Genomic DNA, 57671 nt, shown 5'->3' on the forward strand with positions numbered 1-57671 from the left:
GTCGAGCGCGTCCACGAGGTCGGCGATGGCTTCGGCGGTCGCCGCAAAGATCGCCGGATCGATCCCGCGCTCCCAGGTCGAGGCATCCGTCGAGTGGGGGGTCGGGAACAGCTCGTCGTCGGCACCGAACCGCTGCACGAGGCAGCGGGACCCGCGGGATTCGATCCGCCCCGAGGTGCCCTGCACGATCAGCCCCGTGTTGTTCGCGAGGTTGAGCACGGGGGTCTGCGGCTCACGGCCGGTCATGACGACCGCGTTGATGTTCGACGGCCACTTGACCTGCGTGAGCGACGACGTCTCGGCGAAGGCGCCGTAGACGAAGCGATTGACCGTGACATCCACCTGGCCGATGACCCACTCGGGCGCCTCGTCACCGAGATAGAACAGGATCAGATCGAAGATGTGCGTTCCCCAGTCGGGGAGATTGGGGCAATAGCCCTCGATGCTGACGATGTCGCCGATCGCGCCCTCGACGATCCGGCTGCGCGCGAATCGGTGCACCGGCTCGAAGCGACGCTGCAGATTGAAGGTCAGCTGCACTCCCGCATCCTGAGCTTCAGCGACCATCGCGAGGGCGTCCCCGTACGACGTCGCGATCGGCTTCTCGGCGTGGATCGCGCGGGCACCGGCGGCGATCGCGGCACGCACGACGTCGAGCCGCACCGACGGAGGGGTGCAGACGCTCACGAACTCGGGCCGGAGCTCCTGCAGCATCGCGGTCGCGTCGTCGTACGCGGCGACGCCGTCGTACTCGCCGGCCAACTCGGCAGCGGCGCCCGCGATCGGATCGGCGATCGCGGCGAGCCGCACGCCGGCGACCGACGACCATCCCCGCGCGTGAACCCGGCCTTGAGAGCCCGCCGCGATCACGGCTGCGGTGCGTTCGGTCACGAGATCGGTTTCCTCAGGGGTGTCGGCGGGAGTTCGCGTGGTCAATGCCACTTGTTTACCACATAAGCCACATTAAGACACTTGGCCATCGCTGACAAGCCGGTAATATCACGATCTCGTGTTGCGCGAACCACTACATACCATTTGCCAACCAGCGCACTACACTGACCGGATCCGACTGCGGGGGCGTGTCCGTCTCTTCAGATCCGACCCTTCGACCAGAAAGAACCGCACGATGCGCATCAGCCAGGTTGTCGCTCCCCGCCTCTCGGCGATCGTCGAGGTGCCCGATCCCGTGCCCGGCCCGCACCAGGTGCTCGTCGAGGTGATCGCGTGCGGGGTGTGCACGTCCGACATCGACGTGTGGCGGCGAGGACCGGCCGACGGCGGCGCACCCGTGCGGCTCGGCCACGAGTTCGTCGGTCGCGTGCGTGCGGCGGGCTCGCTCTCGGGCAGGTTCGACGTCGGCGACATCGTGACGGGACTCGGCGGCGACGGATTCGCCGAGCTCGTACTGCTCGACGCCGACTCCGTGCTCCCCGTGCCCGCCGGCCTCGACCCGGTCTACGCGGTCGGCGAGCCGATGGCCGACCTCGAGGAGGCCCTCGCCCGCACCGATCCTCGCGTCGGCGACGACATCGCCGTGGTCGGACTCGGCTTCATGGGCTTGGGTATCCTGCAGCTCGCGAAGACGCGCGCGCCGGGCAGGCTCATCGGGGTCGACCCGAATCCCGCCGCGCGCGAACGCGCGCTCGCTCTCGGCGCGGATCTCGTGCTGCACCCCGACGAGGTCGACGCGGCTTTTCCGCAGTCACCGCTCGATCCGCGCCCCCGCATCGTGCTCGAAGTCACCGGTGTCACGGCCGGCCTCGAGACGGCCGGGAGCATCGTGCGGCCGTTCGGCACGCTCGGGGTGGTCGGCTATCACCACGAAGGCACGGCGCGGATGGACATGCGTCTCTGGTACAAAGCCGTCACCGTCGTCAACGGATTCTGCCCCGAGCGGCCGCGCCTGATCCGCGCGATGGGCGACGCGCTCGCCCTCCTCGCATCGCGCAGGGTGAGCTACGAGCCGCTCATCACCCACCGGTTCGGTCTCGAGGGCGTCGACGCCGCGTACGAGCTCATGGACGCCCGCGACCCGGCGCTCGTGAAGTCGGTCATCATGCCCTGATCGGGGCACCGATGCATGTCAGCGCGGTGCGTGAGCCTCCAAGAACTCGTACACGTCGGTCGTGTCGACGCCCGGGAACGACCCCGTGGGCAGTGTCGCGAGGAGCGTGCGCGGCGTGCGCACGTTCGGCCACGAGTTCTCGCGCCACGCGGCCTCGAGATCGGCGGGAGCGCGCCGGCAGCACACCTCGACGGAGTGCTTCGACACGCCTCGGTTCGTCGTGTCGCGGCCGAGGAACCACTTCGTGTCGTCGAACCGCACGCCGACCGAGACGGAGTGGGCGCCTTCGCTGGACGCCTCGACCCGAGCGGTGCACCAGTAGGTGCCGTTGCCCGTGTCGGTGTACTGGTAGTACGGGTTGAACTTGTCGTCCTCGTCGAAGACGACGCGAGACGTCCACTTGCGGCAGCACATCTGGCCCTCGATCGCGCCGAGCTGATCCGTCGGGAAGTTCACGTCGTCGTTCTCGAACGCCTTCGTGATCACGCCTGACTCGTGGACCTTGAGGAAGTGCACCGGAATGTCGAGGTGCGTCGTCGCGAGGTTCGTAAACCGGTGCGCGGCCGTCTCGTAGGACACCGAGTAGGCGTCGCGCAGGTCTTCGATCGAGATCGCGCGGTCCTTCTTCGCATCCTGCAGGAACGGAACCGCGTGCGCCTCGGGGATCAGCAGCGCCCCCGTGAGGTAATTCGTCTCGACGCGTTGCCGCAGGAACTCGGCGTACGAGGTCGGCTCGCGGTGCCCCAGCATCCGACTCGACAGCGCCTGCAGCACCGCCGTGCGAGGGTCGCCCTTCGCCGTGAGCCGGCTCGAGAGGTAGAGCCTCCCGTTCTTGATGTCGGCGACGCTGCGGGTCGTCTGGGGCAGGTCGGGCACGTAGTGCAGCGTGAACCCCAGATGCGCGGCGATGTCGGACGCCGTGCGCTGCGTGAGCGGCCCTCCCGGATGATCGACGGCTGACAGGATGCGCCGTGCATGGTCCTCGAGATCGGCGAAGTAGTTGTTCTGCGTGCGCATGAGGCGGCGCAAGGCCACGTTCGCGCGACGGGCCTCTTCAGGGGTCGCTGCGCGCTCGTCGCGCAGCCGTTCGATCTCGCTCTGCAGCGCCATCATCGCTTTGAGCGCCTCGGTCGGCACGGCCTTGCCGATGCGGAAGGGCGGGATGCCGAGGGCCTGGAACGTCTGCCCGCGCATCGCGCGCTCGAGTGAGATCTCGAGCGTCGCGCGCTCGTCGAGCGGTTCGGACTCGAGGATCGCGTCGATGGACGACCCGAGCGCACGCGCGATCGCCTGCAGGAGCGTGAGCTTGGGCTCGCGTCGTCCGTTCTCGATCATCGACAGCTGACTGGGGGCTCGATCAACCGCCGCGGCGAGCTCTTCGAGCGTCACGCCGCGGTCGGTGCGCAGCTGCCGGATGCGGCGGCCGATCGTGAGCGAATCCACATCCTCATTCGTATCGAGGATCGCGTCCATTTCGGCTCCTTCTGCGTCTGGCGATGATCGGATTCTGTCACGAAAGAAGAAATACGCGAAAACTTCACATCGGATTTGGCCGGTTCAAGCTCGAAACTTCACACAGAGTGGATGCCACGACCCGCTGGAGCGAGAGACTCCGGCATCCATCGATCAACGAGAGGACAGGACCATGACACCTGCGACCGCGACGCCGATGCGTACGCACACCGGGCCCACCGCCATTCAGACCCACGAGCCCCAGGTCGAGGTCCTCGGTGCGATCCGCCCGCGCTACGACGAGATCCTCACGCCCGAGGCGCTCGCCTTCCTCACCGAGCTGCACCACCGCTTCAGCGGTCGTCGCCACGATCGCCTCGCCGACCGCATGCGCCGCCGCTTCGAGATCGGCAACGGCCACGACCCGCAGTTCCGCGACGACACGCGCCACATCCGCGACGACGTCGCGTGGAAGGTCGCCGGCGCCGGCCCCGGCCTCGAGGACCGCCGCGTCGAGATCACGGGCCCCACCGACCCGAAGATGACCATCAACGCGCTCAACTCGGGCGCCAAGGTGTGGCTGGCCGACCAGGAGGACGCCACGAGCCCCACCTGGAAGAACGTCATCGAAGGTCAGCTGTCGCTGCGCGACGCGATCCGCGGCGAGCTCGAGTTCACGAGCCCCGAGGGCAAGGTCTACGAGGTGACCGCCGAGCAGACGCCCACGATCGTCATGCGTCCGCGCGGCTGGCACCTCACCGAGAAGCACCTGTCTTTCACCGACCGCACAGGGCGCGCGCTCGCGGCATCCGGATCCCTGGTCGACTTCGGGCTGTACTTCTTCCACAACGCAGAAGCGCTGATCGCGAACGGTCGCGGCCCGTACTTCTACATCGCCAAGCTCGAGTCGAGCGAAGAGGCGAAGCTGTGGGACGACGTCTTCACGTTCAGCGAGCAGTACATCGGCATCCCGCACGGCACGATCCGCGCGACGGTGCTCATCGAGACCCTGCCGGCGGCCTTCGAGATGGAGGAGATCCTCTTCGAGCTGCGCGACCACATCGCAGGGCTCAACGCCGGCCGGTGGGACTACATCTTCTCGATGATCAAGAACTACCGCGGCCGCGGCGCACGGTTCGTGCTGCCCGACCGCAGCCAGGTCACGATGACCGTGCCGTTCATGCGCGCCTACACCGAGCTGCTCGTGAAGACGTGCCACAAGCGCGGCGCTTTCGCGATCGGCGGTATGAGCGCGTTCATCCCGAACCGTCGCGACCCCGAAGTGACGGCGCAGGCGTTCGAGAAGGTCGCCGCCGACAAGAAGCGCGAGGCCGGCGACGGCTTCGACGGCACGTGGGTGGCCCACCCCGACCTCATCCCCGTCGCGATGGCCGAGTTCGACGCCGTGCTCGGCGAGCGTCCGAACCAGATCGACCGCCAGCGCCCCGAGGTGCACGTGAACGCGGCCGAGCTGATCGACGTCCACATCGGACTCCCCGTCACGAACGAGGGCGTGCACGGCAACGTGTCGGTCGCGATCCGCTACATCGAGGCATGGTTGCGAGGGCTCGGCGCCGTGGCGATCGACAACCTGATGGAGGACGCCGCAACCGCCGAGATCTCGCGCAGCCAGGTCTGGCAGTGGATCCACCAGGATCGCCGCACCGAGGACGGCACGCAGATCACGCGCGAGTACATCGAGGAGCTGATCTCGCAGGTGCTGGGCGAGGTGGACCGCCGCGACGGTGACCGCTTCGACGACGCCGCCGCGATCTTCCGCGAGGTGGCGCTCGGCACCGACTTCCCGGCCTTCCTGACCCTGCCGGCGTACGCCAAGTACCTCACCGACAACGACTGACCCGCAGCATCCCGAATCAAGGAACAGACATGACCACTTATCAGGACGACATCCAGGCCGTCGAGGCTCTGAAAGAGAGCAACGGCTCGAGCTGGGATGCCATCAACCCCGAGTACGTCGCGCGGATGCGCGCGCAGAACCGCTTCAAGACCGGTCTCGAGATCGCGCAGTACACCGCCGACATCATGCGTCGCGACATGACCGAGTACGACGCCGACTCGTCGGTCTATACCCAGTCGCTCGGCGTCTGGCACGGCTTCATCGGGCAGCAGAAGCTCATCTCGATCAAGAAGCACCTGAAGTCGACGAACAAGCGCTACCTCTACCTCTCGGGCTGGATGGTCGCCGCGCTCCGTTCGGAGTTCGGCCCCCTCCCCGATCAGTCGATGCACGAGAAGACGTCGGTCCCGGCCCTCATCGAAGAGCTCTACACGTTCCTGCGTCAGGCGGATGCCCGCGAGCTCGACCTGCTGTTCACGAAGCTGGATGCCGCGCGCCTCGCAGGCGACGAGACGGCGGTCGAGTTCATCCAATCCCAGATCGACAACTACGAGACCCACGTCGTGCCGATCATCGCCGACATCGACGCCGGCTTCGGCAACCCCGAGGCGACGTATCTGCTGGCGAAGAAGATGATCGAGGCGGGCGCGTGCGCCATCCAGATCGAGAACCAGGTGTCGGATGAGAAGCAGTGCGGCCACCAGGACGGCAAGGTCACGGTGCCGCACGACGACTTCATCGCGAAGCTCAACGCGGTGCGCTACGCGTTCCTCGAGCTCGGGATCGACAACGGCGTCATCGTCGCCCGCACCGATTCGCTCGGCGCCGGTCTGACGCAGAAGTTGGCCGTCTCGCACACCCCCGGCGACCTCGGCGATCAGTACAACGCGTTCCTCGATGTCGAAGAGATCGAGGCCTCGGACCTCGGCGACGGGGATGTCATCATCAAGCGCGACGGCAAGCTGCTGCGCCCGAAGCGCCTGGCCAGCAACCTCTACCAGTTCCGCAGCGGGACCGGCGAGGAGCGCTGCGTGCTCGACTGCATCACATCGCTGCGCAACGGCGCCGACCTGCTGTGGATCGAGACCGAGAAGCCGCACGTCGAGCAGATCGCGGGCATGGTCGACGCCATCCGCGAGGAGATCCCGAACGCGAAGCTCGTCTACAACAACAGCCCGTCGTTCAACTGGACGCTCAACTTCCGTCAGCAGGCCTACGACCTGCTCGTGGAGCAGGGCGCGGATGTCTCGGGCTACGACCGTGCCGACCTGATGAACGTGTCGTACGACGACACCGAACTCGGTCGCCTCGCCGACGAGAAGATCCGCTCGTTCCAGCAGGACGGCTCGGCTCGCGCCGGCATCTTCCATCACCTCATCACGCTGCCGACGTACCACACGGCCGCGCTGTCGACGGATGACCTCGCCAAGGGCTACTTCGGCGACGAGGGCATGCTCGCCTACGTCAAGGGCGTGCAGCGTCGCGAGATCCGCGAGGGCATCGCCACCGTCAAGCACCAGAACATGGCGGGCTCCGACATCGGCGACAACCACAAGGAGTACTTCGCCGGCGACGCGGCCCTCAAGGCGGGCGGCAAGGACAACACGATGAACCAGTTCGGCTGAGTTCACACGGAGACGATGGATGCCTCGGGCCTTCGGATCCGGGGCATCCGTCGTGTCGCACGCGATCCGGATGCCGCTCGATCCGAGGAATCAGTGCAGGCACGGGTACCGCGGGGCGGCTTTTCGGGCGACACTGGGTCCACCCGCTTCCGAAGGGAGCCGTCGTGCGTGTCCGAACGGTCGTCGTGCCGGCCGTCGTCCTGGGCGCCGCGGCGCTCTCGGGGTGCACGGCGACAGAGCCCCGCCCGACCGACTCGCCCGACCCGATGGCGAGTGCCGAGCGCATCGCGTACACCTACGAGCAGCCGCCGCGTTCGGGTCGCCTCGCCCTGTGGACGGTGAATGCCGACGGCAACGATCCACAGCCGGTGGGTGATCAGCTCGGCCAATTCCCCGATTGGAGTCCCGACCGCGCGCACCTGCTGTTCGACTTCTTCGACGAGGACGGCGCGGTGCACGTCGGCCGCATCGCTCCCGACGGAACGGGATTCGCGCAGCTGACCGATGACGTCTTCAGCGGCGAGCCCGATTACTCGCCGGACGGGTCGACCATCGTGCTGTCGAAATCTCCCGTCGCGGATGAGGACGCCCCGGGATTCACGCAGACCCTGTGGCTCATGAACGCGGACGGAACCGACCCACGACCCCTCCTCGAACCCGCGGACGCGGGGTTCGACTACGAAGGAGAGTTCTCGCCCGACGGCGCCGAGATCGTCTTCACCCGCATCGACCCCGCAACCGGCCACAGCGCGCTCTTCATCGTCGCCGCAGATGGCACCGGCATCCGGCAGCTCACCCCCTTCGACGACTTCGTCGAGCATCCGCGCTGGTCTCCTGACGGCGCGACGATCGTCTACAACGTGCAGCACAGCGCCGATCTGGGCGATCCGCGCAACGGCATCTGGACCGTTCCGTCGTCCGGAGGCGATCCATCCATACTCCTCGCGACGACGAGCGAGATGCATCCGATCAAGCCCGACTACTCCCCCGACGGCGAGCGCATCGCGTTCGGATGCAAGTATCTCGAATCAGACAACGAAGAGCTGTGCGTGATGGATGCCGACGGCACCGACGTAACGCGGCTCACGCAGACACCGGGCAACGAGAACAACATCGTCTGGGATTGACGTCGATCCGCGCTGCACCCGCACGACGCCCTTCACGTAACGTCACCGATGAAAGGGACACGACATGCGATTCCTCATGCTGGTCATCTCGGACCCCGAGCTGGATTCCACCGAAGCACCGGTGCTCACGATCGAGGACTGGGTGCGCGAGACCGCCGAGAGCGGAGTCAACCTCGACGGCGATCGGCTCGAGCCGCCGAGTCGTGCCAAGACCGTCCGCCGGCGCGGCGGCCAGCTCCACGTCACCGACGGGCCGTTCGCCGAGACGCGCGAGGTCATCGGCGGCTTCGACATCCTCGAGTGCGACGACATGGACCACGCGATCCGCGTCGCGGCGCGGCACCCCATGGCCACGCACGGCACGATCGAGCTGCGAGCGCTCTGGCCGCTCGATCTCTGATCAGATCCGGCGCGACTCGGGCGCGACCACTGCCTCGGCCTCGCGCGCCCGATCGAGGCGCTGCCCCCGGACTCCACCCGCGATCGCCCACGCGAAGAGCCAGACCCCGAAGACCGCGACCAGGACCGTCGCGATGCGGATCGCGGCATCCGTGTCGAACATGATCGTCAGACACCCGAGCGCGCCGAGGCCACCGACGATCGCGCCCACGGCGCCGATCCTCGTCACGACGCAGCCCTTCGCCAGCCACCATGCGACGCCGCCCGCGAACACGAGCGCGATCGCGAGCACCACGGAACCCCAGATCCACGTCACGAGCACACGGTATCGCTTCCGCGATCGCCGCGGTGTACACCGGGCAGGCCGATTTCATCGATGCGGACCATGAGCTCGCCCGCCGTCGCCGGTAGCCTCGGAGGGTGACCCATTCGACAGGCTCAGGGACCGCCGAACGCGCTCCCCTCTCCCGCAAGCTCAGTGCCATCGCCGAATCCGCGACCCTCAAGGTGGACGCCAAGGCCAAGGCCCTCCAAGCCGCCGGCCGTCCCGTCATCTCGTACGCGGCCGGTGAGCCCGACTTCGCGACGCCGTCGTTCATCGTGGATGCCGCGGCCTACGCGCTGCAGGACCCGGCGAACTTCCGCTACACCCCCGCTGTCGGCCTCCCTGTCCTGCGCGAGGCGATCGCCGCCAAGACACTGCGTGACTCCGGCCTCGAGGTCGATCCGTCGCAGATCGTCGTGACCAACGGCGGCAAGCAGGCGGTCTATCAGGCCTTCCAGGCGGTCGTGAACCCGGGCGACGAGGTGCTCCTCCCCTCTCCGTTCTGGACGACGTACCCCGAGGCGATCGCGCTGGCGGACGGCATCCCCGTCGAGGTCTTCGCCGGGGCCGACCAGGACTACAAGGTGACGGTCGAGCAGCTCGAGGCGGCGCGGACCCCGAAGACGACCGTGCTGGTGTTCGTCTCGCCGTCCAACCCGACCGGCGCCGTCTACACGCTCGAAGAGACCAAGGCGATCGGCGAATGGGCCGTCGAGCACGGCATCTGGATCATCTCGGACGAGATCTACCAGAACCTCGTCTACGAGGGCGTGCGGGCGACATCCATCGTCGAGGCGGTTCCGGATGCCGCGGCGCAGACCATCCTCGTCAACGGCGTGGCCAAGACCTACGCGATGACGGGCTGGCGTGTGGGCTGGATGGTCGGACCCAAGGACGCCATCAAGCTCGCAGCCAACCTCCAGTCGCACCTGTCGAGCAATGTCAACAACATCGCGCAGCGCGCGACGCTCGCCGCGCTCACCGGCCCGCAGACCGAGGCCGAGGACTTCCGTGTCGCGTTCGACCGTCGCCGCCGCCTCATCGTCGGCGAGCTCGCGAAGATCGAGGGGGTCGTGGTGCCCAACCCGCTCGGTGCGTTCTACGCCTACCCCGACGTGCGGGGCCTGCTCGGGCGGGAGTGGCGGGGCACGACGCCGACGACCTCGCTCGAGCTCGCCGATCTGATCCTCGAAGAGGCCGAGGTCGCCGTGGTTCCAGGCGAGGCGTTCGGCCCCTCGGGCTACCTGCGGCTCTCGTACGCCCTCGGCGACGAGGCCCTGCTCGAGGGCGTGCGCCGCATGCAGGAGCTCTTCTCGAACTGATCTCGGCGCGGTCGTCGATCGCCACTCCTTCCGTTCGTCGTCCTGGTCAGACGATACGAACGAAGGAGTCGACGATGAGCATGCCGCAGTTCTTGGCGGAATTCGTGATGGGCATCGGCGGGGCGCACCCCGAACCGCGGTCCGTCATCCTCGCGATGCTCGCGGAGGATGCCCGACCGGCCGAGACCGACGACCCTGTCAGTCCACGATCCGGTCGCTGACCGGCGACTCGTTGCCGGCCATATCGAAGCCGACGGCGCAGAATCTCACGGGCAGGTCGGCTGCCTCGATGAAGAACGACTGACGCACGTAGGGCCGATACGCCGCGCGATCTGTGCAGTCGGTGTCGTCGGGCGGCCCGAACAGCACCTGGATGTCGGCGATGTCGGGGATGTCGAAGAGCGGGTCGACCATCGTCACGTCGCCCATGTCCTGCACGGAGAGCTCGGGGGCGAAGTCCGGCGGGATCGCGTCGATCGTGAAGACGAATCGTGCCGCCAGGGACTCCTCGCCCGGAACGGCGGCGCAGGCGAGCACGAAGCCGTTCTCGGCGGGCAGCGTCATCGGCACCGTCACCGGCTCCTCCGCGTCCGCAGCGACGGCGAACGTGTCGCCACCGACGTAAGCCGCGGCATCCGTGCACGACGACGCGTCGCCGAGCGGCAGGTTCGCGACGATGCCGACCGAGACGTCCGTGCCGCTGCGCAGCTCGAGGTCGGCGTCCGGCCACCGCCGTCCTCGCCGTTCGCGCCGTAGATGCCTCCGCCCGAGACGTCCCACAGCGTGGTGACCTCGAGCGGGCACGCGCCCCCGAGGGCGAAGACGCCGCCCGGGAAGCACGATCCGATCCCCGCGACCCGAACTCCGTAACTCGTCTCGGGCACGAACACGGCGGCCGCGCCATCGACCTCGCACGGCTTGCCGAGGTAGCAGGTGTCTCCGCGCTCGACGGGCACGCCTGTATTGGTCGTGTTCACGATCGACACCACCTCGCCGTCCGCGATGAGCGGAGAACCCGACGACCCGCCGAGCACGCCCGGGCAGTCGTTGCGCTGGGCGGCCAGCCAGAGCCACGAGAACTCGATGACGTCCTTCGTCGCCCCCACGGCGCAGTCTCCGCGGCGCAGCACCCAGTCGTCGTCCTCGAGACCCTGGGTCGGCGCGGCGACGTTGACGACGACTTCTCCCTCCGCCGGCGGATCCGCGGCGATCTCGAGCGGCACCGCGCCTGCCGAGCGCAGTTCACCGAGCGTCGCATCCAGCTGCACGATCGCGACGTCGGTGCCGCGCATGGTGGCGTACTCGATTCGCGATGCCGCGACCCGCAGTCGATCGTCGTCCGCCGTGTCGGCCGTCTGGAAGAACGTCGCCTCGCCGAACGCCTCCTCGTCGACGATCGTCTTGTTCGCGGGAGCTCCGTCCAGCCCCACGCAGTGACCGTTGGTCAGCACGTACGCGGGTGCTGTGTCGGCCCCGGTCTCGATGAGCGTCGCCGTGCAGCGCGAGGCGAGGTCGACCACCGCGACGCCGCCGAACGCGGCGAGGTCGTCCGCCGTGAGGGGTGCGCCGAGTTCGGGGAGGGATGCCGTGGGCTTCGGTTCAGGGCCTGCACCCACTGCACAGCCGGCCAGCAGCAGCATCCCGATCACGACTGCGATCGCCGGCGTCCTCCGCATGCGCACCTCCGTTCGCAGGCTACTGCGAACCGAGGTGGTATCGAGCAGCGCGGCGGTCGCTTACGGTTGAAGGTGGCACGAAATGCTCGTCGCCGTGCAGAGGGGTTCCCCATGAAGATCGTCGAGTCAGCCGACTGGCGCAGTTCGATCCCGTTCGACACCCCTGTCCTGGTCGCCGACCTCATTCCCGGCGAGCCGACGCGGTGCGCGGCATGCGGTGCGGATTCCGAGTCGTTCGATCGCACCGAGCTGTGGGCCTACAAGCACCAGCACCCCAACAACCACAGCGGGTACGTGCGGTTCTACTGTCGTGAACACGTCCCCGCACCTGCGCGGCCCGCGCCCGTCGAGAGCAAGCCCGCCCGCCGCGCGCCGCGCAGGGAGAGCGTGCCGCGGACGGGGCCGCGCCCGGCATCTGCCGATCCCGATCCGACGCGGGCGCTGTGCCCGGACTGCTTCGTCGAGGTCTCAGCGACCGGCGTGTGCGGCATGTGCGGCACACGCGTCAGTTGACCTGAGCGAAGCGGATCGGACGACGCAGCCGACCCGACTAGAGCTCGACGCCGACGAGCACCGGCTCGGGCTGGAGGATGAGCCCGAACTCGGACTGCACACGACCCTGGATGAACCGCGCGAGCTGCGCGAGTTCGGCGGCGGTCGCCCCACCGCGGTTCGTGAGAGCGAGCGCGTGCTTCGTCGACAGACCCGCCCGCGAGGATCGCGCGAGACGGAAGCCCTTGCCGATCCCCGCGTGCTCGATGAGCCACGCCGCGCTGACCTTGACGTCGGACTCGCGGAGCTCGCTCGGGGGCACGTAGCCGTCGAAGGCCTCCAGGGGAATCACGACGACGGGATCCAGTTCGGGGGTCATCGGCCAGCGAGGGCACTCGGCGGGCAGGGTGCGGGCGAACCCGGCCGAGACGATCGCGTTCTGGAAGAACGATCCCGCACTGTAGGTGTCGGGATCGGCGGCGTCGAGCACCATGCCCTTGCGTGCTCGCGTCGCGAGCACGTGGTCCCGGATCCAGCGGACGCTGACGGCGTCGGACGCACCGAGACCGAGCGCCGTGCGCAGCTGCTCCCCGGGAATGGTGCGCTCGGCGTGGCCCACCTCTTCGAGCTCGAGGGTGACTGAGAGGATGACGGCGGAGCGTGCCGGCACCGAGCCGTAGTGGTGCTTGAAGACCGAGGTGCGGAAGCCCAGCCCGAGGTCCTCCGCGCCGACCGTCGAGATCTCACCGTCGACCTCGTCGATGAGGTCCACCTCGACGAGGGTCTGGACGATCTCCTGACCGTAGGCTCCGACGTTCTGCACGGGGGCGGCCCCGACGGTGCCGGGGATGCCCGACATCGCCTCGATCCCCGCGAGTCCTGCTTCCACCGCATACGCGACGAGATCGTCCCACCCGTGACCGGCCTGCACGCGCAGGCGCACGTGACCCGGTCGGGGCGACGGCAGCACCTCGATGCCTTCCGTCAGCACGCGCACGACGGTGCCGTCGAACGCATCGTCGCCGACGAAGAGGTTCGAACCGCCACCGAGGACGAGCACGGCGTCGCCTTCGCTCCAGACCTCGCGCAGCGCCCCGACGAGCTCGTCGGTCGTGTGCGCGTCGATCATGCGCTCGGGTGCGCCGCCCGTGCGCAGCGTCGTGAGCTGCGCGAGCGGGATCGGAGTGACGTCGGGCATACCGGTCAGGCGGCGCGGACGCGCACCTGCGCCTTGCCGAGCACCGTGGTCTCGCCGTGCGTGACGGTGAGGTCGATGCGTAGAGCGTCATCGGTGATCGCGCCGACCTTGGCGACAACCGTCACGTCTGCGCCGGTCTCGGGGTCGACCACTACGGGGCGCGTGAAACGCACGCCGTAGTCGAGGATGCGGCCGGAGTCGCCGAGCCACGGCACGATCGCCTGGACAGCGAGCCCCATCGTGAGCATGCCGTGCGCGAGCACGCCGGGAAGCCCGACGGAGGCCGCGACGTCGTCGCGATAGTGGATGGGGTTGAAGTCGCCGGATGCCCCGGCATACCGCACCAGCGACTCGCGCGTCAGGTGCACCGTGCGCTCCGCGACGACGTCTCCGACGGCGGTCATGCGTCGCCTCCGACGACGAGGACGGATGTCGCGGTCACGACGTGCTCGCCCGAGGCGTCGGTGATGACGGCGTCGCTCGTCACCATCGCATTGCCGCCGAGCGCGCGGATGGCCGAGACCGTCAGACGCGCCGTGAGCTCGTCTCCCGCGACGATCGGCCGCGTGTACGCGAACCGCTGCTCGCCGTGCAGCACCCGCGACAGCTCGATGCCCGAGTCGGGCTCCGCGAGGAGCTGCTGCAGCGTGAGGTCCTGGATCACCATGGCGAAGGTCGGCGGAGCGACGACGTCCGCGTAGCCGAGCGCCTGCGCTGCGACCGGATCGACGTGCTGGGGGTCGTCGGCGAAGACGGCGCGCGCGAACTCGCGCACCTTCTCACGCCCGACGAGGTAGGAGGCTGTCGGCGGGAACGTACGGCCGACGAGCTCGGGGTTCACTGGCACGCGCCAATCCTACCGGCGGGCAGGTCAGCGGTTGCGGCCCCGGACGGCACGCAGTGCCATCTGCACCGCGATGACGGTGAGGAACACCGCGAACAGGATGTTGCCTACGAGCGGATCGACGATCGTCGCGATCCATGCGCCGAGCGCCGTCGTCGTGCACGCCGCGACGCCGACGAGCGCGGCCGCGACGAGATCGACGTTCTTGCGGCGGATGTTGCCGATCGTGCCCGAGATCGCCGTCGGGATCATCATGAGCAGCGACGTCCCCTTCGCGACGAGGTCGCTCGCGCCGAAGAGGAGCATCAGCACAGGCACGACGACGACGCCGCCGCCGACTCCGAGGAGTCCTGCCAGGACACCCGTCACGAGACCGAGCGCGATGAGACCGAACACGGTCGCGACCGTCACGGGAAGCCCCGCATCGCGCGACGGGACCACGATGAACAGGCTCACGATCACGAGCGCCAGGAACCCGACGAACCCCCAGCGCAGCGCCGTGATCGACACCTTCGGAAGCAGCCAGGTGCCGATCTGCGCACCCACGACGGCACCTGCCGCGAGGATCAGCGCGGGGATCCACGCGACCGAACCGTGCACGGCGTATGAGATGACGCCGACCGTCGCGGTCGGGACGATCGCGCCCAGCGAGACACCGGAGGCGAGGCGCTGGTCCATCCCCAGGATGAGCACGAGCAGGGGGACGATGACCGTGCCTCCGCCCACACCGAAGAGTCCGGAGAGCAGGCCTGCGGCCAGACCTATGCCCAGGCACGTGATGACGAAGCGCGCTCCGCGCGCCCGGGGCGCGGCATCCGTCCCCATCAGTCGAGCCCGTCGACCGCCCAGCGGTCGCCTTCCTGCACGACGGTGTACGTCCACTCGACCTCGCCCGGGATCGGCTCTTCCACGAGTTCGCCCTCATCGTCGATGTAGGTGACGTAGGACTCGCGGGTGTCGACGGACACGACGTCGTCGTCTTCTGACACGCCTGTCACGGTCAGGACGTATTCATCGAAGCCCTCGGCGAACGCTTGAGCGTTCTCGGTGAAGTCCGCGCAGTCGGTGAGACCGTTGTCCTCACGGAACGCCTGCGTCGTGGACTCCTCGAGCAGGCCGCAGTCGGCGGTCTGCCACGCTTCGTCGTAGAGCTCGACGGCGGCGACGGCCGCCGCCTGCGCGTCACCCTGCGGGGCGACCGAATCACCGCCCGCGCTGCCTCGTGTCAGCGACAGGAACAAGAGCGGGAGGGCGACCGCCGCGGCGATCACGATGCCGAGCAGCACGACACCGAGCACGACCCAGAGGATCCACAGTTTGGACTTCGCGGGCTCGGTGGCGGCGACGAAGGCCCCGGAGGGTCCGGTTGCTTCGGCCCCGGGGTACCCCGCGGGGTACTCGTCCTGGAGCTCGGGCGGGATGATCTCGTCGATCGGCTCGGCACCCGCCTCGGGTTCGGGATCGGGCGTCGCAACGTGCTCGGTCCACTGCGTGCCGTCCCACCACCGCAGCGCGCCGCGCTGGTCGTCGTACCATCCCGGCGGCATCGAAGTCATGCCGCCACCCTACCGGCCGTTCGCCGCCGGCCCCGCGGTCAGCGGGCGCTGAACGCCGCGTCGAACGCCGCGTCGGGGGCCTCGAATGCGTTGCGCTTGACGAACGCGAGTGCGTCCGGTGCGCCCAGCAGGCGATCCATGCCGGCGTCCTCCCACTCGACCGAGATCGGACCGTCGTAGCCGATCTGGTTGAGCGCGCGGAACGAGGCCTCCCACGGCACGTCGCCGCGACCGGTCGACACGAAATCCCATCCGCGACGGAGGTCCGCCCACGCGAGGTGCGAGCCGAGTCGACCGTTGCGGCCGTTGCCGAGATTGAGCTTCACGTCCTTGCAGTCCACGTGGTAGATCCGCTCGGGGAACTCGAGGATGAAGTCGACAGGGTTGAGCTGCTGCCAGATGAAGTGCGAAGGGTCCCAGTTGAGCCCGAACGCCTCGCGGTGTCCGATGGCCTCGAGCGTGCGCACCGTCGTCCAGTAGTCGTACGCGATCTCGGACGGGTGCACTTCGTGGGCGAACCGCACGCCGACCTCGTCGAACACGTCGAGGATCGGGTTCCAGCGGTCGGCGAAGTCCTGGTAGCCGGCGTCGATCGCGTCCTGCGAGACGGGCGGGAACATCGCGACGTACTTCCAGATGCTCGAGCCCGTGAACCCGACGACCGTCTTGACGCCGAGCTTCGCGGCAAGCCGGGCGGTGTTCTTCATCTCCTCGGCCGCCCGCTGCCGGACACCCTCGGGATCGCCGTCGCCCCACACGACATCGGGAAGGATGTCGCGATGCCGCTGATCGATCGGGTCGTCGCACACCGCCTGGCCCTTGAGGTGGTTCGAGATCGCCCACACCTTCAGGCCGTACTTCTCCAGCAGCGCGAGCTTGCCCTCGGCGTAGCCCGGCTCGTCCCACCGCCACGGGTCGAGGTGGTCGCCCCAGCAGGCGAGCTCGAGGCCGTCGTAGCCCCACTCCGAGGCGAGGCGCGCGAGCTCTTCGAGCGGCAGGTCGGCCCACTGGCCGGTGAACAGGGTGATCGGTCGCGTCATCGCGAGTCCTTCCGTTGCGGGGTGAGCTGTCAGGCGTCGGTCGGCATCCACGTGCTGCCCGATGCCGACGAGCGCTCGACGGCATCGAGGACGCGCTGCACGTGCAGACCGTCTTCGAACGACGGATGCGGCTGCGTACCGTCGGCGATCGCGGTGACGAAATCGAACACCTGGTGCGAGAAGCCGTGCTCGTAGCCGAGCATATGACCGGTCGGCCACCATGGCGCCAGATAGGGATGGTCGTGCTCGGTGACGAGGATGCGGCGGAAGCCGAGCTCGGTCTCGGGCTGCGTCGCGTCGTAGTACTCGAGCTCGTTGAGCCGCTCGAGGTCGAACGCGATCGCCCCCGTTGATCCCGAGATCTCGATCCGCAGCGCGTTCTTGCGCCCCGTGCGGAACCTGGTCGCCTCGAACGATGCGAGCGCCCCGCCGCTCAGGCGGCCGGTGAAGAGCGCGAGGTCATCGACGGTCACGGCGCCGCGCTCGGTCGACGCGGTGCCCGAGAGCCCTTGCCCTTCGCCCAGCAGCGGACGCTCCGTGACGAGTGTCTCGATGATCCCCGAGACGGTCGTGACACGCTGCCCCGTGATGTATTCGGTGAGGTCGATCGCGTGGGCACCGATGTCACCGAGGGCTCCCGACCCGGCGCGGTCCTTCTGCATGCGCCACGTGAGGGGGGCCTCGGCATCCATCAGCCAGTCCTGCAGGTACTCGGCCCGCACCTGGCGGATCCGGCCGATGCGACCCGCCGCGACCATGTCGCGCGCGAAGGTCGTCGCCGGGACGCGGCGGTAGGTGAATCCGACCATCGAGCGGACGCCCGCTGCCGCCGCGCGATCTGCGGCGGCGGTCATCTCCTCGGCCTCGGTGACGGTGTTGGCGAGCGGCTTCTCGCACAGGACGTGCTTGCCGGCCGCGAGGGCCGCGAGCGCGATCTCGGCGTGCGTGTCGCCGGGGGTGACGATGTCGACGACGTCGATGTCGTCGCGCGCGATGACCTCGCGCCAGTCCGTGGCGGCCTCAGCCCAGCCCCACTTGCGGGCGGATGCCTCCGTCTTGGCCGCATCGCGGCCGACGACGACCGCCATCTCGGGCTCGAGGGGCAGATCGAAGAAGCGGGGGGCCACGCGCCAGCCCTGGGAGTGGGCGGCGCCCATGAAGCCGTGGCCGATCATGGCGACGCGGAGGGCGGCGCCGGGGTGCGTCTCAGTCAACGCGGTGTCCTCTCTCGGGAGGTCGGCGCGGGGCGCCCGTCGATGAGACGAGCGCCCCGCGATTCATCGGCTTACTCGAACGAGAGGTCGATGAACTGCTCGACGTTGTCCTTCGTGACGACCGGAGCATCGAGCACGACGCGGTTCGGCACGCTGGGCGTGATGAGGTCGCTCATCGTCTTGCCCTGCACGAGCAGACGGGCGAGCGCGATGCCGTCGGCGGCCTGCGTCGACGGGTAGATGACCGTCGCCTTGAGCACGGTGTCGTCGGCCTCGATGGCCTCCATGGCGCTGCGGCTACCGGCGCCGCCCATCATGAAGAACTCGTCGCGACCTGCAGCGTCGATCGCCGCGAGGACGCCGATGCCCTGGTCGTCGTCGTGGTTCCAGATGGCGTCGATCTGCGGGTTGGCTGCGAGGAGCTGGGATGCCGCTGCCTCGCCGCCGGCGACGGTGAAGTCGGCCGCGACGCGCGCGTCGACCTCGAGGCCGCAGTCGCTCAGCGCGTCGGCGAAGCCCTGCGAGCGGTCCTGCGTGAGCGGCAGCGAGTCGATGCCGGCGATCTCGGCGACGAAGCCCTCGCCACCGAGCTGCTCGCAGATGTAGTGCCCGGCCGAGACGCCCATGCCGTAGTTGTCGCCGAGCACCGTGGTGCGGGCGGCGAACGGGCTGGAGAACTCGCGGTCGACGTTGATGACGGGGATGCCGGCCTCCATCGCCTCGATCGCGATCTCGGTGAGCGCTGCGCCGTCGGTCGGCAGCAGCACGATGGCGTCGACGCCCTCGTTGATGAACGTCTCGACGGCCGCGATCTGGGCGATCGGGTCGTTGGTGCCCTCGGCGACCTTCAGCTCGACGTCGCCGAAGCTGTCGGCGGCAGCGATCGCGCCGGAGTTGATCGCGCCGAGCCAGCCGTGGTCGGCCGCGGGGCCCGAGAAGCCGATGACGACGGTGTCGCCCGACGCCGCGTTCTCTTCGTCGGTCGTACCCTGATCGACGACGCTCTCTTCGTCGGCGCCGCCGCCCGTGCAGCCGGCGAGAAGACCGATCGCCGCGACGACGGCGACTCCCGTGAGAACGAGACGCGAGCGCGCCTTCATGTGTGAGCGCATGTGTTTCCTCCTTGAATGTGATGCAGTCAGGTCCGCGTGATTCGCGAGAGGGTTGCTGCCCGCACTCGAGGGGATCCACGCTGACGCGACTCAACGTAGCAGAAGTGCATCAGTGTTCGTCATCTTTTGTTTTGAGTTCGGCAAAAGTGTCCAAACCGTGATTTCCTGCATGCCTCGCCGTCCTTTCGGACCGTTGACGGCGATGGATGCCGCGAACGTTGCGCAATCGAGACTCGATCGCCACTGGTTCCGCGTGTTATGTTCGCCTCGTGATCAAAGTTGACCATCCATCGGCATTACTCACCGTCCGAGGCGTGACGAAGTCCTTCGCGGGCGTGCGCGCCCTCCGCGGCGTCGACCTCGAGGTGCTGGCCGGCGAAGTGCACTGCGTGCTCGGTCAGAACGGCGCGGGCAAGTCGACGCTCATCAAGACGCTCGCGGGCGTGCATCGCCCCGACGAGGGCGAGATCTTCTGGCAGGGCGAGCAGGTCGAGATCCCGAATCCCGAGTCCGCGATCGAACTGGGCATCGCGACGATGTACCAGGAGCTCGACGTCGTCGACGGCCTCACGATCGCCGAGAACATCTTCCTCGGCCACGAGATCGCCCGCGGCGGGTTCACGAAGCGCTCCGAGGCCGCGAAGCAGACGCGCGAGTTGCTGCGGCGCCTCGGCCACGCGAACCTCTCGCCGAACACCGAGGTGGGCACGCTCAGCGCAGCGAACAAGCAGATCGTGAGCATGGCGCGCGCGCTGTCGCACGACATCAAGCTCATCATCATGGACGAGCCGTCGGCCGTGCTCGACTCCGAAGAGGTCAAGAACCTGTTCCACGTCGTGCACGAGCTCACGTCCGAGGGCATCGCCGTCGTCTACATCACGCACCGGCTCGAAGAGATCCGTCAGATCGGCGACCGCATCACGGTCCTCAAGGACGGCCGTACGACGGCGACGGGGCTTCCCGTGACCGAGACGCCCACGAGCGAGCTCATCAAGCTCATGACGGGCCGCGACGTCGCCAACGTGTTCCCGCCGGCCGTGCCGGTCGCGGCCGATGCGCCCGTCGTGCTGGAGGTCGAGGGCCTCGCGCTCGCGGGCGTCTTCTCCGACGTCTCGTTCCAGGTCCGCGCCGGCGAGATCGTCGGACTCGCGGGCCTGGTCGGCTCGGGTCGGTCCGAGATCCTCGAGACCGTGTACGGCGCGCACAAGTCGACGGCCGGGTCCGTGTCGGTCGCAGGCGACACACTGCGACGTGGATCCGTCGTGGCGGCCGTCAAGGCCGGGATCGGCCTCTCGCCCGAGGAGCGGAAGAGTCAGGGGCTCGTCCTGGACGAACCCATCTTCGTCAACGTCACGCTCTCGTCGGTGTCCCGCTTCGCGAAGGCCGGCTTCCTCGACGAGCGGGCCGAACGCAAGGTCGCGACGGAGCAGATCGAGGCCCTCGAGCTCCGGCCCGCGGACCCCGACCGCCCCGCGGTCACGCTGTCGGGCGGCAACCAGCAGAAGATCCTGCTCGCCCGCTGGCTCGTGCACGGCACACGCGTCCTCCTGCTCGACGAACCGACCCGTGGTGTGGACATCGGCGCGCGCAGCGAGATCTACGCGCTCATCCGACGCCTCGCGGCCGCGGGCAACGCGATAGTGATCGTCTCGAGCGAGATCGAAGAGGTGCTCGGACTCGCCGACACCGTTCTCGTCGTCGCGGACGGCCGCGTCCTCACCACACTTCCCGCATCGCAGATCGACGAGCACGGTGTGCTCGACCTCGTCATGAAAGGAACCGCCGCGTGAGCGAGCAGACCACCCCCGGGGCCGAGGCCGCCCCCGAGACCGCGGCACCGCCGACCACATCGACGAGCACGACGGCACCCGAGCCCGCCTGGCGACGCCTCCTCTCCGGCTCCGTCGGACGCAATCTCGGGCTCGTCGTGGCTCTCCTCGTGCTCGTGATCGTCGGCGCGGTGACCGCGCCCGACACGTTCATGTCCGTGAGCAACATCCTGACGATCCTGCGACAGGCGTCGATCATCGGCGTCCTGGCAATCGGCATGACGCTCGTCATCATCGCGGGCGGCATCGACCTCTCGGTGGGCTCGGTGATGGGTCTGGCCTCGGTCGTGGCCGCGCTCACCGTCATCCAGGATCTCGCCGACCAGTTCCACTGGATCATCATGGTCGCCATCGCACTCGCCGTCGGCGCCTTCGCAGGCCTCATCAACGGCATCGTCATCGCATACGGCAAGGTCGTGGCGTTCATGGCGACGCTCGCGATGCTCGTCGGCGCCCGTGGTCTCGCCGAGATCCTGGCCGAGCGGCGAACGCTTCAGGTGGGCAATCGCGACTTCATCAACTTCATGAACCTCGACATCATCGGGGTCGACATGCTGATCTGGATCTTCGCTATCGTCGCGGCACTCGGGTGGGTGCTCCTCAACCGCACGACCTTCGGTCGTCGCACCGTCGCGATCGGCGGCAACCGCGAGGCCGCGCGCCTGGCCGGCATCGATGTCAAGCGCCACACGATGTGGCTGTACGTCATCTCGGGCCTCTGCGCGGGAATCGCCGCGGTCATGATCCTCGGTCGCACGACGGCCGGCAGCTCGACCAACGGCATGCTGTGGGAGCTCGATGCGATCGCCGCCGTCGTCGTCGGCGGCACCCTTCTCGTCGGTGGGCGCGGCACGATCGTCGGCACGGTCTTCGGCGTGCTCATCTTCGCGACGCTCACCAACGTCTTCGTGCAGAACAACCTCAGCTCGTCGGTGCAGCTGGTGGCCAAGGGCGTCATCATCGTGGTCGCGGTGCTCCTGCAGCAGCGCTTCGCGAAGCCCGTCGGCAGAGCATGACGATCGCGGCTTGCCGGTGACGACCTTCTGACAGCGCGTCGACGGCGGGCCGTGGCATCCATTCAGAAGTCCGTCGTCTTCTGATCGATCCACGTGAGAAATAGACTGAGGTGTGGGGATCGTGACCATCGAATCGTCGAGCGGAGCCGCGGGAGTCAGCCAGCTCTTCCAGCTTCTGCGTGACGGCGTGCCGCGCACGCGCGCCGAGCTCGCGAAGTCGACTGGTCTCGCACGCTCCACGATCGCGGCGCGCGTCGACGAGCTCATGCGCCTGGGACTCATCACGCCCATCGCCGAGACCGTGTCGACGGGCGGGCGTCCCCCCTCGCTCTTCGCGCTCAACCCGAGCGCCCGGCTCGTTCTCGCTGCCGACATCGGCGCATCGCACGCGACGCTCGCCGTCACGGATCTCGCGGGTGCGATCATCGCCGAGCACAGCGAACCGCTCGATGTGCGGCTCGGCCCTGTGCCGGTGCTCACCTGGCTGGTCGAGAACGCCGAGGCCCTCCTGGTCTCGATGGGTCGCACCCGCCGCGACCTCGCGGCCATCGGCATAGGCATCCCCGGACCCGTGGAGCACTCGACGGGTCAGCCGGTGAATCCCCCGATCATGCCCGGGTGGGACCGCTTCGACGTACCCGGGTGGGTGCGCCAGCATCTCGACGTGCCCGTGCTCGTCGACAACGACGTGAACATCATGGCGCTCGGCGAGCGCGCGCTCGCCTACCCCGGCGTCGAGCACCTCATGTTCGTCAAGATCGCGACGGGCATCGGCGCGGGTGTCATCTCGGGCGGCACCCTGCAGCGCGGGGCGCAGGGCATCGCGGGCGACATCGGCCACGTGCGCGTCGCGCGGGGTGCGGGGGTCCCGTGTCATTGCGGCAACACGGGATGCCTCGAGGCGCTCGCCTCGGGCCCCGCCATCGCGCGCACGCTGCGCGCGCAGGGCGTCGACGCCGAGACGGGCAACGACGTGATCGACCTCGTCAAGCGCGGCAACATCGACGCGATCCAGGCCGTCCGTCAGGCCGGGCGCGACATCGGCGAAGTGCTCACGGCGTGCGTGAGTCTCATCAACCCCTCGGTCATCGCGATCGGCGGGTCGATGGCCCGCGTCGGCGAGCACCTCATCGCCGGCGTGCGCGAGGTCGTCTACACCCGCTCGATCCCCCTCGCGACCGAGCACCTCGCGATCGTGCAGTCAGCCGCGGCGCAGAACGCCGCCGTCCTCGGGGCGAGCATGCTCGCGATCGAGCACGCGCTCTCACCGGATTCACTCACCGCACTCGTCACGGCGTAGCATCCCGCATCCCCCGCACCGAGACGCCTCGCTCACAGGACGCTCCTAGCCCTCGTCGATAGCGTCGAGTCCATGGCGGATGCACGAACCCTCTCGGTCGACGACAGCGTCTCGTACTCGGCGGGTGAGCTTCGGGCCATGCGCGACGAGTTCCAGCGCTTCCTGCTCGAGTACCAGTTCGGGCTGCGCGAGGTCGAGACGAAGATCGCGATCCTGCAGGACGAGTTCCAGCTCATGCACGACTACAACCCGATCGAGCACGTGACGAGCCGGGTGAAGTCGCCCGACAGCATCGTCGACAAGGTCGGCCGCAAGGGCATCGAGGGCGACTTCGAGAGCATCCGCGCGGGCATCACCGACATCGCCGGCGTGCGGGTGACCTGCAGCTTCGTGCGCGACGCCTACCGCCTGTTCGATCTGCTCACGCAACAGGACGACATCCGCGTCCTCGCGGTGAAGGACTACATCGCCGAACCCAAAGCGAACGGCTACAAGAGCCTGCACGCGATCGTCGAAGTGCCCGTCTTCCTCTCGACCGGTCGCGTCGACGTGCCGGTCGAAGTGCAGTTCCGCACGATCGCGATGGACTTCTGGGCGAGCCTCGAGCACAAGATCTACTACAAGTACGACAGCCAGGTGCCTGCGGAGCTGCTGACCGAGCTGACCGCCGCCGCCGAGACGGCGTCCGAGCTCGACGTCAAGATGGAGCGCCTGCACCGCGAGCTGCACGGCGACGAGTCCCGCCCTCTTCGCGGGCGCACGGCATCCCTCACCTGAGCGTCAGTCGATGCCGCGCTCGTGGACATCCGAGCTCAGCGTCGCACCGTTCAGCTCGAGGTAGAGGTGCCGCTCGGTGACCGACACCGTCATCGTGTTGCGACGCTCGATGAGCGCTGCGGCATCCTCGACGAATCCAGGATCGAAGCTGTAGAGCACGATCTCATCCGCCCGATGGATCCGCTTGCCCTTCCAGGCCGCAGCGACCTTGGTGGGGTCGCGGTGCGTGTACACGACGGTGCGCTCCGCCTGACGACTGCCGAGGTGCAGGCGCTCGGCATCCGGCGCACCGACCTCGATCCACGCCGTCACGGTCCCGGTGAGATCGCGCACGAGGACGGCGGGCTCATCGGTCGCCGAGATCCCCTCGCTGAAGGCGATCCCTTCGGCGAACTCGAGGCAGTAGGCGAGCACGCGCGTCATCAGGAACGCGGCCGTCTCGGACGGATGCCGTGCGACGCGCAGCGAGAGCTCGTCATAGACCCCGCGATCGACGTCGGCCAACTGCACGTCGAAGGTGTGGATCGTCGCGCCGGTCGCCATGGTCATCGAGCCTACGGGAGCGCCACCTCCGCGGCGGACTTCGAGTACTCGCGCTGCAGCCACGCACCGAACAGGCGCAGGTCGAGACACGAGTTCAGGTCGCGGCACCTGGCGGTCACGGGGTCCTGGATCGCGTATGCCGAGAAGCCGGCGACCTTGGCCGCCAGCACGTCGCCCTCGACGTTCACGGGGTAGCCCGATGTCTGGTACCCGATCGCGTACGTGACCTTCGAGGGGTCGACACCCATGCTCCGCCAGGATGCCCGGGCGAACGAGGCGACCGTCTGGTGGTCGGAGTGGTCGCCGCTCGCGAGATCGCTCGCCTCGTGCGGCATGCCCGTGAGGATCTCCGTCGGGCGATGCTCGCTCAGGATCTCGATGAGCGAGTGGGTGATCTGATCGAGGGTGAGCGCCTCCGGCCCGTCGACGTCACGCACGGTCGGGATGGTTCCGGCTGCCAGCTTCGCAAGACTCTCGTAACCCATGCTCGCGAAACCGCTGCCGTCGAGGTTGCCGTCGACCAGCCGGAACGACAGGAGCGTCAACTCGGGGAGCCCGACCGGTCGCCACTCCTCGACCGTGACGCCGGTGCGCAGCGTGTCGGTCGTCTCCTTCCACTGGCCGTCGAGGCCGCGGAGGGTGTCGTAGGCGTTCCGGATGCCGAGCTCACGCCCCTGGGAGTACTCGACGCCGCGGCCGGCGTCGCCCGCCGACAGATAGGCGACCGTGACGCACATGCCCTGATCCAGCGCATCGTTCACGCGCTGATGGCCGAAGATGAGGTCGTCGTCGTAGTGCGCCCAGATCGCGAGGAGCGTGCCCTTCTCGCAGAGGTGGTGGACGGGCATGTCCTCGGGGTCGTACTCGGGTTCAACGAGCGCGACGGGGCCGTGCGTGACGACGGTGGATGACGGGGTCGGTGACGGCGTGCCGACACCAGCGAAGAGATCGCTCTCGAACGTCGCACATCCGCTGAGAGCGACGAGCGCCGCTGTGATCGCGAGCGCCGTAGCCGCCCGCGCGAATCTTCCCCGCATGCCCATCCCCCTTGGCTCGGGATGATTTTGTCAGATTTTCACGACCGCACGCCACCACTGAAAATTTTGTTCTCAGCCAGCACTCTGGATGTGGGACTCAGTCTCAGGTACTCTGGTCTTCAGTCTCACGTTCGCTCCACCCCGCGAGGTTTCACCATGGCCGCAGAATCCGCCTACAAGGCGCCCGTCGAAGACTACGAATTCCTGTTCGGCGAGGCTTTCGGGCTCGACCTCGTCGCCCGCGCGACCGATGGCGAGATGACAGCGGGCGACGGTGTCGACATCGTCGAGGCCGCCGGCGACTTCGCGTCGTCGGTGCTCGCTCCGCTGCAGACGATCGGCGACCGCGAGGGTGCCCGGCTGGTGGACGGCTCCGTCCGGCTGCCGGCCGGCTTCGCCGAGGCCTACCAGTCGTTCGTCGAGAGCGGCTGGGTCACGGCCGAGGCGCCGGTCTCGGCCGGCGGCGACGGGCTTCCCGGCGCCATCCGCGCGGGCCTCGGCGAGATCTGGAACGGCTCCAATGCGGCGTTCGCCCTCTGCTGGCTGCTGACCGCGGGCCAGATCCACGCGCTGGACGCCGTGGCATCCGACGAACTGCGCAAGGTCTACCTCGAGAAGCTCGTGTCGGGTCAGTGGACCGGCACGATGAACCTCACCGAGCCCGACGCGGGCACCGATCTGGGCGCGATCCGCACGATCGCGACTCCTCGCGAAGACGGCACTTGGTCGCTGCGCGGACAGAAGATCTTCATCACATGGGGCGATCACGACGTCGCCGAGAACATCGTGCACCTCGTCCTCGCGCGCACGCCGGATGCGCCCGCCGGCGCGAAGGGTCTTTCGCTCTTCGTCGTCCCCAAGACCCTCGTGAACGCCGACGGCTCGCTCGGCGAGCGCAACGGCGTCACCACGGTCGCGGTCGAGCACAAGCTCGGCATCCACGGCAGCCCGACGTGCGTCCTGTCGTACGAGGACGCGACCGGCTATCTCGCGGGCGAACTCCACGGCGGCCTCGCCGGCATGTTCGTCATGATGAACTCAGCCCGCGCCGGCATGGGGTTCCAGGCGACGGGCATCTCCGACAGCGCGCTGCAGCAGGCGAGCGCGTATGCCGCCGGTCGGGTGCAGGGCGGCGTCATCGGCCGCGACTCCGGGGCGGCGATCGCGGAGCATCCCGACGTCCGCCGCCTGCTGCTGTCGATGTCGAGCAAGGTCTTCGCGATGCGCGCACTCGGCGTGTACGCGGCCGACCTGCTCGACCGCGCGGAGGACGACGAGAGCCTCGCCGCGCTCGCCGAGTTCTTCGTGCCGATCCTGAAGGGCTGGACGACCGAGGACGCTCTGCAGGTCACGAGCGACGCGATCCAGGTGCACGGCGGTATGGGCTTCATCGAAGAGACGGGTGTCGCCCAGCACTATCGCGACGCCCGCATCATGCCGATCTACGAGGGCACGACGGCGATCCAGTCCAACGACCTCGTCGGCCGCAAGGTGCTGCGCAACGGCGGCGCCACCGTCGAGGCGCTGCTCACCGACGTCGAGGCCACGATCGACGCCCTGCGCGGGCACGGCGACCCCGTCGCTGCACGCACGGCGGATCGCCTCGAGCGCGCCGTCGCCGCGACGCGACGCGCGACGACCGACCTGCTCGGTTTCGCGAACTCACCGCGCGACGCCTACGCCGTGAGCGTCCCCTACCTCATGCTGCTCGGAACGCTCGCCGGCGGATGGATGCACGCGCTCGCCGTCGTGGCCGTGCTCTCGCACGACGAACCGAAGGCCCGGGGTGCGGAACGCCTGACGAGCGCGGACTTCTACGGCGCTCACCACCTGCCGCGGGTCGCGGCGCTCGCCGACACCGTGGCAGGCGGCGAGATCGTCTGATCACCGCGGGGTGAAGTCGTACTCCTGGAAGGCGTCCACTTCGGGCACCCAGCGGTTCGCGACGAAGGCCACGTGCGCGGGGTCGTCGTTGTACGCCGCGTAATCCGCCTCATCGGCGAAAACCATCGCGAACTGCCACTGCAGGTCGCTCTTCGCGCTCACCTGACGGCTCACGGTGAAGTCGCGCACCGGTCCGATCGCGCTCAGCGTCTCGGTCGCCGTGTCGAGGAACGCGGCTTCCTCGGGCGAGCCGGCGGGGTGCACGAGGGTGAAGACGACGGTGTGGCGGATGGTCACGGTTCCTCCTGGATCGGTCGCTCCATCCTTTCGCACCCCGGGCGGTACGGTGTGCGGATGGACACCGATGTGCTGATCGTGGGCGCAGGCCCCGCCGGACTCGCGACCGCGGCGTGCCTCGCGCGCGAAGGGATCGATGCGATCGTCGTGGACCGCGGCAGCGTCGTCGGTGAGAGCTGGAACCGCCGGTACTCGCGACTGCACCTGCACACGCCGCGCATCCAGTCCGCGCTCCCGGGGCTGCGGATGCCTCGGCGGTTCGGGCGGTGGGTCGCCAAGGACGACGTCGCGTGGTACCTCCGCGTGTATGCGCGGCGTGCCGGCATCCATCCCCGCTTCGGCACCGCCGTGACGCGTATCGACCCCACGGACGGCGGCTGGACGGCGACCACCGAATCGGGTCCGATCAGCGCGCGTCAGGTCGTGGTCGCGACCGGTTACAACAGCACTCCCCTGCCACCGCGATGGCCCGGGCAGGAGACCTTCGCGGGTACCGTCGTGCACGCGTCGGAGTATCAGGATGCCGCGCCCTACCGCGGACGGAGCGTGCTGGTCGTCGGCGCGGGCAACACGGGTGCCGAGATCGCGGCCGACCTGGCCGAGCAGGGCGCACGTGAGGTGCGGCTGTCCATCCGCACTCCGCCGAACCTCATTCCGCGGCAGGCGGGCGGCATCCCGACGACGCTCCTCGCGATGCCGATGGATTTCCTGCCGGCCTGGGCGGTCGATCCCGTCAACCGGCTGCTGCAGCGCGTCACGCTCGGCGATCTCACGAGGTACGGGATGCCGGCTCCGCGCGCGGGTGTCGTGGCCCAGGCCCGGGCGACGGGGCTCACTCCGACGATCGACGTGGGCCTCGTCGCGGCACTGCGTGCGGGTACCGTCACACCGGTCGCCGCGCTCGAGCGGTTCGAGGCCGGCGAAGCGGTGCTGGCGGACGGCACGCGGGTGACTCCGGATGCCGTCATCGCCGCGATCGGCTACACGACCGGCCTCAACCCGGTCCTCGGGCACCTCGGGGTGCTGGACGAGCGCGGCGCCCCCGTGGTGCTCGGAGCACGGACGACGCTGCCGGGACTGCGGTTCGTCGGACTCAGCACGCCGCTCAAGGGGCTGCTGTTCCAGATCGGGCTGCACGCGCGGGCAGCGTCCCGCGCAATCGCGCGCGACCTGCGGGTCTGAGGTCAGATCAGCGCGAGCCCGTCGCTGCCGGCCATAGGCGTCGTGGCACGGTCGCGCGGCGTGAGCGCCACGATGCCGACGACAGCGGTGACGAGTGCGACGACGATCGAGAGCGACGAGGTCGAGCGAGTGCGAGCAGACATGGCGAAGACCTTTCGGTAAGAGTGCGGGTGTTTCTGCGATCACCGTCGTGGTGCGGGTGGATTCGTTCCCCAAAACGATCCACCCGACCCGACGATCTTTCGGCGAAACTCCCCAGTTCGCCTGATGCGTCTTCGGCCGGAATCCCCCCGGATTCCCCCAGCGGCCTCGCACGACATCTTCCCTGCAGTTCGTCGCTTTCGGCGACAAGAGAGACGTTACCCCGCACGGTCGACGTTCCGCGGGCGATTAGCCGGATCTTTGGGCAGTCTTGAGGGACCGTGCCGAACCTCAGGAAGCGCGCTCGATTCAGAGACCGACCATCTTCATCCCCGCGTCGTCGTAGCGGTTCCCCGCGACGCCGAAGCGCTCGGTCAGCGCGTCGAGGTCGGCGACGTCATCCGCCGACAGGCCGACCGTCGTCGACGCGGCGTTCTCGTCGACGCGTTCGCGACGACGCGTGCCGGGGATCGGGACGATGAAGGGATGCTGCGCCAGCAGCCATGCCAGGGCGACCTGTCCGGGCGTCGCGCCCTTCGACTCGGCGAGCGCCCGGACGTGGTCGATGAGACTCTGGTTCGCAGCGAGGTTCTCGGCCTCGAATCGCGGCACGCGACCACGGATCTCGTCGGGGCTGAAGGTCGCGTCGGCTGACACCGAACCCGTGAAGAAGCCCTTTCCGAGCGGACTGAACGGCACGAAACCGATGCCGAGCTCCGCGCACACCGGAAGAACTTCGGCCTCCGGGTCGCGCGTCCACAGCGAGTATTCGCTCTGCACCGCCGTGACGGGGAAGACCGCGTGAGCGCGTCGGACCGTGTCGCCACCAGCCTCCGAGAGCCCGAAGTGCTTCACCTTGCCCTCGGCCACGAGCTCGCCGACCGCGCCGGCGACATCCTCGATCGGCACGGCAGGGTCGACGCGGTGCTGGTAGAAGAGGTCGATCGCGTCGACCCCCAGACGCTGCAGCGATCCTTCAGCCACGCGCCGGATCTGGTCGGGATGGGAGTTCGCTCCGACCATCCTTCCGTCCACGATGTTCCAGCCGAACTTCGTCGCCACGACGACGCGGTCGCGGATCGGGGCGATCGCTTCGCCGACGAGTACTTCGTTGTCGTAGGGACCGTAGACCTCGGCCGTGTCGATCAGGGTGACGCCCTGCTCGACGGCATATCGCAGGACGCCGATCATGTCATCGCGGTCGCCGGGGTTGGGCCCGTAGCTCATCGACATCCCCATGGCTCCGATGCCGACAGCCGATACCTCGAGTCCCTGTCCGAGTGTGCGCGTGTGCATGATCAGCCGCCTTCCGTGAGCGTGGAGTGGATGCATCCATCACACCCCGTTTCCTGCGATTTCGGGAGTCCCTGGCGAACCGGGTACCGGCGGAACCCCTCAGGCGTCGGCGCGACGCCGGAGAGCGCCGAACGCGAGCATGCCGGCGACGGCACACATCGCGATGACCGTCGCGACGAACCATCCCCAGCCGACTCCGTGGAAGACGAAGCCGAGGCACCAGCCGAACAGACTCGAGCCGGCGTAGTAACCGAGGTAGTAGAGCGAAGACGCCTGCGCGCGCGCCTCGGGATCCGCCGCTGCCGGTGCCCACCCCGAGGCGATCGCGTGGGCGCCGAAGAACCCCGCGGTGAGGACGAGCAGTCCCGGGATGATGACGTACACCTGCGGCACGAGCAGGAGGGCCGATCCCGCCGCCATGATGGCCGTGGATCCGAGCAGCACGACGAGCCGCCCGTGCCGCGAGGCGAGGACGCCCGCCCACGGCGACGACACCGTGCCCGCGAGATAAGCGAGGAACAGAGGCGTGATGAGCGCCGTCGGCAGAGAGAAGGGCGGCTCGATGAGGTGGAAGCCCAGGTAGTTGTAGATCGCGACGAACGCCCCCATCAACAGGAACCCCTGCGCATAGAGCGCGAGCTGCGCGGGTGAGCGCAGATTGAGGCCCATGCGCCGGGCGATGCTCGGTCCGGCCGTCACCCGGAAGCGTCCGGGCACGAAGCCTCGCGCACGCGGGATCAGCCAGATGAACGCCACCGCCGAAGCCGCGCACACGGCGGCGGTCACCCACAGACCCGTCTGCCAATCGGCGAGGTCGCCGACCCAACCGGATGCCAGCCTGCCCGACATCCCCCCGACGGTCGTGCCGGCGATGTAGCTCCCGGCCGCGGCGGCGATGGCCCTGCCGTCGATCTCTTCGCTCAGATACGCGAGAGCGATCGCCGGGATCGCGGCCAGTGCGACTCCCTCGGCGGCGCGCACGACCAGGAGCACGGTGATGTCGGGGCTGAAGGGCGCGAGCGCGCCGAGCAGCGTGGCCGCGATCATCCCGATCGTCATGGCCTGCACGCGTCCGATCCGATCGGCCACGATCGACCAGGGGATGACGGCGACCGCGAGCCCCAGGGTCGCCGCCGACACCGCGAGCGCCGCCGTCGTGGGCGGCACGTCGAAGGCGTCTGAGATCTGCGGCAGCACCGCTTGGGGGCCGTAGAGCTGTGCGAAGGTCGCGATTCCGGCGAAGAACAGGCCCGCGAGCAGTCGTCGGTAGTCGCGGCTCCTCGGCAGGTGCCCCGAGAAGTCGTTCACCCTTCCCGACCCGGACGAGACCTCACTCCTCGAGGCTAGCGTCGGCCACGGCATCCGCGATCGCGCGCGTGAGCGACGACGTCGTGCCGCCGCCGCCGACGTCGGGGGTGAGGATGCCGGGCTCGGCGCGCTCGAGCACCGTGTCGATCGCGGCCAGGATCGCCGACGATGCGTCGGGATGCCCGAGGTGGTCGAGCATCATCGCACCGCACCAGATCTGACCGATGGGGTTCGCGATCCCCTTCCCCGCGATGTCGGGCGCTGACCCGTGGACGGGCTCGAACAGACTCGGGAAGAGTCCGTCGGGGTTGATGTTCGCGCTCGGCGCGACCGCGATCGTGCCGGTGCACGCCGGTCCGAGGTCGGAGAGGATGTCCCCGAAGAGATTGCTCGCGACCACGACGTCGAACCAGTCGGGGTGCAGGACGAAGTTCGCCGCGAGGATGTCGATGTGGAACTGGTCGCGCTCGACCTCCGGGAACTGCTCGCCCATCGCAGCGAACCGCTCGTCCCAGTACGGCATCGAGATCGTGATGCCGTTGCTCTTGGTGGCCGAGGTGATCTTGCGGCGCTCGCGTCGCGAGGCGAGCTCGAACGCATACCGCAGAACGCGGTCGACACCCGTCCGGGTCATGACGGTCTGCTGCACGACGACTTCGCGGTCGGTGTCATGGAAGATCTTGCCGCCGATGGACGAGTACTCGCCCTCCGTGTTCTCACGGACGACCACGAAGTCGATGTCGCCGGGGGCACGACCGACGAGAGGGCTCGGGATGCCGGGCAGCAACCGGCACGGTCTGAGGCTGATGTACTGGTCGAACCGGCGCCGGAACTGGATGAGGCTCCCCCACAGCGAGACGTGGTCGGGCACGACGTCGGGCCAGCCGACGGCTCCGAAGTAGATCGCATCGAACCCGCGCAGTGTCTCGAACCAGTCATCCGGCAGCATCGTGCCGTGAGCGAGCCAGTAGTCCGCAGATGCGAAGTCGAAGTGCTCGTACTCGAGCGGGACGTCGAAGCGCGCGGCCGCGGCATCCAGCACCTGCAGACCTGCAGGCACGACTTCCTTGCCGATGCCGTCTCCGGGGATCACCGCGATCCGATGGGGTCTGATGCTCACACCACGTTCCTCTCGGCGGGGTAGTGACACGCGACGCGATGACCGTCGCCGCGGTCGATGAGCCCGGGCACTTCGGCCGCGCACAGGTCGGTGGCCTTCCAGCAGCGCGTGCGGAACCGGCAGCCGGACGGCGGCGACACGGGGCTCGGCACGTCACCGGTCAGCACGATGCGTTCGCGCGCACGCTCGATGCGCGGGTCGGGCACGGGGATCGCTGAGAGGAGCGCCTGCGTGTACGGATGCATCGGGCGCTCGTACAGCAGATCGACCGGCGCCTCCTCGATCAGTCGGCCCAAGTACATCACCCCGACGCGGTCGCTGAGGTGCCGCACGACCGAAAGATCGTGGGCGATGAAGAGGTAGGTGAGCCCGAGGTCGCGCTGCAGGTCGTCGAGCAGGTTCAGGACGCCGGCCTGCACGCTGACGTCGAGTGCACTGACCGGCTCGTCGAGCACGATGACCTCGGGCTCGACGGCGAGCGCTCGGGCGATTCCGATGCGCTGCCGCTGCCCGCCCGAGAACTCGTGCGGGTATCGGTCCGCGTGCGCGGGGTTCAGGCCGACCATCTCGAGCAGCTCGAGCACGCGGGCGGAGTGGCTGCGTCGGTGCAGTCCGTGGATCGCGAGGGGCTCGGCGAGCGTGTCGCGCACCGACTTGCGCGGATTGAGCGACGCGTACGGATCCTGGAAGACGAACTGGATGCGGCGGCGCAGCCCGCGCAGGCGCGCGCCGTGCACCCGTGTGATGTCTGCGTCGTCGAGGCGGATCGTCCCCGCCGTCGAGGACTGCAGCTTGGCGACGGTACGACCGAGGGAGGACTTGCCGCATCCCGATTCGCCCACGAGTCCGAACGTCGTCCCGCCCGCGACGGAGAGGCTCACGTCCGAGACGGCGTGCACGATCTCGCGGCTCTTGCGGAAGAGCCCTCCGCCGACCGGATACTCCTTGACGAGGCCGTCGACCGTCAGTGACGTGCTCATTCCGCATCCTCCCGCCACTCGCCGACGCGCACGCAGCTCACGGTGTGAGTGCCCCCGACGTTCACCGGCGGCGGAACCACCGAATCGCAGCGCCCCGCGACGGCATGCGCGCAGCGCGGTGCGAAGCGGCATCCCTGCGGCCACTTCGTCGCCACCGGCGGCTGCCCGGGGATCTGGTACAGCCGCTCGTCTCGCGAGGAGCGCTGGTCGAGTCGCGGCATCGAGGCGAGCAGCCCCGCCGTATACGGGTGACCCGTTTCGTAGAACAGCGGATCGACATCGGCCGCCTCGACGACACCGCCGGCGTACATCACGAGGACACGGTCCGCGATGCCCGCGACGACGCCGAGATCATGCGTGATCACGACCACCGTCGTGCCCGTCCGACGCTGCACATCGCGCAGCACTTCGAGCACCTGGGCCTGCACCGTCACGTCGAGCGCGGTCGTCGGCTCGTCCGCGATCAGCAGGTCGGGTTCGTTCGCGATGCTCATCGCGATCATGACGCGCTGGCGCATTCCTCCCGAGAACTCGTGCGGATACCGCTCGATGCGCTTCTCGGGGGCGGGGATGCCGACGAGCTCGAGCAGCTCGATGGCCCGAGCGCGACGCTGCGTCTTCGTGGTCTCGGGACGGTGGACGCGCACGGCCTCGATGAGCTGCTCGCCCACCGTCGCGACGGGGTTCAGCGCCGTCAGCGCGTCTTGGAAGACGATCGCGACGTCATTGCCGCGGATCTCGCGCAGTTCGTCATCCGAGAGTCCGATGAGCTCTCGCCCGCGCAGGCGGATCGAGCCCGTGACGACGGCGCGCTTGGGAAGGATGCCCATGATCGCCATTGCGGTCATCGACTTGCCCGACCCGGACTCTCCGACGATGCCCAGCGTCTCACCGGTGCGCAGAGTGAACGAGACGTCCTCGATCGTGCGCGCCGTCCCGGCGTCCGAGGGGAACGAGACCGACAGGTTCTCGACTTCCAGCAGTGGTGCGCCGTCGTTCACAGGTTCTTCCCTTGCGGGTCGAGGGCGTCGCGGAGTCCGTCGCCGATGAAGTTGACGCACAGCACGGTCACCAGGATGAACAGGCCGGGGAAGTAGAGGAGGTACACCTGAGGCGTGCCGACGTAGCCGGCCGCCTGGCTGAGCATGGAGCCCCAACTGGTCTGGGGCGACTGCACACCGAACCCGAGGAAGCTCAGAGTCGACTCCGCGATGATCGCGGATGCGACCGCGAGGCTCATCGCGACGGCGATCACGCCCGCGAGGTTCGGCAGCAGGTGCGACAGGATGATCCGGGCGTTGGACGCACCGATGCCGCGGGCGGCTTCGACGAAGTCCTTCTCGCGCAGCGAGAGGACCTGAGCACGCACGACGCGAGCGATGTACGTCCAGCCGAGTGCCGTGAGGGCGAAGACGATCGTCGTGGGCGAGGGGCCGAGCCCTTGCACGATCACGGCCAGGAGCGCGATCGCCGGAACAATCAGGAAGAGGTCGGTGATGCGCATGACGAGTTCACCGATCCAACCGCCCGCGTACCCGGCGATGGCACCCAGGGCCGTGCCCACGAGCGTCGCGAGCAGCGCGACGAACAGACCGATCGCAAGGGAGACCTGCCCGGCGAAGAGGATCTCGCTCAGATAGTCGCGGCCGAGCTCGTCCGTGCCGAGCCAGTGCTCCGCCGAGGGGGCGGTCGGCCCGAGGAGGAGGTCCTGCTGACCCTGCGGATACGGTGCGATCCAGGGCGCGCCGAAGCACACCACGATGAGCAGCAGGAGGATGATCAGGCTCACGAGCGCGAGCCGATGATGGATGAAGCGACGGATCAGCTGGCGGGTCGAGCCTCCTGAGACCGGCTGCTCGGCGAGGAGTTCCTCGGTGCCGGTGAGTCCCGCGCCGCTCATGACAGCCTCACTCTCGGGTCGAGGACCGCATAGCCGATGTCGGCGACGAGGTTGCACAGCACGACCGCCACGGCGACGACGATCATCCACGGCAGCAGGACGAACACGTCACCGGCGACGAGAGACTGCAGGAAGAGCCTCCCCATCCCGGGGATCGCGAAGATCTGCTCCGTCACGACGAGCCCGCCGATGAGGATCGCGGCATCCAGCGCGACGACCGTCACGAAGGGCGCGAGCGAGTTGCGCACGGCGTGGCGCCAGATGATCCGCCGCCGCGGCACCCCTTTCGCCCGCGCCGTGCGCACGTAGTCACTCGAGAGCGAGTCGAGCATCGCGGCGCGGCCGAAGCGGCTCCACGACGCGACGAGCGCGATCATGAGCGCGGCGACCGGGAGGACGAGATGTCGGACGTAGTCGAGGACGCCCACCTCCGACACGGGCGGCAGTCCGATGAAGAAGAGCGGCGGCTCGTCGAGACCGAACGTCTCCTTCGGCCAGACCGCGAGCGCCTGGATCAGGATGAGACCGAACCAGAACGCCGGCATCGCGATGCCGATGTACGACGCGCCCGTGAAGATCTGGTCGCCCGCCGAGTACTGCCGCACGGCAGAGTAGACGCTGATCCCGCCGGCGACGAGGACGGCCACCACGAGCCCCCAGAAGGCGAGCTGCAGCGTGGGCCACAGCGCGTCACCGATGAGCGGCAGGACCGGGGTGCCCGTGCGCGAGCTGACACCCCAGTCCCCCGTGACGAAAGCCTTGAGCCAGAGGAAGTACTGCTCGAAGATCGATCGATCGAGGCCGAGTCGCTCGATCTCGCGCTGCAGCGCCGTCGGATCGGTCGTCTGCCGCAGCTTCGCGAGCGGGTCGAACGTCGAGCGGACGGCCCAGAAGAGGATGAAGGATGCGACCAGGATCACCGGAAGCGAGTACAGCACCCGCCGCGCGATGAAGCTGAACACGTCTGTCTCCTGAGCCCTGCCGCGGTCAGCCCGCGATGCCCCACGCGGCGAGGTTCCAGAACGGCCCCTCGATCGGGTTGATCTCGAGCGGTCCGCCGATCTTGTCACTCCACAGCAGCACGAGCGGCACCGTGTCGATCGGCAGCGACGGGACGTTCTCGGCGATCACGGCATCCGCCTCGTGGGCGATCTCGACGCGCTTGTCGACGTCGAGCTCGGTGTCGACCGCCGAGAGCAGCGGGTCGAGCTCGGGGATCGAGACGCGGTAGAAGTTGATGCCGGAGTACCCGTTGTCGGCTGACGGGATGTTGGACGAGAGGAACGACGAGCTCAGCGTCGGGTCCGGGAAGGTGTCGACGATCGCCCACAGGCCCGACTGGAAGTCGCCTTCGGGCGCCACCGTGCCGAACAGATCGGCCGGCGTGACGGAGTTGATCGTCATCTCGAATCCGGCCTCCGCGAGCTGCGACTGGAGCACCTGCGTCATGAGGTCGCGCCGTTTGTTGCCGGCGAGCGTCTCCATCGAGAAGCTCGCGGTCTTGCCGCCCTTCTCCCACACGTCGTCGGAGTTCTTGGTCCAGCCGTCATCCTCCATCAGCTCCGTGACCTTGTCGAGGTCGAGGGTGTACTGCGAGAAGTCGTCGGCGCCGTACGCCCCGACGATCGGCGTGTTGAAGCTCTGCTGCGGCTCGTCGACGCCGAGCGCTCCGAACATCCGCTCCACGACCGCCTGGCGGTCGATCGAGTACGCGACGGCCTGGCGCACAGCCTTCGAGTCGAACGGGAAGGCCTCGTTGTTGAACCAGACCGCCTCGAGCGACGCGCTGCGCGGATCGACCTGCGAGTTGATGCCGGGCAGCCCCGCATCGATCTGGCTGATCGCGTCGAGCTGCGGCGACGGGTAGAGCACGTCCACCTGACCGCTCTTGAGCGCCTGGAACGCGGCCGTCGTGTCCGGCAGGAACAGGTAGGTCACCTTGTCGAGGTTCGGCGTGTCTCCCCAGTAGTTCTCGTTGGGGACGAGCGTGGCCGACGTGCCGCGATCCCAGGACTCGATCTTCCACGGCCCCCCGCTCCAGTCGTAGCCGTCGGTCATCGCGGCGGCGCGGTCCTGGCCGTCGAGGATGTGCGCCGGCAGCACGCCGTACGTGCTGAACAGCGACCGCCATCCGGCGTAGGGGGTGTCGAGCGTCACGATCGCCGTCTTCGGGTCGGTCGTGTCGACCGCGGTGATCCGATCGAAGCCGGTCTTGTCGAAGATGTCGTCACCGTCGCGGATCTGGAGCGCCGTGTACTCGAAGTCCTTCGAGGTGATGGGCTCGCCGTCGGACCACACGGCGTCGGGGTTGATCTTGTACGTGATCGTCTGACCCGCGCCGCTGCTCTCGGCCACGGGCTCCTCGGCCATGAGCTCGGACGCGACCGGCGTCCAGACGTCGTCGACGAGCCGGGTGTTGAAGACGGTCGGAATCGTCGGCACCTGCATGATGTACGTGCCCCAGATCGACCCGGCGCAGGTGGCGATCCAGTCGACGCAGTCGGGCTCCTGCTCAGCGCCGATGACGACCTCGCCGCCCTGCGTGACGGGGGCGGGCGACTCGGACTCGGAGCCCGACCCGCCGGCGCTGCAGGCGGTCAAGGCGAAGACGGTCACGACGGCCGCCGTGACGAGGGTGAGGCTGTGGCGCGAGAACTTCGACATGGACTTCACTCCGTGATCGTGAGGTTGTGCGACGGTGCGGTCTACCTGATGCCAAGCGGCGGGTGGTCCGACTATAGGGCGGACCGAGAAGGTTTAGCAAGCGTTATAGTCAACGTTATTGATTAGTGATTCCAGCGACGCCCGGCGAGCGTACGCAGCGCGAGCTCCGTCATCCGTCGCTGGTCGTGTTCCAGGTTCTGCAGACCGGTCGGCTCATGGCCCCCGTCGAAGACGTCCATCACGACATCCCCACCCCGGTCGCCGAGCCCGTCGACGAAGCGCTGCACGCCGACGATCGGCGTCCGCGTATCGAGAGCGCCCTGATTGATCCACACAGACGCCGTGACGTCGTCGAGATAGCTGATCGCCGAGTATCGCTCGACCATCTCCGGCGGCACCCAGGTCGTCCAGACGCTGCGCACCGCGGGATTCATCTCGGCGATCGCCGCCGACCAATCCGCGACCGCGACGTGCGCGAGCCCGCCCGCGAACAGGTCGGGCAGGCGGCCGACACTGAGGAGCGTCATGTGGCCGCCGAAGGACGCTCCGGTGATGAAGGTGGATGCCGGATCCCCCAACCCCTGTGCGCGGAGATGCTCGATCGCGGCGGCGACGTCCTCGATCTCACGATCGCCGCCCGTGCCCCAGAACCCCTCGCGGAACGCCTGCCCGAACGTGACGGAGCCGCGGTAGTTGAGTGCGGCATAGGCGAATCCGGCATCCATCCACGCCTGCGCCGAGGGACTGTACTCGTCGACCCACACGAGGTTCGGTCCGCCGTGGATGTCGAGCACCGTGCCGAGCGCCTCGCCGTCGGGGCGCCCCACCCACAGCTGTACGCGCGTCCCGTCCGCACTGGTGACCATCGACGACGCGAGCGGCCGGCCGCCAGGCACTGCCGCGGGCGCGACGAGCTCGGTGAGCCGATCGCCGTCGTCCTGCAGAATGCTGAGGGGCGTCGCCCAGTCGGAGCGCACGACTCGGATCGCACCGTCCGGCGCGAAGGAGGACGCCCACTGGAAGGGATGCAGATCCGCGACGTCGGGATTGGCGAATGCTCCGCCCTCGGCGACGACTCGGACCTCGTCGCTCGCCTCGTGCAGTTCGAGCAGTCGATGGATGCCGTCCTCCACGTGCAGGGCGAGCACGCGCCCCGAGGACGCGTGCCAGTCGAGCGGGATGACCTCGCCGGAGAGGTCCGCGAGGGCGAAGTCACGGCGCTCCCCCGTCGTGTGATTCCAGATCGCGGGGCGGGCGAATCCGGTGCGCTCGGTGTTGACGAGGATCCGGGGGTCGTCGGCGACGGCAGAGAACCGGACCCCGCGCACGGGACCCGCGGGAAGGTCGTCCAGCACCCCGACGACCTCGCCTGACTCCGCCTCGACGACCGTCAGCGCGGCCCGGCGGATGCCGGGATTGTGGTCGGTCGTGTCGACGGACACGAGTGATCCGTCGGGTGAGATCTGGCCGTACCACGCTTCGATGGGGCTGCTGTAGACGGTGCGCGGCGGACCCCAGGGAGCGGCGGGGATCACGAGCACATGGAAGCCGTCCTCGTCGACGACGGTGACGACGATCGCACTCCCGTCGTGAGCGGCCTCGAGGCCGCGCAGCACGAACGGCAGCCTGCCGGGGGTCAGATCCACGACTCGCTCGCCGTCGACCGACACCGCGACGAGCGTGCCGACCTCGGAGCCGCCGCCGTCGTCGAGATCGATGACCCACTTCGCATCGGGGGTCAGGATCGCGCCGACCCCGACGGCGAACGGCAGGAGGGCCGAGGGCTCGTCCCCCGCCCGCCAGAGCCGGGCTCGCGAGCCGTCGGGATGATCCTCGATCAGCAGTGCGACGTCGTCCGGGCCGGCAGCCGGTCGCACCGTGAGAAGGAATGGCGTCTCGAACCGACGGGCGAGAGCGTGATCGAGCTCCGCGGGAATCGCATCCATCTGGGACCTCTCAACATGTCGAAGTCATGGTCAGGTGCGTTGACTATAGCAGTGGCTATACCTCGCCGACACGTGTCGCGGAGAATCAAGACCGTTGACTACGCTCAAGTCATCGGTGGGCTACGGTGAACACCAGCACCCCCGCTCAGACATCGGACGGAGCACGACGGATCAATGGCGAATCAGAAGGCTCCGGCATCCCGTTCCAAGGCCTCGACCGCTCCGACGCGCAAGCGCCGCGCGCGGGATTCGCTCAGCCGCGAGATCATCGTCGCCGCCGCCGACGCCGTCGTCCAGCGTGACGGCCTCGACCGCCTGACCTTCCAGGCGATCGGCGAGGAGCTCGACGCGCATCCGACGTCCATCTACCGCCACTTCCGCGACAAGGACGAACTCCTGCTCGCTCTGATCGACACCCTCCGAGCACGCAGCTACAGCGGAGCGATGATCGCGACGGATGACTGGATGGCAGACCTCCGCGCACAGGCGCACCTGATCCACGACCACTACATGCGCTACCCCGAGTTCGCGTTGCAGATGGCGCTTCGGCGCCCGACGGATTTCACCTCGATGGAGTTCTCGATCGGCGCGCTTCGCCGCGGAGGCTACGGGCCCGAGCAGGCCGCCATGTATGCACGCGCGCTCGGGCAGCTCGTGCGCTCGGCGAGCAGCATCCAAGCGGCCCTCAGCGCGCAACCCGACGACGTGCGCGACGCAGACGAGCTCACGTGGCAGCTGGATTATCGACGGCTCGGGGCGGACGATCACCCCAACATCGCGTGGGTGGGGCCGAATCTCCCCGGCATCCAGGATCCGCGAGCCTGGGAGACCGCGCTGGACCTGCTCCTGGAGAGCATCGAGCGCCACGCGCCCGGCCCCGCCTGAGTCAGGGATTCCAGCCGTCGATCATCCCGGCGACGAGTCGCGCGCGCTGCGAGATCGAGGCGAGGGATGCCCACTCGTGCTCGGCGTGCGCACCGTCCCCATCCGGACCCAGCCCGTCGAGCGTGGGCACGCCGAGCGCCGCCGTGAAGTTGCCGTCCGACGCACCCCCCACGGAGGCCGCGCGGAGTTCCCCATCGCCGAGCGCCGCTGTCACTTCGCGAGCGAGGGCGAGCAGGGCCGCGGAGGAATGCTCCTCCATCGGCGGGCGATTGATGCCTCCCGACAGGTCGATGCGCGCACGGGAGTCGACCGGCACGCGCGCCCGCAGCTCGCGGTCCACACGCTCCAGCTCGTCGACCGACCATCCGCGGACATCGATGCGCAGCGTCGCGTGCTCGGGGATGACGTTCGTGACCGTCCCCGCGTGCGCGACCGTGGGGCTCACGGTCGTGCCGAGGTCCGCGTCGGCGAGAGTCGTCACGTCGATGATCTGATGCGCGAGCTCGACGAGCGCATTGACGCCGTTCCACGGCTCGAGGCCCGCGTGCGCAGCGCGGCCGGTGACGTCGAGCGTGTACATGCTTCCGCCGCACCGCGCGATCTTCACGGCCCCGCCGAGGCTCGGCTCGAGCACGAGGACGGCTTCGGATGCCGACGCCTCGCTCTCGATCAGTCCACGGGACGTGAGCGAACCGACCTCTTCGTCACCGGTGATCAGCACGCCCACGTCATCGGTGCGACCGGCGAGTGCGAGCGCAGCGGCCATGGCCACGATCCCGCCCTTCATGTCGAAGACTCCGGGGCCGGTGCACCGGTCGCCGTCGAGAGCGAACGGCAGCCGATCGATCGTGCCCAGCGGCCACACCGTGTCGATGTGTCCGAGCAGCAGCACGCGCGGTCGCGCCGCCCCCCAGCGCGCGTGCACGACGCCGTCCACCGTGTGCGAGCGCACGGGACCCAGGAGCGGTGCGAGCCACTCGTCGACGAGTTCATACGCGGCGGAGATGCCGGCCGCGTGGCCGCTCGGCGTCTCGATCGAGACGAGCGCCTCGAGTCGTTCTGTCGCGTTCATCCGTCGACCCCGATCCGATCGAAGAAGTCATGCAGATGAAGGGCGCAGGCTTCCGGCGCCTCTTCCGGCACGTAGTGATCGGACGCGATGCCGGCACCCGACACGTCGCTCGCGTAGTCCGACCACACGCCGAGGACGTCGAAGTTGCGGCCGACGTAGCTGTCCGCACCCCACAGCGCGAGGACGGGCATCTCGAGTCGTGCGCCCCCCGCCGCATCGGCGCGGTCGAGGTCGAGATCGACGGATGCCGCGGCGCGATAGTCCGCGCACGTCGCCTCGATCACGCCGGCGCGCGTGAAGCACGCCAGGTAGCGGTCGAACACCTCGGGAGTCAGCGGATCACGCGTGGACCACCGGTGCACGAAGCGGCTCCGCAGCCACCGCTCCGGGTCGGCGCGGATGAGCCCTTCGGGAAGACCTCCGCCCAGCGCAAGGAAGAACCAGTGGAAGTAGCTCGTGGCCATCACACGGTCGACGTGGTCGAACATGTGCAGGGTCGGCACGACATCGATCACGGCGAGCGCGCGCACCCGCCCGGGAGCGTCCAGCGCCATGCGGTGGCCCACCCGTGCGCCACGATCGTGACCCGCGACGAAGAACTCGGCGAACCCGAGCCGGCCCATGACGGCGAGCTGATCCGCCGCCATCTCACGCTTCGAGTAGCGATCGCCCGACGGCGCATCCGACTGCCCGTAGCCGCGCAGGTCGGTCGCGACGACGGTGTACCGCTCGGCGAGGACGGGCGCGACGGCGTGCCACATGTCGCGCATCTCGGGATACCCGTGCAGCAGGAGCAGCGGCGGGCCGTCACCCAGAACGGTCGTCGCGATGCGCACACCATCGATGCCCTCGACGTACGCGGGCGGCTCTGCCAGCAGTTCCACGGCGATGATCTCGCTCTCAGTCAATGTCGTTGACTATTAGATTGCCTACGACCCGCTCGTGTCAATCCGCAGACCCGGCTGGCACCTCTCGCAGCCCGGTCCCGTTGCGTTCTGTGACGCCTTTCTGGACGCACTCCGGCATCCCGTCCAGCATTGCTCGCATGCCTCGACAGATCCGCTTCAACGCCTTCGACATGAACTGCGTCGCCCACCAGTCCTCAGGCCTGTGGCGGCACCCCGACGACCGCTCGCGTGACTACAACACGATCGAGTACTGGACCTCCCTCGCTCAGCTGCTCGAGAAGGGCCGGTTCGACGGGATCTTCATCGCCGATGTGCTGGGCACATACGACGTGTACGGCGGCAACGACGAAGCGGCGATCCGCCACGGCGCGCAGGTGCCCGTGAACGACCCCGTGCTCCTCGTCTCGGCGATGGCGGCCGTGACCGAGCACCTCGGATTCGGGGTCACGGCGGGTACCGCATACGAGCACCCCTACCCCTTCGCGCGACGCATGACGACGCTCGACCACCTCACGCGCGGCCGCGTCGGCTGGAACGTCGTGACGGGCTATCTGCCGAGCGCGGCACGCAACCTCGGCAACGAGGACCAGCTCGAGCACGACGACCGCTACGACCACGCGGACGAGTACCTCGAGGTGCTCTACAAGCTGTGGGAGGGCTCGTGGGAGGATGACGCGGTCGTCTTCGATCGTGAGACCGGCGTCTTCACCGACCCGACGAAGGTGCACCACATCGGCCACCAGGGCAAGCATTTCACGGTGCCCGGCATCCACATCTCCGAGCCGTCGCCCCAGCGCACGCCCGTCATCTACCAGGCGGGCGCGTCACCGCGCGGCGTCGCCTTCGCCGCCGGCAACGCCGAGGCGATCTTCGTCGCAGCGCCGACGCGAGAGGTGCTGAAGGCGACGGTCGGCCGCATCCGCGATGCCCTCGAAGCCGCCGGACGCGACCGCTACTCCGCCCGCATCTACACGCTGCTCACGATCGTCACCGACGCGACGCCCGAGGCCGCACAGGCGAAGTACGCGGACTACCGCCGCTACGCGAGCGACGAGGGTGCGCTCGTGTTCATGTCGGGCTGGATGGGCATCGACCTGTCGCAGTACGACCTCGACGAGCCCGTGGGCAACGTGCCGTCGAACGCGATCCGCTCCGTGATCGCGAACTACGAGGAGTCCGCTGCGAACGGCGAGACCTTCACCGTGCGCGACATCGCCGAGGGCGGCGCGATCGGCGGACTCGGTCCCACGATCGTCGGCTCCGGCGAGGAGATCGCGGATCTGCTGCAGGACTGGGTCGAGTACACCGATGTCGACGGCTTCAACCTCGCGTACGCCATCACGCCCGGCACGTTCGAGGACATCGTCGAGCACGTGGTCCCGGTTCTGCAGGCGCGCGGGGTGTACCCGACCGAGTACGCCGACGGCACACTGCGCGAGAAGCTGCACGGGCGCGGTGACCGCCTGCCCGAGGAGCACCGCGGGGCGGGATTCCGGGTGGGAGCGCGCGCCGCCGTCTAGTGCGAATCGGCCCGGTACCGCGTGCGGCCGGCCACGATCGTCTCGACCACCCGCGTACTCAGCAAGGCCGCGTCGCCGTCGCGGAACGGATCCGCGTCGAGTACGACGACGTCGGCGGCGAAGCCGGGCGCGATGCGTCCTCGCCACGCACCGTCGCCCATCGAGGCTGCGGCATCCCGCGTCGCATGCCCGATCGCGCGCTCCAGCGGCAGAGCGTACTGCGGCTGGAGAGCACCGACCGAGGGATCGAGGGCAGACGCCCGCGTCGCCGCGACGTACATGTTCGCGAGCGCTTCGTACGGCGCGGTCGGGGCATCCGTCGAGAACGCCAGCAACGTGCCCGCGTCTTCGTATTCCGGCCACGGGAAGGCACGCTCGACGCGCTCGTCGCCCAGCATCTCGGCCCAGTTCGCGAAGATGGCCGGGTCGGAGTGCACGGGCTGCATCGACGCCGTGACCTCGAGCCGCGCCATGCGCTCGGCGGTGCCGGGCGCCGCGTATTCGAGGTGCTCGATGCGGTGGCGGCGCGCGCGGTCGCCGTTGATCACCGTCGCCTGCTCGATCGCGTCGAGGGCGAGGTCGATCGCCCGGTCACCGATCGCGTGCAGGGCGACCTGGAGTCCGGCCGCGTCGGCGGCGGCCACGACCGGCACGAGTCGCTCCAGCGACCAGATCGGCTCGGCGTTGGATCCGTCGGAGTAGGGATGCCGCATCGCGGCCGTGCAGGCGTCGATGACGCCGTCGAGCACGAGCTTGATCCCGACGACGCGCAGCCACGGCGTCGACGGCTGCGCGGCGAGCTCGATGGCCCGCTGCACCTGCGCGACGTTCGCGGCGTCGTCGGACTCATTGCCGACGAACCAGTGCGCCGCGACGCGGAGGGGAAGCTCGCCGCCGCGCGCGTCCAGCGCCCGCTGCATCGCGGCGAGACCCCACTCGTCGAGCATCATGTCCACGGCACCGGTCACGCCCGCAGCCAGGTATGCGTCGATCGCCCGCGCCAGATCGCGGTCGCGATCGGCATCCGTCGTCGTCTCCTCGCGATGGGTCCACACGTGCTTCGTCGCCGCCGTCTCGAGCAGGAGCCCCGTCGGCTCGCCCTCGGCATCGCGCACGATCTCGCCGCCGTGCGGGTCGGGCGTCTCGCGCGTGACCCCGATCGCGGCCAGCGCGGCGGAGTTGAGCCAGCACGAGTGGTAGTCGTTGGCGTCGAGGAAGACGGGGATGTCGGAGACGACGGCGTCGATCATGGCGGCCGTGGGCCGACCGCCAGGGATCGCGTCGAACAGCCAACCCCTGCCGACGAGAGCGGTCGCCTCGGGCGCCGCCGCGCGTGCGGCGCGGAGTGCGTCCTGGATCTCGTCGAGCGACTTGGCGAACGTGAGCGGGATCTGACCGAGCGAGGCGCCCATCATCAGGAGGTGCGTGTGCGCGTCGACGAACCCGGGCAGCACGAGCCGGCCCTCGAGGTCGACGGTGCGCTCGGCCGGCGGGGCATCCGCCTCGCCTCCGACCCAGTCGATCGTCTCACCGTCGACCGTGAACGCCGACGCCCAGGAGTCGTTCGAGTCGGGGGCCGCGGTGAAGACGCGGGCGTTGCGGTAGAGGACGGTCATCGGAGCGACTCCTTGCCGAGCGACGTGCTCATCAGCCCCCAGTACAGCAGGGCTGCGACGGCCATGCCGACGGGCACGGACAGATCGATGTAGCCGGTCGCCTGGGCGATCGGTCCCGCCCACACGTCGGTCGAGAGGCAGAGCGCGGTGAGCAGCCCGCCGACCAGGAGCGCCGTGAGGCCGGGGATCGACCATCCGCCGGTGTACCAGAACGGCCCCGCGCGGCGCACGTCGAAGAGGGCGAGGCCGTCGTAGGCGAACCGACGGCGCAGCACGTCGACGACGTAGATCGCCATCGCGGGGGCCGAGACCACCACGAGGAACTGCATCATGAGGTTCACGGCATCCAGGAACGACGACGACAGCACGAGGTAGATCGTGAGCGCCGTGCCGACGATGCCCACGATGATGGTGGCGGGGATGCGACGCAGACGCAGACCGACGGCTTGCAGCGACATGCTCGACGTGTAGGCGGTCATCGCGTTGAGCGCGATGGTGTTGAGGACCACGCCGATGACGAGGATCGGACCGAGCCAGATCGGCAGCATGTCGAACAGCGCCGCGTCGATGCCGACGTCGAATCCGTCGGCGCCGATCGCCGTCGCGAGGAGCGCGCCGACCGACGTGAAGACGAACGTCGGGATCGCGCCGCCGAGGCCCGTCGCGGCGATGATGTGCGACGGCTTCGTCGAGCGGGGCAGGTAGCGGGCGATGTCGGGGCTGTTGATGTACGAGAGCGGCCCCGACGCGAGGATCGTGAAGCCGATCGAGATCGACGACCACAGCGCGACTCCCGAGAGCGGCGTCGGCGAGGCGTACTGCCAGTTGACCGCGGGCAGGATGAAGGCCGTCACGAGCATGAAGATGACGGCGAGCGCGAGCGCGATGATCGGGTACACCCGCAGGATCAGCCCGTGCCCGAAGATCGCGACGTAGATCGTGATGAACGAGACGACGAGTGTGACCCCGACGGGCACCCAGATCGGATCGTCGATCCCGATCCGCCGCAGCAGGTCGGCCCCCATGAACGACGAAGCGAGCCACGTCAGCGACAGGAACACCGCGCCGATGAACCAGCCGACGAAGGCGACGAAGATGCGGTTGCCGAAGAGTCCGTACATCGCGCGGGTCACGACGGATCCCGACGTGCCCGCCGCCGGCCCGCTCACCGCGATGACGCCGGGGAGGACCCACAGCAGGCACGCGGCGGCGATCACCAGGAACGCCTGCCACAGCTCGAGACCGAGCAGGATGAGCGTCGCCCCGATCGTGAAGTTCAGGATGCTGAAGTTCGGCGCGGCCCAGATGAAGAAGAGATCCCGTGCGCGGCCGTGGCGCTCGGAGTCGGGGACGAGCTCGATCCCCCTCGTCTCGGGCTGCGAAGCGGTATCCGCGTACTCAGCGGTGGTGTGCGAACGCGACATGCGCACCCTTTCGAGCGTTATTGGTCGAATGCCCAATGGACTATTGGTCAGTTAGTCAATAGCATCGAGGGCATGACGTCAAGCACTTCTTCGACGAGATCGCGGAAGCGACCCGAAGAGCGACGTCAGGAGATCGTGGATGCGGCGGCAGCGATCGCGCTCGAAGAGGGCATGGAGCGCATCACGCTGCGCGCCGTCGCGCAGCGTCTCGGCGTCAGGCCGGGCTTGATCACGCACTATTTTCCGGCGGCGGAAGACCTCGTCGTCGAGGCGTTCACGCGTGCCGCGCTGACCGAACGCGAGCGGTTCTTCCCGATGGACGGAGGAACCCCGCTGCAGCGGCTCGCGCACTTCGTCGACCACATCCAGCGCGGCCTGTCGTCATCGCTCGCGCGCCTGTGGCTCAACGCGCAGCATCTGTCCCGCTTCAGCCCTTCGGTCGCGGCCGCTGTGGAGGAGCAGGACGCCCTCGACCGCTCTCGCCTCACCGAACTCATCCGCGAAGGGATCGCGGTGGGCGAGTTCGCCGACATCGACGCCGAGGCCGCCGGCATCCGGATCTTCCTGGCGGTCGACGGCCGCGGGGCGTACGTCAACCGCACGGCGGACCTCTCGCATCCCGCGTACCGCGACTTCGTCGCAGACGTCACGGAATGCATGCTGGGCCTCGCGCCCGGCACGCTGGAGCGCCAGATCCAGGCCTGAGCCAGCCCCGGACAGAGAGAACGGTCCCGGCCGTGGGGAGTGGACCGGGACCGTTCAGGAGTGGGGAGGAGCGGGCACCCGAATGCCGCACCTCGACCCTGAGCTCTCATTCCCTTGCCCCTTCAGGCTATGCGGGACCGCCCCCGGCTTCGGAGGGTTGACAGCCAGCGACCTCGTTGCTATCGCCTGTCAAGGCAGCGACAAAGAGGACCTGCAACCCGCACGCTGGGAGAAGACGATGGGAGCAGACGGATGACGAAGAACGATCCACCCGCCTTCGAAAGCGACGACGATGCAGGGTACGAAGGTCCGGATGTCGAACGCTCGGTCGAGGACGAGCCGTTCATCGACCCCCCGGAAACAGCGATCTCGACGACAGCGCGGACTCGTACGTGAGTCCGGCACGCGACGGGTCTCCTTCGCCGTAGGGAGACAGGCCTACTTCCCGGCCGACTCGTCAGCGCACGTCGTAGAGCTCGCCGACCGGAACGGCGAACGACAGCACGTTGCCCGTCTGCGCGAGCGGGCACGCCCATGCGGGGTCGTACGCGCAGGACGGGTTGTAGGCGAAGTTGAAGTCGAGCACGATCGTGCCGCGTTCGGAGTCCGAGCCGAGGTCTGCGCCCTTGATCGTGTCGATGAGATACCGACCACCGCCGTAGGTGCCGTCGGGCTGACCGGCGAGCGAGTCACGCACGGGAATGAAGAGTCCCCCGCCGTACGTCGTGAGCCTCCAGACGTCGAGGGTGCCGGCATCCGGAATCTCGACGACGCCGACCCGCTCGAACGGCACGACGCCGTCGGTGCCCGTCGCGAACTCGAATCCGCCGGCCTCGGCGGGCAGGATGGGCAGTTCGAATCTCCACGCGGCATCATACGGGGCGATGGGAAGACCTTCGAAGAGCAGGCGGTCGCTAGAGAGCAGCGGAGTCGCAGGATGCCGGGCCATCAGGTCATCGCGTTCGATCCGCCACAGCTCGTGCGCCTCTTCGGGGTCGTCCGCTTGCCGGACGGCCGCGTAAAGAGCGAAGACGCGGCGGCGCCAGTCGACGACCTCCGAAGCAGTGCGCGCAGTCGTGACGGTCATCCACTCAGGCTACGCATCAAGCACGATCAGTAGTGGACGAGGAGGGTCGAGGTGACCCGGTCGCCGCCGGCGAGCTTCGCCTGGTACATCGCGTTGTCGGCGGCGCGGATGAGGCGATCCATCGCCGGGGTGCGATCGTTGCCGACGGTGACGACACCCACGCTCGCGGTGATGACGAGTTCCTCCGGGAGTTCGGGATACGGGCCGGTGATCGCCAGACGGATGCGGTCCGCCACGACGAGCGCGTCATCGGGGGTGTCGACCGGCACGACCGCGATGAACTCGTCACCGCCGAAGCGACCCAGCACATCGCTCTCGCGGATGACGCCGCGAATGCGCAGACCGACCTCGCGGAGGAGCGCGTCGCCGGCGCCGTGACCGAGCACGTCGTTGACGGCCTTGAAGCCGTCGAGGTCGATGAAGATGACGCTCAGCGCGGTGTAGCCGCCGACGAGCATGCTCGCGACATCCTCTTCGACGAGGCGACGATTCGGCAGACCCGTGACCTCGTCGTGCATCGCGGCGCGTCGCACGGTGCCCTCGAGCCGCACGCGGGTGATCGCCTGGGCCGCCTGATTGGTGAGGGCTTCGGCCAGGGGCACGGCCTCTTCATCGAACTCGCGCGGATGGTCGAAGTAGCAGATCATCGAGCCGATCGGCTCCCCGTGCGAGCGCAGCGGCGACGCGATCGCCGCCTGGATGCCGCCGGCGCGATAGACGTCGGCGATCCCGATCCCGGGGAGGTATGCCTCGGCCTCGTCGGGCGTCGTGACGACGAGCACCTCATCGCTGAGCATCGTGAGCGCGCCGGTCGGCCGGAGACCCTCCGGCCAGTGCGCTGCCAGCGGATTCACGCCCGCGACGTGCACGAGCCCCTCTGGCCCCGCGATGTGGACGCTCACATGGCTCGCCGCGAACGAGCGCTGCGCGGCATCCACCAGCAACTCGGCCGCATCGATCTCCGTGCGCACATTGCCGAAGCCGACGGCGGAGTTCAAGAGGATCTGCAGGCGCTTCCGTCCTCGCTCGGACTTGGCCTCGGCGCCGCGAAATCCCTCGGCGAAGGCGGAACGCGCCGATACATCGAAGACGACGACCTGCTGGGTGGTGCCCCCCGGTTCACCGAGCAGGCCGACGACGACGGGCCGCACGCCGCCCGCCGGCGCATGCAGTGTGGCGTCGGTCGGCCGATCCCCCTCCGATGCTCCGAGCGGCATCCGCAGCGTGAGCACGCGCTCGAGAGGGCGTCCCACGACGTCGGACGGTTCGCAGTTGAGCCACTGCAGCAGCGTGTCGTTGACCTCGACGATCGTCGACCCGCGATCGATCGTGATCGAGGCACACCCCGTAAGCTGCAGCATCCCGATTCCGTCCTCGCGGCCGCACTCCCGATGCACGCCTCATCGCAAATGTTCCGTGGTCGAAGGGCGAATGTCAAACCTGACGAGGCAGGAAACTGATTAGTCGCCCTAACCACCGATCCTCTGAGAAGTCGGTCAGGTACTGATCGCGCACGAGCCCGGTAGTTCAGGGCGAGAGTTCGTCGATCGTCATCGCCGCCGTCAGGAGCGCCAAGTGGCTGAGCGCCTGCGGCAGATTGCCGCGGAACGCGCCGGAGTCGGGGTCGATCATCTCGGCGAGCAGTCCGACGTCGTTCACGTGCGCGCGGAGCTCGTCCATGAGTTCGATGGCCTCGGCGTGCCGGCCGACGCACGCGAGGGCGGATGCCGCCCAGAATCCGCACGCGACGAAGGTCGCCTCTTCCTGCTGGACTCCCGAGTAGCGGTAGAGGTGCGGCCCGGCGCCGAGCTCTTCCCGCAGCGCGTCGACCGTCGATGACATGCGCTCGCCGCGGTCGAAGCCGCTCATGGCGTGGAGGAGCACCGAGGCGTCGAGATCGTCGGTCTCCGGATGCATCACATAGGCGCCCCGGACGTCCGACCAGCAGTTCTCGTGGACCCATTCCTCGATGCGCGCGCGCTCGGACCGCCAGCGGTCGGCGCTGCCTGCGACCTGACCGAGCTCGGCGAGATGCACCGCGTCGCCGAGGGCCTGCCAGCATCCCATCTTCGAGGACGTGTAGTGCTGCAGGTCGGGCAGCTCCCACATGCCCGCATCGCGATTGCGCCACAGGTCGCACGTGCGGTCGGCGATCGCGGCCAGCATACGACCCGTCGCGACGTCGAGGATGTTGCCGGCGTCGACGTACGTACGGCAGATCGCCAGCAGGTCGCCGAATACTCCGAGCTGCAGCTGCCCCTGCGCCGGGTTGCCCGTGACCACGGGGCCGAGGCCGCGCCACCCCGCGACATCGTACTCCTGCACTCCCACCGGCACGTCGCCGTCGAGTCCATAGAAGATGTGCAGCTCGGGACCGTTCTCGCGGATCGTGCGCAGCAGCCACGAGATCGCCGCATGCGTCTCTTCGCGCAGCCCGAAGCGCACGAGCGCGTGCGCCGTGTAGGCGAGATCGCGCACCCACGCGAACCGGTAGTCCCAATTCTTGCCACCACGGGGACTCTCGGGGAGGGAGGAGGTCGCAGCGGCGGCGATCGCGCCGGTCGGGCTGAAGATGAGGAGCTTCAGGGCCAGCGCGCTGCGCTGCACGTCGTCACTCCACCTGCCCTCGTACGAGAACTCCCTCGACCACGCCCGCCAGTTGCGGATCGTCCGGTCGATGCCCTCGTCGACGATCGCGGGGTCAGGAAGGTGCACGGGCTCGTCATGCGTCGCGACGACGACGAGCATGTGGCGAGAGCCCGCCTCGGTCGCGAAGGCGCCGCGGACTTCGGGATGCGGCTTTTCGGGGGACGTGCGCGGGTGGTGACGGCTGCCGACGACCGCGATCGTCGCGTCACCCACGCGGATGACAGGACCCGACCGCGTGCGCTCGATCCACGGCGAGGCCGTGCCGAGCGCCGTGCCCGGCCGGACCCGCCAGCGGAATCGCACCGAACCCGAGACCCCCTCGATGCGACGCGCCAGCTCAGCCCACGGCAAACGTCCGGCAACGCCGGTGACGAGGGCATCGGTGACGATCGCGCGGCCGGTCTCGGTCGTGAACGTCGTCGTCAGAACGTTCGTGCCGGCGAGGTAGCGCCGCGATACCGAGTACTCGCCCACGGGTTCGAGCTCGATGCATCCGCCCGTCTCGTCGTCGAGCAGCCGAGCGAAGATCGGCAGGGAGTTCAGGTTCGGGATCGGCAGCCAGTCGACCTGGCCGCGCAGACCGATGAGCGCCACCGTCCGGCCGTCGCCGATCGCCGCGTACGACCGGAGTTCCTCACCCGGTGGGGACGAGGAGGGGCGCGCGGGCACGCCGGTCAGACGTCCTTGTCGGGCGTGGGGTCGCCGGGGTCTTCGGGATCAGGGGATGCCGGTGACCCCTCGATGCTCTCCAGCGAGCCGGGCAGGGTCAGATCCTCGTCCGGGATGACATCCTCCGCTCGGGGCGGTTCGTCCTCGCCGTGCACGCCGCCGTCGTTGCGCTCAGGCGCGCCTCCCGAGGCCGTGTCGGCCTCGACGTTCTCGTCCGGCACACCTTGGGTGTTCGGCTGATCGCTCATATCTCGTCTCCTTCTCTCGCGGTGCGCGTCACAGGGCGCGCAGCTCGGCCAGCAGATCCTTCGCGGCGCCCTCGAGGAAGGGCGTCTGCGCGTCATCGCCGACCTGCACGACGGCCACGTCGGTGAAACCCGCGTCGACGTACTCCTTCACCGCCGCGACGATCTTGTCGAGGTCGGGGCCGCACGGGATCGCCTCGGCGACGTCCTCAGGCCGGACGAACTGGCTCGCGCCCTCGAAGCCGGCGGGGGTGGGCAGGTCGGCGTTGACCGCCCAGCCCCCGCCGAACCAGCGGAACTGGTCGTGAGCCCTCGCGATCGCTGTCTTCTCGTCGGGGTCCCAGCTGATCGGGATCTGGCCGATCTTGCGCGATGCGCCGTCGTGCGCGGCATCCCACTGATCGATGACGTCCTTGTCCGGCTGCACCGCCACGAGGTGGTCCCCGAGCGGCGCGAAGCGCTCGACCGATTCGTCGCCCGAGACGGCGAGCGCGAGGGGCACCGGCGTGTCCGGGGCATCCCAGATCCGCGCCGAATCCACGCGGAAGTAGTCGCCCTCCCATGTCGTGAGTTCGCCGGTATGCAGCTCCCGGATGATGGCGATCGCCTCTTCGAGCATGTCCTGGCGCGCGCTCACGGCGGGCCAGCCTTCGCCGATCACATGCTCGTTGAGGTTCTCACCCGATCCGAGGCCGAGGATGAAGCGACCTTCGGCGAGATCCTGGAGCGTCGCCGCCTTCTGGGCGACGATCGCCGGGTGATAGCGCATCGTCGGGCACGTGACGTAGGTCATGAGCTCGACGCGGGAAGTGGCGTGAGCGACCGCGCCCAGCATCGACCACGCGTACGGCGAGTGCCCCTGGCTCGTGAGCCACGGCGAGAAGTGGTCGCTCGACACTTCGAAGTCGAATCCGACCTCCTCCGCCGCGATGGCATAGCGCACGAGGTCGCGCGCGCCGCTCTGCTCCGTCATGAGGGTGTAGCCGAACTTCGTGGTCATGATGCTCCTCGCATTCTCAGATGGTGGCGACCGAGCCCGAGTCGACCCGGTAGTTGGAACCGTTGACGAACGAGGCGCGGTCCGAGCAGAGGAACGCGATGACGGCGGCCACTTCTTCGGGCTCACCCCGCCGGCCCAGTTCCATATACGGCCGCTCCTCGGCGAGGAAGGACTGGATGGCCTTGGCCGGCGTCGTGCCGAGCTCATCCGCGCGCTTGCGCATCATGGCGTCGGTCATGGGGGTGTGGATGAATGCCGGCGAGACGGCGTTGACGAGCAGTCCCTCCGACGCATAGGACCGCGAAAGCCCCTTCGCGAGCGCGAGGATCCCCGCCTTCGCCGCGCAGTACGGCAACTCGTCGTCGTAGGGCTGCACGGCATCCTCCGACGCGAGGAACACGAGCCGGCCCCACCCGCCCTTGCGCAGCGACGGCAGGAACTGACGGACCACGCGGACCGGACCGATCAGGTCGGTCTCGATCGTCTTGACCCAGCCTTCGTCGGTGATCTCGTGGAAGAGACCCTGGGCCCCCGTGACCCCGGCGGACTGCACGAGGATGTCGATGTCGCCGACGGCATCCATCACCTTCTCGTGAAGCTCTGCGAGCGAGTCGACGCTCGTGATGTCGGCGTCGAACGCATGCAACGTGCCCGACGACGCCTTGAGCTTCTTCGCTGCGTCGGCGAGGGCATCGGCGTCCTTGTCGGTCAGGACGACCGTCGCGCCTTCATCGAGCAGCAGACGGGCGGTGTGCCATCCGATCCCCGAATCGCCTCCCGTGATGAGCGCGACGCGGCCGCTGATTCCGAGGTCCATGCCCGGTCGTCACTTCGCGCGCGGCGCGGGAGTGCGGTTCTCGGCGCTGACCATCCACGCGAACTGCTCGAGCTTCTCGATGATCGCGTGCAGGATGTCGGCGCTCGTCGGGTCCTCCTCGTCGACGTCGTCGTGCACACCGCGCATCGTGGCGACCGTCGCGTCGAGCCGCTGGGTGATGAGATCGACCGTCTCGGACGTATCGATCTCGCCCTGCGGATACTCGGGGAGCGTCGTCGTCTCGGCGACCGTGTCGCTGCGGCCGTCGGGGATGCCGTGCAGGGCGCGCATGCGCTCGGCGACCGTGTCGCTGAACTCGCGTGCCGCTTCGATGATCTCGTCGAGCTGGCGGTGGGTGTCGCGGAAGTTGCGCCCCACGACGTTCCAGTGCGCCTGCTTGCCCTGGATCTGCAGCTCGAGCAGGTCGACGAGCACGGCCTGCAGATTCTCATCGAGCGTCTTCGATGCGACGAAGCCCTTCTCGGCGTTCTGCCGCCGGGTCTGCTTCGCGCCGGTTCCACCGGGAGCTCGTCGCGAAGCGGTCTTCGCGGAGGCGGTCGTCTTCGTGGTCGCCATGATCAGGCTCCGATCTCTTCGTCCGTACCGACGCTAACGACGACGCGGCGATGGATGACGGGGGTTGACGCATGGCGATGCGTGCGCAAGAGGTCGGCAGTCAAAACTAGTTAGGCTTCCTAATCACCCCCTGACCTGCCTTCTTTTGACCGGCGCGGCAACGGATCCGAACTTCTTCGCCGGCCCCGCGTAGGATCTGAGAGAGCGGACGACACGGACCGACGAGGGTCCGCATCCGTCACGATCCACGCGCCGCCCGCCCCTGAAAGGCCTTCGTTGACCGACACGTCCACCCCTTCGCCCGACGAGCACAGGGAGCGGCTTCTCGCCGAGCAGCGACGCGCCGAAGAGTGCGCGGCCGAGCCGATCCGCACGATCGGCCGCATCCAGTCCCACGGATACCTCTTCGGCGTCGATGAAGCCACCGGACTCGTCGTGATGGCGGGCGAGAACTCCGCGGAGTGGCTCGGGCGCGACCTGCGCGAGGCCGGGGACTCGACGCTCTCGTGGGCGATCGACCAGAGCCTGGCCGTCGACCCCGTGCGCGCGGAGTTCGACGGCATGCGCTGCGATGTCATCGTCCACCGCGGTACGTCGCCGCTCATCGTCGAGCTCGAGCCCGTCATCCCCGACCTCGACTACGTGCGCACCGGTGTCGTCGGAGCCATCCAGCGTCTCTCCGGCATCACCGATCCCGACGAGCTGCGTCATACCGCTGCCCGTGAGATGAAGCAGATCACGGGCTACGACCGCGTCATGTGCTACGCGTTCTACGACGACGGCCACGGCCAGGTCGTGGCCGACGAGCGCGAGCCCGACATGGAGCCGTATCTCGGCCTGCACTTCCCCGCGTCCGACATCCCCGCGCAGGCGCGGGCTCTCTATCTCGAGAAGCGGTCGCGCGTCATCGCCGACACCGACGACGCCGGCTCGCCTCTGGTGACATCCCTCGATCCGACGACCCAGTTCGACCTCAGCCTGAGCGAGCTGCGCTCCGCGTCGCCGCAGCACATGCAGTTCATGCGCAACATGGGGCAGGCGGCGACCGTATCCTTCGCGGTCGTCGGCGACGGCCGGCTCGTCGGGATGTTCACGTGCGCACACCGCACGCCGCGTCGGCTTCCCGTGCTGCTGCGGCGGGCCCTCGAGGTCCTTGCATTGCAGGTCGCGTCGCAACTGGCTGCGGCCGAGCAGATCCGTGAGCTCCGACGCCAGCTCGACGCCCGTCAGCGTCGGGCCGCGATCACCGCTCCGCTGTACGGACGACAGGATGCCGGCGAGCTCCTCATGACCGGAAGCCGCACGGTCCTCGACGCCGTCGCGGCGGACGGCGCGATCCTGCGGATGCACCGCACGGTCCGCACGGTCGGCGAGGTCCCCGATCCGGCAACGCTGCTGAGCGCACTCGACGAAGCGGGCGCCATCGCACTCGCCTCCGACGCTCTGCCCATCGAGCACCCCGTCCTGGCAGCGGCCGCGCCGGGCGTCGCGGGTCTCGTCGTCGTGCCCCTCGGCGCCGAGGGCGACCGCCTCGTCTTCGTGCGACGAGAGGTGGCGCGGACGGTGGACTGGCTCGGCGACCAGAGGCCGGCCAACCGCGACCAGCCGCTCTCGCCCCGGCGGTCCTTCTCGGCATGGAGGGAAGAGGTGAGGGGTCACAGCGTCCCGTGGGATCACGATGCCGAGAGCGCCTTCGACCTGGGCGAGGACATCCGTGCCGCCCTCGCCGCCCGGGCGCAGGCCGAGCTCGCTGAGCTCGCCTGGCGCGACTCTCTGACCGGCCTGCACAACCGTCGTTTCCTCGACGACCGCCTCCACACGCTGCTCGCCGACGGCGACGTCGGACTCGTCTTCCTCGACCTCGACGATTTCAAGCGCATCAACGACACCTACGGGCACGACGTGGGCGACGCGGTGCTCACGGCCGCGGGCAGGCGGCTCACGGGCGTGACGCGCTCGTCGGATCTGGCGAT

55 protein-coding genes (2 of these 55 cut by a window edge) are annotated in these 57671 nt (G+C 68.6%); 18 read left to right on the top strand and 37 right to left on the bottom strand.

The window, feature by feature from the left end; genetic code table 11:
* Positions 1–891: the 5' portion of a Gfo/Idh/MocA family protein gene (locus MA876_RS18360; RefSeq protein ID WP_248152887.1), read on the bottom strand. It extends 189 nt beyond the left edge of the window; the window shows 891 of its 1080 coding nt (coding positions 1–891); the start codon lies at positions 889–891; its stop codon lies off the left edge, out of view.
* A 235-nt stretch (positions 892–1126) separates the two neighbouring features.
* Between MA876_RS18360 and MA876_RS18365 the strand changes: the two genes are divergently transcribed.
* Positions 1127–2065 carry a zinc-dependent alcohol dehydrogenase gene (locus MA876_RS18365; RefSeq protein ID WP_248152889.1) on the top strand — a complete coding sequence of 313 codons (939 nt, stop codon included), beginning with the start codon at positions 1127–1129 and terminating at the stop codon, positions 2063–2065.
* Between the two features lie 18 nt (positions 2066–2083).
* Here the strand turns inward: MA876_RS18365 and MA876_RS18370 are convergent, their stop codons facing one another.
* Positions 2084–3538: a helix-turn-helix domain-containing protein gene (locus MA876_RS18370; protein ID WP_248152890.1), complete on the bottom strand. Its 1455-nt coding sequence runs from the start codon at positions 3536–3538 to the stop codon at positions 2084–2086.
* Between the two features lie 172 nt (positions 3539–3710).
* Between MA876_RS18370 and aceB the strand changes: the two genes are divergently transcribed.
* The 4 genes from aceB to MA876_RS18390 all read left to right on the top strand — a co-directional run bounded on the left by aceB (position 3711) and on the right by MA876_RS18390 (position 8527).
* Positions 3711–5375: a malate synthase A gene (gene aceB / locus MA876_RS18375; RefSeq protein ID WP_372491544.1), complete on the top strand. Its 1665-nt coding sequence runs from the start codon at positions 3711–3713 to the stop codon at positions 5373–5375.
* Between the two features lie 29 nt (positions 5376–5404).
* On the top strand, positions 5405–7000 hold the full coding sequence (locus tag MA876_RS18380; protein ID WP_248152891.1) for an isocitrate lyase: 1596 nt from the start codon (positions 5405–5407) through the stop codon (positions 6998–7000).
* A gap of 164 nt (positions 7001–7164) precedes the next feature.
* Positions 7165–8127, top strand: a complete 963-nt coding sequence (locus MA876_RS18385; RefSeq protein WP_248152892.1) for a TolB family protein — start codon at positions 7165–7167, stop codon at positions 8125–8127.
* A 64-nt stretch (positions 8128–8191) separates the two neighbouring features.
* Entirely contained in the window at positions 8192–8527 is a 336-nt protein-coding gene (locus tag MA876_RS18390) for a YciI family protein (RefSeq protein ID WP_248152894.1), read from the top strand.
* Here the strand turns inward: MA876_RS18390 and MA876_RS18395 are convergent, their stop codons facing one another.
* Positions 8528–8842: a hypothetical protein gene (locus MA876_RS18395; protein ID WP_248152896.1), complete on the bottom strand. Its 315-nt coding sequence runs from the start codon at positions 8840–8842 to the stop codon at positions 8528–8530.
* Between the two features lie 104 nt (positions 8843–8946).
* Between MA876_RS18395 and MA876_RS18400 the strand changes: the two genes are divergently transcribed.
* Together MA876_RS18400 and MA876_RS18405 are read left to right on the top strand one after the other, a co-directional pair.
* Positions 8947–10173: a pyridoxal phosphate-dependent aminotransferase gene (locus MA876_RS18400; RefSeq protein ID WP_248152897.1), complete on the top strand. Its 1227-nt coding sequence runs from the start codon at positions 8947–8949 to the stop codon at positions 10171–10173.
* 74 nt (positions 10174–10247) lie between these two features.
* On the top strand, positions 10248–10394 hold the full coding sequence (locus MA876_RS18405) for a hypothetical protein (protein ID WP_248152898.1): 147 nt from the start codon (positions 10248–10250) through the stop codon (positions 10392–10394).
* On the opposite strand, the gene MA876_RS18410 is transcribed toward MA876_RS18405, so the two are convergent.
* Both MA876_RS18410 and MA876_RS18415 read right to left on the bottom strand, forming a co-directional pair.
* The gene (locus tag MA876_RS18410) at positions 10372–10749 is read right to left on the bottom strand and encodes a hypothetical protein (RefSeq protein WP_248152900.1); all 378 of its coding nucleotides are present in this window, start codon (positions 10747–10749) and stop codon (positions 10372–10374) included. The two genes, MA876_RS18405 and MA876_RS18410, sit on opposite strands and share 23 nt — an antisense overlap.
* Positions 10746–11849: a trypsin-like serine peptidase gene (locus MA876_RS18415; RefSeq protein WP_248152901.1), complete on the bottom strand. Its 1104-nt coding sequence runs from the start codon at positions 11847–11849 to the stop codon at positions 10746–10748. The genes MA876_RS18410 and MA876_RS18415 overlap by 4 nt, the downstream gene beginning before the upstream one ends.
* A gap of 111 nt (positions 11850–11960) precedes the next feature.
* Between MA876_RS18415 and MA876_RS18420 the strand changes: the two genes are divergently transcribed.
* A complete protein-coding gene (locus MA876_RS18420; RefSeq protein WP_248152902.1) occupies positions 11961–12362 on the top strand; it encodes a glucose-6-phosphate dehydrogenase in 402 nt (133 codons plus the stop codon).
* A gap of 37 nt (positions 12363–12399) precedes the next feature.
* Here MA876_RS18420 and MA876_RS18425 read toward each other — a convergent pair whose 3' ends face one another.
* The 8 genes from MA876_RS18425 to MA876_RS18460 form a co-directional block, all read right to left on the bottom strand.
* The gene (locus tag MA876_RS18425; protein WP_248152904.1) at positions 12400–13539 is read right to left on the bottom strand and encodes a UDP-N-acetylmuramate dehydrogenase; all 1140 of its coding nucleotides are present in this window, start codon (positions 13537–13539) and stop codon (positions 12400–12402) included.
* Positions 13540–13544: 5 nt separating this feature from the next.
* Positions 13545–13943 carry a MaoC/PaaZ C-terminal domain-containing protein gene (locus MA876_RS18430; protein ID WP_248152905.1) on the bottom strand — a complete coding sequence of 133 codons (399 nt, stop codon included), beginning with the start codon at positions 13941–13943 and terminating at the stop codon, positions 13545–13547.
* Complete coding sequence (locus MA876_RS18435; protein ID WP_248152906.1) at positions 13940–14386, bottom strand: FAS1-like dehydratase domain-containing protein; 447 nt, start codon at positions 14384–14386, stop codon at positions 13940–13942. Before MA876_RS18435 ends, MA876_RS18430 begins: the two co-directional genes overlap by 4 nt.
* Before the next feature lie 24 nt (positions 14387–14410).
* Entirely contained in the window at positions 14411–15208 is a 798-nt protein-coding gene (locus MA876_RS18440) for a sulfite exporter TauE/SafE family protein (protein WP_248152907.1), read from the bottom strand.
* Positions 15208–15939, bottom strand: a complete 732-nt coding sequence (locus tag MA876_RS18445) for a DUF2510 domain-containing protein (RefSeq protein WP_248152908.1) — start codon at positions 15937–15939, stop codon at positions 15208–15210. The genes MA876_RS18440 and MA876_RS18445 overlap by 1 nt, the downstream gene beginning before the upstream one ends.
* Before the next feature lie 38 nt (positions 15940–15977).
* Positions 15978–16979, bottom strand: a complete 1002-nt coding sequence (locus tag MA876_RS18450) for a sugar phosphate isomerase/epimerase family protein (protein WP_248152910.1) — start codon at positions 16977–16979, stop codon at positions 15978–15980.
* Positions 16980–17008: 29 nt separating this feature from the next.
* Positions 17009–18154, bottom strand: a complete 1146-nt coding sequence (locus MA876_RS18455; protein WP_248153010.1) for a Gfo/Idh/MocA family protein — start codon at positions 18152–18154, stop codon at positions 17009–17011.
* A 110-nt stretch (positions 18155–18264) separates the two neighbouring features.
* Positions 18265–19305 carry a substrate-binding domain-containing protein gene (locus MA876_RS18460; RefSeq protein ID WP_248152911.1) on the bottom strand — a complete coding sequence of 347 codons (1041 nt, stop codon included), beginning with the start codon at positions 19303–19305 and terminating at the stop codon, positions 18265–18267.
* 314 nt (positions 19306–19619) lie between these two features.
* Here MA876_RS18460 and MA876_RS18465 point away from each other — a divergent pair, with 314 nt between their 5' ends.
* The 4 genes from MA876_RS18465 (at position 19620) to MA876_RS18480 (ending at position 24227) form a co-directional block, all read left to right on the top strand.
* Positions 19620–21095 (top strand): sugar ABC transporter ATP-binding protein, encoded by a 1476-nt coding sequence (locus tag MA876_RS18465; protein ID WP_248152912.1) that lies wholly within the window; start codon positions 19620–19622, stop codon positions 21093–21095.
* On the top strand, positions 21092–22150 hold the full coding sequence (locus MA876_RS18470) for an ABC transporter permease (RefSeq protein ID WP_248152914.1): 1059 nt from the start codon (positions 21092–21094) through the stop codon (positions 22148–22150). Before MA876_RS18465 ends, MA876_RS18470 begins: the two co-directional genes overlap by 4 nt.
* Positions 22151–22271: 121 nt before the next feature.
* Positions 22272–23450 carry an ROK family transcriptional regulator gene (locus tag MA876_RS18475; RefSeq protein ID WP_248152916.1) on the top strand — a complete coding sequence of 393 codons (1179 nt, stop codon included), beginning with the start codon at positions 22272–22274 and terminating at the stop codon, positions 23448–23450.
* Between the two features lie 72 nt (positions 23451–23522).
* Complete coding sequence (locus tag MA876_RS18480) at positions 23523–24227, top strand: GTP pyrophosphokinase (protein WP_248152919.1); 705 nt, start codon at positions 23523–23525, stop codon at positions 24225–24227.
* A gap of 3 nt (positions 24228–24230) precedes the next feature.
* On the opposite strand, the gene MA876_RS18485 is transcribed toward MA876_RS18480, so the two are convergent.
* Positions 24231–24770: a YaeQ family protein gene (locus tag MA876_RS18485; protein WP_248153011.1), complete on the bottom strand. Its 540-nt coding sequence runs from the start codon at positions 24768–24770 to the stop codon at positions 24231–24233.
* Between the two features lie 11 nt (positions 24771–24781).
* On the bottom strand, positions 24782–25807 hold the full coding sequence (locus MA876_RS18490; protein ID WP_248152920.1) for a PIG-L deacetylase family protein: 1026 nt from the start codon (positions 25805–25807) through the stop codon (positions 24782–24784).
* A 156-nt stretch (positions 25808–25963) separates the two neighbouring features.
* Here MA876_RS18490 and MA876_RS18495 point away from each other — a divergent pair, with 156 nt between their 5' ends.
* Entirely contained in the window at positions 25964–27691 is a 1728-nt protein-coding gene (locus MA876_RS18495) for an acyl-CoA dehydrogenase family protein (protein ID WP_248152921.1), read from the top strand.
* Here MA876_RS18495 and MA876_RS18500 read toward each other — a convergent pair whose 3' ends face one another.
* The gene (locus MA876_RS18500) at positions 27692–27988 is read right to left on the bottom strand and encodes a Dabb family protein (RefSeq protein ID WP_248152923.1); all 297 of its coding nucleotides are present in this window, start codon (positions 27986–27988) and stop codon (positions 27692–27694) included. It lies immediately after the preceding gene.
* A gap of 57 nt (positions 27989–28045) precedes the next feature.
* Between MA876_RS18500 and MA876_RS18505 the strand changes: the two genes are divergently transcribed.
* Positions 28046–29170 (top strand): flavin-containing monooxygenase, encoded by a 1125-nt coding sequence (locus tag MA876_RS18505; RefSeq protein ID WP_248152924.1) that lies wholly within the window; start codon positions 28046–28048, stop codon positions 29168–29170.
* A 2-nt stretch (positions 29171–29172) separates the two neighbouring features.
* Here MA876_RS18505 and MA876_RS18510 read toward each other — a convergent pair whose 3' ends face one another.
* The 10 genes from MA876_RS18510 to MA876_RS18555 all read right to left on the bottom strand — a co-directional run bounded on the left by MA876_RS18510 (position 29173) and on the right by MA876_RS18555 (position 40525).
* Positions 29173–29313: a hypothetical protein gene (locus MA876_RS18510; protein ID WP_248152925.1), complete on the bottom strand. Its 141-nt coding sequence runs from the start codon at positions 29311–29313 to the stop codon at positions 29173–29175.
* Between the two features lie 307 nt (positions 29314–29620).
* Complete coding sequence (locus MA876_RS18515) at positions 29621–30607, bottom strand: aldo/keto reductase (protein WP_248152928.1); 987 nt, start codon at positions 30605–30607, stop codon at positions 29621–29623.
* A 99-nt stretch (positions 30608–30706) separates the two neighbouring features.
* Positions 30707–31915, bottom strand: a complete 1209-nt coding sequence (locus tag MA876_RS18520; RefSeq protein WP_248152930.1) for an MFS transporter — start codon at positions 31913–31915, stop codon at positions 30707–30709.
* Between the two features lie 22 nt (positions 31916–31937).
* Positions 31938–33035 (bottom strand): tartrate dehydrogenase, encoded by a 1098-nt coding sequence (locus tag MA876_RS18525; protein WP_248152932.1) that lies wholly within the window; start codon positions 33033–33035, stop codon positions 31938–31940.
* A complete protein-coding gene (locus tag MA876_RS18530) occupies positions 33032–34015 on the bottom strand; it encodes an ABC transporter ATP-binding protein (protein ID WP_248152933.1) in 984 nt (327 codons plus the stop codon). Before MA876_RS18530 ends, MA876_RS18525 begins: the two co-directional genes overlap by 4 nt.
* Entirely contained in the window at positions 34012–35016 is a 1005-nt protein-coding gene (locus MA876_RS18535) for an ABC transporter ATP-binding protein (protein ID WP_248152934.1), read from the bottom strand. The genes MA876_RS18530 and MA876_RS18535 overlap by 4 nt, the downstream gene beginning before the upstream one ends.
* Positions 35013–35915: an ABC transporter permease gene (locus tag MA876_RS18540; RefSeq protein ID WP_248152935.1), complete on the bottom strand. Its 903-nt coding sequence runs from the start codon at positions 35913–35915 to the stop codon at positions 35013–35015. Before MA876_RS18540 ends, MA876_RS18535 begins: the two co-directional genes overlap by 4 nt.
* Complete coding sequence (locus MA876_RS18545) at positions 35912–36877, bottom strand: ABC transporter permease (protein ID WP_248152940.1); 966 nt, start codon at positions 36875–36877, stop codon at positions 35912–35914. The genes MA876_RS18540 and MA876_RS18545 overlap by 4 nt, the downstream gene beginning before the upstream one ends.
* 25 nt (positions 36878–36902) lie before the next feature.
* Positions 36903–38579, bottom strand: a complete 1677-nt coding sequence (locus tag MA876_RS18550) for an ABC transporter family substrate-binding protein (protein WP_248153012.1) — start codon at positions 38577–38579, stop codon at positions 36903–36905.
* A gap of 122 nt (positions 38580–38701) precedes the next feature.
* Entirely contained in the window at positions 38702–40525 is a 1824-nt protein-coding gene (locus MA876_RS18555) for an alpha/beta hydrolase family protein (protein ID WP_248152942.1), read from the bottom strand.
* 174 nt (positions 40526–40699) lie between these two features.
* Here MA876_RS18555 and MA876_RS18560 point away from each other — a divergent pair, with 174 nt between their 5' ends.
* Positions 40700–41410 carry a TetR/AcrR family transcriptional regulator gene (locus MA876_RS18560; protein ID WP_248152943.1) on the top strand — a complete coding sequence of 237 codons (711 nt, stop codon included), beginning with the start codon at positions 40700–40702 and terminating at the stop codon, positions 41408–41410.
* Position 41411: 1 nt separating this feature from the next.
* Here MA876_RS18560 and MA876_RS18565 read toward each other — a convergent pair whose 3' ends face one another.
* Together MA876_RS18565 and MA876_RS18570 are read right to left on the bottom strand one after the other, a co-directional pair.
* Positions 41412–42482, bottom strand: a complete 1071-nt coding sequence (locus MA876_RS18565) for a M20 family metallopeptidase (RefSeq protein WP_248152944.1) — start codon at positions 42480–42482, stop codon at positions 41412–41414.
* The gene (locus MA876_RS18570; protein WP_248152945.1) at positions 42479–43390 is read right to left on the bottom strand and encodes an alpha/beta hydrolase; all 912 of its coding nucleotides are present in this window, start codon (positions 43388–43390) and stop codon (positions 42479–42481) included. Before MA876_RS18570 ends, MA876_RS18565 begins: the two co-directional genes overlap by 4 nt.
* Before the next feature lie 137 nt (positions 43391–43527).
* Between MA876_RS18570 and MA876_RS18575 the strand changes: the two genes are divergently transcribed.
* A complete protein-coding gene (locus MA876_RS18575) occupies positions 43528–44910 on the top strand; it encodes an LLM class flavin-dependent oxidoreductase (RefSeq protein ID WP_248152947.1) in 1383 nt (460 codons plus the stop codon).
* Here MA876_RS18575 and MA876_RS18580 read toward each other — a convergent pair.
* A complete protein-coding gene (locus MA876_RS18580) occupies positions 44907–46526 on the bottom strand; it encodes an amidohydrolase (RefSeq protein WP_248152950.1) in 1620 nt (539 codons plus the stop codon). The two genes, MA876_RS18575 and MA876_RS18580, sit on opposite strands and share 4 nt — an antisense overlap.
* A complete protein-coding gene (locus tag MA876_RS18585) occupies positions 46523–47950 on the bottom strand; it encodes a purine-cytosine permease family protein (RefSeq protein WP_248152955.1) in 1428 nt (475 codons plus the stop codon). The genes MA876_RS18580 and MA876_RS18585 overlap by 4 nt, the downstream gene beginning before the upstream one ends.
* Before the next feature lie 72 nt (positions 47951–48022).
* Between MA876_RS18585 and MA876_RS18590 the strand changes: the two genes are divergently transcribed.
* On the top strand, positions 48023–48655 hold the full coding sequence (locus tag MA876_RS18590; RefSeq protein WP_248152956.1) for a TetR/AcrR family transcriptional regulator: 633 nt from the start codon (positions 48023–48025) through the stop codon (positions 48653–48655).
* A gap of 457 nt (positions 48656–49112) precedes the next feature.
* On the opposite strand, the gene MA876_RS18595 is transcribed toward MA876_RS18590, so the two are convergent.
* From MA876_RS18595 to MA876_RS18625, 7 genes are all read right to left on the bottom strand, one after another.
* Positions 49113–49742 carry a DUF1684 domain-containing protein gene (locus MA876_RS18595; protein WP_248152957.1) on the bottom strand — a complete coding sequence of 210 codons (630 nt, stop codon included), beginning with the start codon at positions 49740–49742 and terminating at the stop codon, positions 49113–49115.
* 26 nt (positions 49743–49768) lie between these two features.
* The gene (locus tag MA876_RS18600) at positions 49769–51103 is read right to left on the bottom strand and encodes a GGDEF domain-containing protein (protein WP_248152958.1); all 1335 of its coding nucleotides are present in this window, start codon (positions 51101–51103) and stop codon (positions 49769–49771) included.
* Positions 51104–51269: 166 nt separating this feature from the next.
* Entirely contained in the window at positions 51270–53060 is a 1791-nt protein-coding gene (locus tag MA876_RS18605; protein ID WP_248152959.1) for a glycoside hydrolase family 15 protein, read from the bottom strand.
* Positions 53061–53065: 5 nt separating this feature from the next.
* Complete coding sequence (locus MA876_RS18610; RefSeq protein WP_248152960.1) at positions 53066–53308, bottom strand: hypothetical protein; 243 nt, start codon at positions 53306–53308, stop codon at positions 53066–53068.
* Positions 53309–53336: 28 nt separating this feature from the next.
* Positions 53337–54305, bottom strand: coding sequence for an LLM class F420-dependent oxidoreductase (locus MA876_RS18615; protein WP_248152961.1), 969 nt, complete (start codon positions 54303–54305; stop codon positions 53337–53339).
* Between the two features lie 16 nt (positions 54306–54321).
* Positions 54322–55122: an SDR family NAD(P)-dependent oxidoreductase gene (locus MA876_RS18620; RefSeq protein ID WP_248152963.1), complete on the bottom strand. Its 801-nt coding sequence runs from the start codon at positions 55120–55122 to the stop codon at positions 54322–54324.
* Positions 55123–55131: 9 nt separating this feature from the next.
* Entirely contained in the window at positions 55132–55698 is a 567-nt protein-coding gene (locus MA876_RS18625; protein ID WP_248152964.1) for a Dps family protein, read from the bottom strand.
* Between the two features lie 276 nt (positions 55699–55974).
* On the opposite strand from MA876_RS18625, the gene MA876_RS18630 reads away from it, so the two are divergent.
* On the top strand, positions 55975–57671 hold the 5' portion of the coding sequence (locus tag MA876_RS18630; RefSeq protein WP_248152966.1) for a bifunctional diguanylate cyclase/phosphodiesterase. Its footprint extends 250 nt past the window's final position; only the first 1697 of its 1947 coding nucleotides appear in the window; the start codon lies at positions 55975–55977; the stop codon falls past the right edge of the window.

The sequence above is a fragment of the Microbacterium aoyamense genome, assembly GCF_023155855.1.
GTDB classification, from domain to species: domain Bacteria; phylum Actinomycetota; class Actinomycetes; order Actinomycetales; family Microbacteriaceae; genus Microbacterium; species Microbacterium aoyamense.

Coding starts and splice junctions, on each gene's coding strand:
- MA876_RS18425 (WP_248152904.1), bottom strand. CDS start 13,539: ATGCCCGACGTCACTCCGATCCCGCTCGCGCAGCTCACGACGCTGCGC.
- MA876_RS18540 (WP_248152935.1), bottom strand. CDS start 35,915: ATGAGCGGCGCGGGACTCACCGGCACCGAGGAACTCCTCGCCGAGCAG.
- MA876_RS18430 (WP_248152905.1), bottom strand. CDS start 13,943: ATGACCGCCGTCGGAGACGTCGTCGCGGAGCGCACGGTGCACCTGACG.
- MA876_RS18625 (WP_248152964.1), bottom strand. CDS start 55,698: ATGGCGACCACGAAGACGACCGCCTCCGCGAAGACCGCTTCGCGACGA.
- MA876_RS18480 (WP_248152919.1), top strand. CDS start 23,523: ATGGCGGATGCACGAACCCTCTCGGTCGACGACAGCGTCTCGTACTCG.
- MA876_RS18620 (WP_248152963.1), bottom strand. CDS start 55,122: ATGGACCTCGGAATCAGCGGCCGCGTCGCGCTCATCACGGGAGGCGAT.
- MA876_RS18495 (WP_248152921.1), top strand. CDS start 25,964: ATGGCCGCAGAATCCGCCTACAAGGCGCCCGTCGAAGACTACGAATTC.
- MA876_RS18555 (WP_248152942.1), bottom strand. CDS start 40,525: ATGGATGCGATTCCCGCGGAGCTCGATCACGCTCTCGCCCGTCGGTTC.
- MA876_RS18575 (WP_248152947.1), top strand. CDS start 43,528: ATGCCTCGACAGATCCGCTTCAACGCCTTCGACATGAACTGCGTCGCC.
- MA876_RS18445 (WP_248152908.1), bottom strand. CDS start 15,939: ATGACTTCGATGCCGCCGGGATGGTACGACGACCAGCGCGGCGCGCTG.
- MA876_RS18390 (WP_248152894.1), top strand. CDS start 8,192: ATGCGATTCCTCATGCTGGTCATCTCGGACCCCGAGCTGGATTCCACC.
- MA876_RS18370 (WP_248152890.1), bottom strand. CDS start 3,538: ATGGACGCGATCCTCGATACGAATGAGGATGTGGATTCGCTCACGATC.
- MA876_RS18610 (WP_248152960.1), bottom strand. CDS start 53,308: ATGAGCGATCAGCCGAACACCCAAGGTGTGCCGGACGAGAACGTCGAG.
- MA876_RS18560 (WP_248152943.1), top strand. CDS start 40,700: ATGGCGAATCAGAAGGCTCCGGCATCCCGTTCCAAGGCCTCGACCGCT.
- MA876_RS18595 (WP_248152957.1), bottom strand. CDS start 49,742: ATGACCGTCACGACTGCGCGCACTGCTTCGGAGGTCGTCGACTGGCGC.
- MA876_RS18490 (WP_248152920.1), bottom strand. CDS start 25,807: ATGCGGGGAAGATTCGCGCGGGCGGCTACGGCGCTCGCGATCACAGCG.
- MA876_RS18580 (WP_248152950.1), bottom strand. CDS start 46,526: ATGACCGTCCTCTACCGCAACGCCCGCGTCTTCACCGCGGCCCCCGAC.
- MA876_RS18590 (WP_248152956.1), top strand. CDS start 48,023: ATGACGTCAAGCACTTCTTCGACGAGATCGCGGAAGCGACCCGAAGAG.
- MA876_RS18440 (WP_248152907.1), bottom strand. CDS start 15,208: ATGGGGACGGATGCCGCGCCCCGGGCGCGCGGAGCGCGCTTCGTCATC.
- MA876_RS18450 (WP_248152910.1), bottom strand. CDS start 16,979: ATGACGCGACCGATCACCCTGTTCACCGGCCAGTGGGCCGACCTGCCG.
- MA876_RS18415 (WP_248152901.1), bottom strand. CDS start 11,849: ATGCGGAGGACGCCGGCGATCGCAGTCGTGATCGGGATGCTGCTGCTG.
- MA876_RS18365 (WP_248152889.1), top strand. CDS start 1,127: ATGCGCATCAGCCAGGTTGTCGCTCCCCGCCTCTCGGCGATCGTCGAG.
- MA876_RS18600 (WP_248152958.1), bottom strand. CDS start 51,103: ATGCTGCAGCTTACGGGGTGTGCCTCGATCACGATCGATCGCGGGTCG.
- aceB (WP_372491544.1), top strand. CDS start 3,711: ATGACACCTGCGACCGCGACGCCGATGCGTACGCACACCGGGCCCACC.
- MA876_RS18460 (WP_248152911.1), bottom strand. CDS start 19,305: ATGCGCTCACACATGAAGGCGCGCTCGCGTCTCGTTCTCACGGGAGTC.
- MA876_RS18420 (WP_248152902.1), top strand. CDS start 11,961: ATGAAGATCGTCGAGTCAGCCGACTGGCGCAGTTCGATCCCGTTCGAC.
- MA876_RS18515 (WP_248152928.1), bottom strand. CDS start 30,607: ATGCACACGCGCACACTCGGACAGGGACTCGAGGTATCGGCTGTCGGC.
- MA876_RS18530 (WP_248152933.1), bottom strand. CDS start 34,015: ATGAGCACGTCACTGACGGTCGACGGCCTCGTCAAGGAGTATCCGGTC.
- MA876_RS18455 (WP_248153010.1), bottom strand. CDS start 18,154: ATGATCGGCCACGGCTTCATGGGCGCCGCCCACTCCCAGGGCTGGCGC.
- MA876_RS18565 (WP_248152944.1), bottom strand. CDS start 42,482: ATGAACGCGACAGAACGACTCGAGGCGCTCGTCTCGATCGAGACGCCG.
- MA876_RS18405 (WP_248152898.1), top strand. CDS start 10,248: ATGAGCATGCCGCAGTTCTTGGCGGAATTCGTGATGGGCATCGGCGGG.
- MA876_RS18485 (WP_248153011.1), bottom strand. CDS start 24,770: ATGGCGACCGGCGCGACGATCCACACCTTCGACGTGCAGTTGGCCGAC.
- MA876_RS18510 (WP_248152925.1), bottom strand. CDS start 29,313: ATGTCTGCTCGCACTCGCTCGACCTCGTCGCTCTCGATCGTCGTCGCA.
- MA876_RS18505 (WP_248152924.1), top strand. CDS start 28,046: ATGGACACCGATGTGCTGATCGTGGGCGCAGGCCCCGCCGGACTCGCG.
- MA876_RS18550 (WP_248153012.1), bottom strand. CDS start 38,579: ATGTCGAAGTTCTCGCGCCACAGCCTCACCCTCGTCACGGCGGCCGTC.
- MA876_RS18615 (WP_248152961.1), bottom strand. CDS start 54,305: ATGACCACGAAGTTCGGCTACACCCTCATGACGGAGCAGAGCGGCGCG.
- MA876_RS18380 (WP_248152891.1), top strand. CDS start 5,405: ATGACCACTTATCAGGACGACATCCAGGCCGTCGAGGCTCTGAAAGAG.
- MA876_RS18585 (WP_248152955.1), bottom strand. CDS start 47,950: ATGTCGCGTTCGCACACCACCGCTGAGTACGCGGATACCGCTTCGCAG.